Here is a 55551-nt window from a genome sequence, read left to right as displayed (position 1 = left end):
ACCTATCAAACGCTGGAAGACATCCCCGACGAGGACTGGGTGAAAACCTTCAACGTCAACATCACCGCGATGTTCCGCATCTGCAAGGCCGCACTGCCTCACATGGCCGAGGGCAGTTCGATCATCAATACCAGCTCGGTCAACTCCGATATGCCCAACCCCAGCCTGTTGCCCTATGCGGCCACCAAGGGCGCGATTGCCAACTTCACCGCCGGCCTGGCGCAGATGCTCGGCGAGCGGGGGATTCGCGTCAACAGCGTGGCACCCGGGCCTATCTGGACGCCGTTGATTGTCTCGACGATGACGCCGGACATGGTGAAAAACTTTGGCGGCAACACCCCATTGGGACGCCCAGGCCAGCCAGTGGAAGTGGCGCCGATCTATGTGCTGCTGGCGTCGGATGAAGGCAGCTACATCTCCGGCGAACGCTACGGCGTGACGGGTGGCAAGCCGATACTTTGATCAGTGATTGAGGAGGGCGGTATGAGCGAAGCCTCGAAGCACCACGAACCGAATCCTTCTGAGCGCAAGGTGCGCCCGCCGGCGGCTAAGCGAAACGATAAATCGCAGGCACCGGCAGGCGGACAACAGGCAAAGGAGCAAGGCGGTGTTGCTCCCGGAGGGCCTTCGACAGACCCTGAGTCAGGGGCGTGAACGCGAGGGGATATACACTCGGCCTGACATCCTGATGGGTTGTCAGGCCGCTATCGCAGGCAAGCCAGCTCCCACAGGCTGACGTTATTTGCGCTTGGAACGATGAATTCGCATCCACTCCCGATAGGCTACTGTGCGCTGCGCATCCGCACGTTTCTTCGCCTCGGTAAACCGCGCCCACGTCTGCGCATCGCCGCTGTAGGACTCAATGATCTCGTACGCCAACGCGTCCAATCGATCCGCTTCGAAGAACATCTCGGCGTTTCGCGTGACCTCGTCGTCCCGCCTGTTTGTAGTTGTGTAACCAAGAGTCTGACTGTTCATCCTCTGAGGCCCTCCGCCCATTGAATCTGTGCCGCGCCACTCCAGCGCACCTGGGTAATGCCGTATTTCTCCGCCATCGGTTTGGACACACGCTTGAACGTGTGTTGCCCGAATTTGGGGATCACCGCCACACCAGCGTCACAACTGGCCCAATGCCAAGCCTCGGCATTGTCCATGCGCGGCGCGCGCACGATGAAGGACTTGGGCTCGCCATGCAGCTGGTACTCGATAGTGAATAGGTCGTTGTGTTTCATGAGGCCTCCTTGATACTCATGAACTACAGATATTTGACGTCAAAAATAATTCAAATAAGTTGTCCGACAATTCGATGACTGGGCGCAAGGCATGGATGAAGCCTAATCATCTACCGTAAAGGTGACCCATCCAGGCCCATCGGCCGGGCGTTGCAGTTCGGCGATGACACCGCTGACGGAGGATCCGTCGGGCAAATTGACGGTGATAAAGTTGGGATTGCCAGGCCAATCCATTGGCTTGTCAAAGTCCAGGCGCGCGATGGTCGGTTTACCGCTACTGGTCATTTGAATGTTTTTTGATTCGTTAAGGCGTTCATCTGAGGGTGTTCCAAGATGGCGCGAGGCAGTGATGACACTGGCAATACCTTGGTAGTCGTAAGACATGCTGGGTTACCTCATGTAAAGGGAACAACGAAGATCAAATGTGGGAGCGGGCTTGCTCGCGAAGACGTCCGTCCATTAAACATTGACGTGACTGATCCACCGCCTTCGCGAGCAAGCCCGCTCCCACAGAGGAGTCGTGCTTGACTGGCTGGTATTCGGGATTTGCCCCGTTTTCATTTGTGACGAGCCGAATATTTGCGCGCAACGACAACGCCGCCCACTAGCAGCGCTGCGCCTATTGCAACCATCCCATAGGGCGTACGGCGGGTTTGCCGCCAGCCGCCTTCGACACGACGTTCGCCGCTTGCCGGGGTGTAGAGGTTGCCCGTAGAGGTCGCGGCGCGCTGGCTGCGCTCCAGGCCGAGGCGGGTGAGCCAACCGGATAACCGGGCAAAGCCGGGCAGCAAAAAATGCGCGACGCGGGCCACGGTGGCAGCGCTGCCTACCGTGGTGCTGTCCCTCGGTTGCAGCGCACAGGCCACCATCGCTTGCGCGACTTTATGTGGGTCGTAGACCGGTGGCGGTGGCGTCAACTCGTGGCCGGTAAAATTGCCGCCATCGCGAAAGCCCGGTGTGTCCATCACGGAGGGATAGATGTCGCACACATGAATATCGGGGTAATCAGTCAGCTCGCCACGCAGTGCTTCAGTCAGGCCGCGCAGGCCGTATTTACTGGCCGAGTAGGCGACGGCATAGGGCTGGGCTACCCAACTGCCCAGCGACAAGGTGTTGATCAGAATGCCGCGGTGCTGGGCTTTGAAATAGGGCCACACCACATGGGCGCCGCGCAGGTACCCGAGCAGGTCGGTTTGCAGCACCTGTTCGTGGGCTTCCAGCGGCGTGTCCTCGAAACTGCCGACGGCGCCTACTCCGGCGTTGTTGATCCAGATATCGATGCGGCCATTGCCGAAGGCCGCCGCCTGTTCGGCAAGGGCGCGCATCTGGTCGCCCTGGGTTACATCGGTTTTAACGGCGACGGCCTCGGCGCCACGCGCAGCGCATTCCTCGACGACCTCTTCCAAGGCTTTTTCATCTCGGGCCGCCAATACCAAGCGGGTACTTTGCTCGGCAAAGGCGTGAGCAGCCGCGCGACCAATGCCACTGGAGGCGCCGGTGATCACCACGGTCTTGCCGTGCAGTTTCCCCTTGGCCTGCATGACGCGAGGCGAATCCTCGGGCACGTGGACGGGCACCGGGTGCAGTTGCAGGCGGGTACCGTCAGTCAGCACCAGGGTCAGGTTCTCGAGGGTGCCAGCGACGCGGTCGGGAAATACCGGTTCGCCTGTGGCGTCGAGCTCATCATAGATAAACGTCTGGCCCTCAAGCCATCCGACTGCTGTCATCAGTTCAGGGCCCAGGTAGTACTTTCCGTCCAGGAAAAACCCGCTGAAGTTCGGTGTGCGCTCCAGGTTTTCCACGGCGTATCGCTCGCCAGGCCTCATTCCGGTTGCGGTATCAATCATCATGACATCCTCCTTTGGCTGGTCTCGGGGTAGAGAAGGGCCCGCAAATGATCGTTCAATCCAAATGACTGAATGGCGGTGTCAATGTTGATGGGCCTTCAGGGTCGGGTCGGCGATCTGGATAACCGTGCCCTGGCGCCATGCGTCCGCCCCGGGCGCGATAGGCGGCGCGGGGATATCGGCGCGCGTCTTTTTCTTGTCGGCACTGTCGATGCCCAGTCGTTTATCTCGTTCGGCGACCATACGCGGGTCAGCCTGGCCGTCTGCGGTAAACCCCATCATCAACTGAGGCACGCCTAACGGCAGGCGTTTATCCAGATCGGTATGCCAGGTGTGCCAGGTCTTGCCGTAGGTGTGCACCAGCTTCTCCATCAGCGCATGTTCCGCCGCCTCAGGAATGCCCGGCGCGACCAGTTGCCCTGACTTCACTTCATGCACATGGCTATGCCACAACGCCTTTTCAGGCGCGGGCAGCGTGTTGAACTGCGCCTCGCTGATGATGTACTCCACGCCCATCAACTTGGCATCCTTGCGGTTGCCGTCGTAGATCACACACTGGATGACCTCCTCGTTGAGGATTGCGCAGTAGTGATGGGCTTCCATTTGCACATCGGGATGGCCGTTGTAGAAGTGAAAACCGTCCAGGTAGGCGTTCAGGGCATCAATCGGTGGGCGTGATTGCAGCAGGGCGGCGCCGGCTTCCAGCGTTCGGGTCGAAGGCGTTGTCGGCTTCCCAGGTGCCTCGACATTCGAAGGTGAGTTGTTGCCAGCGCAGGCGCTGAGCAGGGACAGCGCAACTGCGGCGGATAGGGATTTTGTCACTCGATGGGTTGGGGTGTCAGTCATGGTCGGCTGCCTCCTGTTGCCGGTATGGTCACGTTCGAGGATCTGCGTCAGGGCTGATCCTGTTCTCGTTGGAAAGACGCGCGTACAGGGCGTTCAAAATGCTTTGAGTTGAACACTCACTCATTCATCAGGTCGTTTTTTATAGAGGCGCTGACAGCGCAATTGCTTACCTGCCAGTGAGGTGTTCATCCCATGCACAAGACTGAAAATCGAGCGTCGATGCTGCTTACCCAATTGCTCCGGGCACGCGGGCCGGGCGGTCAGGAAGACGAGGTGCGCGCCATTTGCCTGGAAAGCCTGACGCCGTTGTGCGATGAGGCCTGGGTCGATCGGGCGGGTAATGTGGTGGGTTTGATCAAGGGCAAGCACAACGATGCCGAGCCTGCCGGTGCGGTTAAAGTCATGGCACATATGGATGAAATCGCCATGGTGGTTAAGCGCGTCGAGGCGGATGGCACGTTGCGGGTGACGGCGCTGGGTGGGGCCAACCCGGTCAACTTTGGCGTGTGCCCGGTGGATATCCTGGGGGACACACGCATCCTTCCTGGCGTGCTGTCCTTTGGCTCGATGCACGCCACCAGTAATACGGCACAAGGGGCTGATGTGCTCTCGGGCGATGTGCACTGGAACGACGTTCATGTGATCACGCGATGCACTGCCCAGGCATTGTGCGAGTACGGCATTCGGCCCGGAAGCCGTGTGGTGCTGAGCCGTCATTGGCGTGAGCCCTTCCAAGTGGGCGATGCCATTGCCGCGCATTTTCTGGATGACCGCGCCCCGATTGCTGCCGTTCTGCATACAGCCCAGCTGCTGGCTTCGCGCCGGGAGGCGTTGGCCAGGGATGTCTATCTGGTATTCACCACGCTCGAAGAGGAGTGCAATGCCGGGGCAATGTATGCCGCGTCGACGCTACCCGGCGACACCACCATCGCGGTGGAGGTTGGGCCGGTCATGCAGGAATACGGCACGCGCCTGGCCGTCGACCCGATCATCAATACGGGGGACCAGAAAGGCTATTACACCCGTGCGGTGGTCAACGACCTGGCGGCTGCCGCAGAGCGCTGCGGCTACAGCCCCCAATATGCGCTGCTGGTGGATTTCGCTTCGGATGCCAGTGCGGTCATGAGTAACGGGACCTGCGCCCGCGCCGGCTGCCTGGCCATTCCAACGGAAAATACCCATGGTTATGAATTGATTCTGGATGGGGCGGTGCAGGCCTGTGCCGCGACATTGGCCGAGTACCTTGCAGCCTGATAGACGGTGCAAGGTACGCTGACCGGTGTGGGGCTCAGATTGGGCCGCTTGGAGAATCTGTCTCCTGCCTGATGTCATCGGCCGCATTGGGTTGCCCCAGCTTGCTGTATTGCTCGCGCAATTTTTGCAACTCACGCGACCCAAGCTTATCCAGGCTTAACGCCGCATTGTGAGCTTCTTTGGTGGCACGAATCAGCTCGTCCAGTTTCAGATGAAGAATATCGTTGTCACGGTTCTGGGTATTCTGGATCAGGAACACCATCAGGAAGGTGATGATGGTAGTGGAGGTGTTGATGATTAACTGCCAGGTGTCGTTGTAATGAAAGTAAGGCCCGGTGAGCGCCCAAACAGCAATCAAGCTGACGGCTGTCAGAAAGGTTTTTGAGCTGCCCGCCTGGTTGGAGAGTATTTGGCAGAATTTCGCGAACTTCATGGTGCTGTCTCCTGGGGGATGTTCCTCTGTAGACCCCAGCAGAATTTCGAAATTCTTTTTTACAAATCGTTTTTTTTGACAAAAATCAATGAGCAAATCCCTCTTGCACAGGAGCACTCAGCATGTCGGTCGCTGCTTCTATCGTTGAATACCTCAAGCACCATCAGTTGGTCATCACGACGGCGGAGTCGTGTACTGCAGGCAAGATCATCACCTTGCTTTCGCAGGTCGACGGCAGTGGCTCGTGGATCGAAAGCGGGTACGTGGTGTATTCGCCAGAAGCGAAACAGCGGCTGTTGAACGTGCGTCGCTATACCATCGATACCTTCAATCTCACCAGCTGTGAGGTCGCCCAGGAAATGGCCCAAGGCGCGCTGCGCGACAGCCCCGCTGATGTGGCGGTCGCCACCACTGGCCTGCTGGGGCCGGATGGAATTGATGGCATTCCCCCAGGCACTGTCTGTTTTGCCTGGGCCTATCGAAACGGCGGGGCACTGAGTGTGTTCAGTCGCAAGGTACGCTTCATGGGCTCTCGTGAGCAGGTGCAGTTGGCCGCGTCTCTTCATGCATTGAAATGGCTGCCGCATTTTCACCAACGGGCGATGGCCGGTGAACGCGCCTAATGCTGCCAAGTGTGCGCGTTTACGGCTGCGGTTCGATGTCCATCAGCAAGTCGCCGTTGGTCAAGGATTCAGCCTCCTGCACCACGCCACGATAGGCCTGACCATTCCATTCAAAGCTAATCCAGTGGGCCTTCGGCAATAGCTTTGGCCATGGCGGTGCAAGCCGCAACTGCACGCCGGGCGCAGTGCGCACAAGTTGCCCCATGCATTCGCTGGCGAGCGTGTTCACACCGAACAGCGTGTCATGCAGGTATTGAATGTTGACCGGTTGCAGCGTTGCGTCAGTAGCGTCTGGCATATCTGTTACCCCACCGATGACAGCCAGAAAGACTGTCTGGCGATGACCATTTCTTCACGTATTTCCCGCACAAGCCGGTTGATCCCCGAAACACCGTGGTAGTGGGCGCGGTTGATGTTGGCGATGGTGAATTGGTCCATACCGTGCGCCGTTACAGTGACTGAAAGGCTGCCGTCCGGGTTGAGCGCGCACTTGACCGCGCACTTGGGAAGGCGAGCGGACAGGGCCGTTTCGATTTCGGCTTTCGTTAACGTATCCATGAGTTCACCGCATAAAGGACTCAGCGCGGTAAGGCTAGCTCATAATGACGGGGCGTAAATACTGGCAAGGTGATGGCTTTGTAAGAAGGGTCGTCCACAACTTTGCGTCGAAAGCCTCTACTTGAAACTTGGGCTGAAGGTTCGCTCGTTGTTAAATCAAGCGGGCAGGATGAGGGGGGATTATAAGGTGTAGCCTGTTCAAACTATTGGGTTTGAAGGGGCAGCCAGGCTGCCCCTCCTACCGTTACTCAAGAACCCGACTTCCGACCGCCGCCATGGCTGTGCTGCCCACCTTTACGGCCGGCTTCCGAGGCTTTTTCACGGTCGTTGGCGAAGTTGCCGCCCGACGCCTGGCCGCCTTTTTTACCGGCTTCGGAGGCTTTTTCGCGATCATTGGCAAAGTTGCCCGGGTTTTTATTACCTGTAGTCATGATAGTTCTCCAATCGCTAAGTTAGCGTTTCGTTAGTTGGCCGTTTCGCAACGGACAGTTATTCCGATATTGGCTTTTTGGGAAATGTTTTACCGATTTTTCTAACCGGCGACGAACGGTGATTTCGCTGAAAAAGTTATACAGGAACTTGGTTGATGCGCCGCTTCGTATAACTTTTATTGCCGGTCAGCGCTTCGGTATTAATAAGATCGAAACTGCCGGCTTAGTTTAGGGTCCTGCCATTCGTCTTTTTCGTCGCACTCCAAAAAAAGGCGTCGTTCCAACGAGGTTCCTAACCTGTGAACGGGAGCATTTCAGCCATGAAGCACAACCCATCCAACCCACAGTACCGGCCGCTCGAGCATCCAGACGCACCCAATGAAGACGGTTGCGTCATCGGCACTGCCGGGCGCGACGAAGACCCCAACGCGACTACCGATTGGGACCATCCCGACAGCGCCGCAACACCCGCTGACGCCACCATCAAACCCGCCAGCGGTACGCCCGGCATCGACGCCGTGCCCGAGTCGGAAAACGACGGCGCCAATTGAGAGAACTGCGCTACAAGTGCCGTTTCGCTTGGCCTGCAGCGCATTACCGCTGGTCGTGATGCGCTGGTTTATTTTGAAATTTTCCACGCGCAGGCCACTTCCCATGCAAGGTAGGCGCGCATTCCAGCAGGGCGCCTTTTTCCGTAAGCCTGAGGAGATTTGTTCATGTTTCTACATAACAAGCGACTTCAATACACCGTCCGCGTCGCCGAGCCCAATCCGGGCCTGGCCAACCTTTTGCTTGAGCAGTTTGGCGGTGCCCAAGGTGAGTTGGCCGCCGCGTCCCGTTACTTCACCCAAGCCTTGGCGGAAGACGACCCGGGGCGCAAAGATTTGCTGATGGACATCGCCACCGAAGAACTCAGCCATCTGGAGATCGTCGGCTCCATCATTGTCATGCTCAACAAGGGCGCCAAGGGGCGAATGGCCGAAGGCGTGGAAGAGGAGGGCGAGTTGTATCGTGCCCTCAATGGCGCCGGCAATGACTCGCATATCACCAGCCTGCTGTACGGGGCGGGTTCGCCTTTGACCAACTCTGCCGGCGTGCCGTGGACCGCCGCCTACATCGACACTATTGGTGAACCCACCGCAGACATGCGCTCGAATATCGCCGCCGAAGCCCGGGCCAAAATTGTCTATGAGCGGTTGATGAACGTCACCGATGACCCGGGTGTAAAAGATGCGCTGGGGTTTTTGATGACGCGGGAAATCGCTCACCAGATATCCTTCGAAAAAGCGCTGCATGCGATCCAGCCGAATTTTCCCCAGGGCAAGTTGCCGGGCAAACCGGAGTTCACCCAGGTGTACTTCAACATGTCCCAAGGCGCGGAGAACCTGCGCGGGCCCTGGAACCAGGGTGACGGTTGGGAGTTTGTGGAAAACCCACAACCGGCGGTCGATGGCGGTGACGGCACCGCCAGCGTGCAGTTGGACGCCGACGATGAAGCGGTGCTGAGCGCGATGAAAATCCGCACGCTCTCGGACCCCACCAGCGACCCCACCACCGGCGCTGACCTGGGGGCGGGCCTCAAGCCCAAGCCCGACCTTTGATTGAGAACAGCCGCACGCTGAAGGGCGTGCGGTGCTTTCGAGTTTCTTGACGAGGACAACGACATGGCAACCCCACAGGAAAACCTGCTCGACTGGCTACGTGATGCCCATGCGATGGAGCAACAGGCCGAGAAAATGCTCAAGGCACAGTCCGAGCGCCTGCAGAATTACCCCCAACTAAAGGCGCGAATCGACGAGCACATTGAGGAAACCCTTGGGCAGCAGCAACTGATTGACGAATGCCTGACGCGTTTGGGAGGCAGTGCCTCGACCCTTAAAGACGTGGGCGGCAAGCTGATGGCTTTCGGTCAGGCGGTCGGTGGCTCGCTGATGAGTGACGAGGTGATCAAGGGCGCGATGGCCGGCTACGTGTTTGAAAATATGGAAGTGGCCAGCTACACGGTGCTCATCGCGGCCGCGAAGGCAGCGGGTGACGCCGAGACACAAGCGGCGTGCGAAAAGATTCTACCCCAGGAAGTCGCCATGGCTCAGTGGTTGCTCGCGCACTTGCCAGAGCTTACGCAAGCGTTTTTGCAACGCTCTGAGGCGCCTGACACACAAGCCAAGCGTTAAAGACACGTGCGGTGCCCTTGGGGGGCGCCGCGTCCGCTCGGCACAAGATGGCACTGCGCAGCGTTTTCACGGTCCATGGAACACGTACCACGTATCTGGAGGTGAACCTTGGCGACAAAGAAGAAGCCTGTGGTCGACGGTATGGAATTGGCAATGCTGTCTGCCAGCCGCAAAGACCTGTTCTTTGCGGCCATGCAAGCCAGCCACAGTGCAATGATCGTGACCGACCCCGCGGGGCCTGATAACCCGATCATCTTTGCCAACCAGGCGTTCCTGACCCTGACAGGCTTTGAACTGGACGAAGTGATCGGACGTAATTGCAGGTTCTTGCAGGGGCCTCAAACCGACAAAAACGCGCTGCACCAGGTGCAGCGCGCGGTTGAGCAGCACCATGAGGCCTGTGTCGAGGTGCTCAATTACCGCAAGGATGGCTCGACCTTCTGGAACGAGCTGTTCATTTCGCCGTTGTTCAACGAACGTGGGCAACTGGTGTATTTTTTCGCATCGCAGCTGGACGTGAGCCGGCGCCACGACGCAAAACAGCGCGTGCGTCGCGCACAAGACCTGGAAGCGCTGGGGCAACTGACCGGTGGCATTGCCCATGACTTCAATAACCTGCTGCAAGTGATGATGGGTTATCTGGACTTGATCCAGCAGAGCGCCAAGCGCCCCGGTAGCGATCCGCAGCGCATCGTCAACAGTGCCAGCCGTGCCAGGGCAGCGGCGGAAAAAGCTCAGACCCTGACCCAGCAGTTGCTGGCGTTTTCGCGCAAGCAACGGCTCGACAGTCGGGTGATCAACTTGAACAGCTTGCTCAGCCGCCCCGAATTCATGGCACGTGCGCTGCAGGGCGTCGAGTTGCATGTAGAACTTGCCGAAGATCTGTGGAACTGCCGCATCGACCCTGTCCAGGCGGAGCTGGCAGTGCAGCACCTGTTATCCAATGCCCAGGATGCTTTGCGCGGGCGTGCTGACCCAGCGGTAACCGTCCAGACCTGCAACGTCCAGGTACCGGGCGATGTCGGTGCCGAGCGGGATGGGTTGACCGAGGGCTGTTACGTGAGTATTTCGGTCTCGGATAACGGCAACGGCATCGACGCAGGTATTCAGGACAAAGTCATGCAGCCGTTCTTCACCACCAAGGAAGAAGGCCAGGGCTCAGGCCTGGGGTTGTCGATGGTGTATGGCTTCGTCAAGCAATCGGGCGGCACGGCGCGGATTCATTCAGACCCGGGCATCGGTACGACGATTCGCTTGTACTTTCCTGCAGATGACAGCCAGCTGTGGGTCGAGCAGACACCCACAGCCATCTCACCGCAAGGTAACGAACGCATCCTGATTGTGGAGGACCGGCCCGAGGTGGCCGAGTTGGCGCAGGTGATCCTGTCTGACTACGGTTACCACACGGACATCGCCCTCAATGCCGCCGAGGCATTGGGCATGCTTAAACAGGCGACGTATGACTTGGTGTTCAGTGACTTGATCATGCCCGGCGCGATGAATGGCGCGGCGTTGGCGCGGGAGGTGTCGCGCTTGTATCCGCACATCAGGATCTTGCTGACTACCGGCTATGCGAAAGACGCGTTGGCCCGCGCGGAGATAGAGGTGCATGAGTTCGAGTTGATTCCCAAGCCGTATCAGCCTGCTGATTTGCCGCGCAAAATCCGGGCGGTGCTCGATGCCTGATCGAGCAGGCCAATGCGCTCAAAATGTGGGAGCTGGCTTGCCCGCGAAGGCGGCGTGTCCGTCACTGCATCTGTTACAGCACGACCGCTTTCGCAGGCAAGCCAGCTCCCACAGTTGATCTTCGTTTGAGCATTGCATCCCTTGAGTGCCAGCCCACAAAGCTACCTCAGCACCGCCAACGCCAGGTTAAGGGCCAGCACCAGCACAATTGAAAACCCGAATATCCTGCGCGCCCAGCCGGTCGGATCAGTCAGCCGTGTACTGCTGGCCGCCAGGGTGAGCCAATACCCCCCAAGCCCGACCATCACCACAAAATACAACGCCGCCATCTGCGCCACCGCGCCCAGCATCAGGGCGCTGGCGAGAAAGGCCAGCATGTACGCCTGGATCTGCCGATGGGCTTGGGCCAGGCTCAACAGCGGCAAGCCTGCGGCGCGGAAATCCTCGCGGCGCATCACGGTGATGGCGTGTGAATGCGGCATCTGCCAACAACAGAACACCGCGATCAGCAGCATGGCCGTGAGGTCAAACTGCCCGGTGACCGCGCAATAGCCGATCACCGGCGGCATCGCCCCGGAGACGCTGCCGATCAAGGTGGCCCAGTGGGAACGCCGCTTGAGCCAGTAGGTGTAGACCCCCGCATAGATCACCAGCCCGACCATTGCCAGCCCACACGCCAGCGCATTGCTGCCGGCCCACAGCAAGCCAAAACCGCAGGCGCCCAGGACGATCCCATAGCCTGCGGCAGTGGACACCCTGATGGTGCGCAATGCCAATGGCCGATGACAGGTACGCACCATGCGCCGGTCGATGTCGCGGTCAATGCAGTTGTTGATGACACAGCCGCAACCGATTACCAGGGCCGTGCCGAGCAGGGTGGCAAGCCCGTGCGTCACCGAGGCCACATGCCCGCTGGCGGCAAGCAGGTAACCGCCCAGCACCGAGGCCAGGTTACCGACAATAATGCCCGGCTTGGTGAGCTCGATGGCGCTATTGAACAGCCCCCGCCAGTGTTTCAGTGCGCCAGCATGTTGTGATGAATACTGTCCATGATCCATAACGAAAGCCCCACCAACAGAAGAATGATGACCGCCGAGAAAATCAGCGCAATCAGGTTCCAGCGTTGTTCTTCGGCCGTGTCCAGGTGCAGGAAGAACTTGAGGTGGACCACGATCTGTATTGCGCCCAACGCCACCACCAGCCAGGCGGTGAAGGTGCGCGGCAGTGACGGGAACATCACCAGGCCGAACGGGATCAGGGTGAGCAGTACTGACACCAGGAACCCGACCAGATAGGAGCGACTGCTGCCATGGCTGGTACCGGCACTGCTGTGAAGCGAGCTTTGCTTGTACATGTCACACCACCCCCAACAGATAGACCACGGTAAAGACGCAGATCCACACCACGTCCAGAAAGTGCCAGAACAGGCTCAGGCAACTGAGCCGGGTGGCGTTGGTGCTGGTCAGGCCGCGTTGCTTGACCTGGACCATCAGCACCGCCATCCAGATCAGCCCGGTGAACACGTGCGCGCCGTGGGTGCCGACGAGGGTGAAGAAGGCCGTCAGGAAGCCGCTGCGGTCCGGCCCGTAGCCTTCTTCGATCAGATGGTGGAATTCGTTGATCTCCATGGCGATAAAGCCCGCGCCCAACACGAACGTGAGCCCCAGCCAGCGCAGCACATCGCGTTGCTTGCCGTGGTTCATGGCGAGCATGGCGTAGCCGTAGGTGATACTGCTCAACAGCAGCAGCATGGTTTCGGCGAGCACATAGGGCAGTTCAAAAATATCCATGCTCGACGGCCCGCCCGCCACGCTGTCGCGCAATACGGCGTAGCCGGCGAACAAGGTCGCGAACAGGATGCAGTCGGTCATCAGGTAGATCCAGAACCCGAACAGGCTCAGGGAACCGGCGTCTTCATGCCCTTGTTCGTGGGTGTGGGCGATGTCTTTTTCCATAACGATATTGGACATGGGTCAAGCCTCTGCCAGGTCTTTGAGACGTGCCGTTTCGATGCGCGCGACTTCCTGCGCGGGCACGAAGTAATCGGTGTCTTCGTCGTAGCTGCGCACCACGAACGCGACCACCGAGGCCACCAGGCCGAACGCCGCCAACCACCAGATGTGCCACACCAACGCAAAGCTGCAGACCAGCGCAAACAGGCTGATCACCAGGCCCGACGCGGTATTGCGCGGCATGTGGATGCTGCGATAGTCGGTGTGGCTGAGGGTGCTGACGCCGCGCTCCTTCATGCCCCAGTACGCGTCCAGGTCATTGACCTTGGGCTGCTCGGCGAAGTTGTACAGCGGCGGCGGGGACGCGGTGGCCCATTCCAGGGTGCGCCCGTCCCACGGGTCGCCGGTGAGGTCGCGGTATTGATGACGGTTGCGGATGCTGACAAACAATTGCAAGGCTTGCGCCGCCACGCCGCAGAGGATGATCGCCACCCCCAGCAGCTCCAGCAGCAGCCAGGGCCGCCACTCGGGGTTGTCGAAATGATTGAGACGGCGCGTCATGCCCATGAAACCCAGCACGTAGGAGGGCATGAACGCGAAATAAAAGCCCACCAGCCAGCACCAGAAGGCGATGCGGCCCAGCTTGTCGTTCAAGCGGAAACCGAACGCCTTGGGGAACCAATACGTCAGGCCGGCCATATAGCCGAACACCGCGCCACCGATGATCACGTTGTGAAAGTGCGCGATCAGGAACAGGCTGTTGTGCAGCAGGAAATCGGCCCCGGGCACCGCCAGCAGCACCCCGGTCATGCCGCCGATGCTGAAGGTCACGATAAAGCCCAGGGTCCACAGCATGGGCGTTTCGAAGCGCACGCGGCCGCGGTACATGGTGAACAACCAGGTGAAGATTTTCACCCCGGTCGGCACCGCGATGATCATCGTCATGATGCCGAAGAACGCGTTGACGTTGCCCCCCGCGCCCATGGTGAAAAAGTGATGCAGCCACACGATGAACGACAACACGGTGATCGCGATGGTCGCCCATACCAGCGACACGTAGCCGAACAGCCGCTTGCTGCTGAACGTGGCGGCAATCTCGGAAAACACCCCGAACGCGGGCAGGATCAGGATGTACACCTCCGGATGCCCCCAGGCCCAGATGAGGTTCACGTACATCATCGGGTTGCCGCCGGCCTCGTTGGTGAAAAAATGCATGCCCAGGTAACGGTCCAGGGTCAGCATCAACAGGGTGGCGGTGAGGATCGGGAATGCCGCCAGGATCAGCACCGAGGTGCACAGCGCATTCCAGGTGAACACCGGCATCTTGAACAGCGTCATGCCTTCGGTGCGCATCTTCAGGATGGTGACGAAGAAATTCACCCCCGTGAGCAGCGTGCCGATGCCGGATATCTGCAATGACCAGATGTAGTAATCCACGCCGACGCCGGGGCTGTAGCCCAGCTCGGATAACGGCGGATACGCGACCCAGCCGGTGCGCGCGAACTCACCGACCCCCAGCGAAATGTTCACCAGCGCCGCACCCACCACGAACAGCCAGAAACTCAGGGCGTTGAGAAACGGATAGGCCACATCCCGAGCGCCGATCTGCAACGGCACGACGATGTTCATCAAGCCGACGACGAAGGGCATGGCCATGAAGAAGATCATGATCACACCGTGGGCGGTGAAGATCTGGTCGTAATGTTCCGGCGGCAGGTAACCCGGCCCGCCGCTGGCGGCCATGGCTTGTTGGGTGCGCATCATGATCGCATCAGAAAACCCACGCAGCAGCATCACCAGGGCGACGATGATGTACATGCAACCGATCTTCTTGTGGTCCACCGAGGTGAACCATTCGCGCCACAAATAGCTCCACTTGCGTTTCCAGGTAATCGAGCCCACCAACGCCACCCCGATCAGGCCCACGATGGCCAGGGTGTACATCACAATGGGTTCAGTGGTTGGGATCGCGTCCCACGACAGTTTTCCGAACATGGTTACCGCTCCTCAGCCAGCAGACTTGGGTGTTGATCGGTGCGTTGTGCAGCGTCGCTCAATGGCGAGCGCCGGGGTTTATTGGCCTTGTTCATGCCCTCGTATTTATCGACGATGTCCAGGAACAAGCGCTCCTGTACCGCCGAGTAATAGGTCACCGGGTGCTTGAGGGTGGGCTTGGCCAATTGCGCGTAAGAGCTGTGATCCAGAGAGGTGGCCGCGCCCTTGACCTTTGTCACCCAGGTTTGAAAGTCGGCAGTGCTCAGGGACAGCGTGGTGAAATGCATGTCGGAAAAACCGGGGCCGTTGTAGTTGGCGGCAATCCCTCTGAACTCACCGGTTTCGTTGGCGATCAGGTGCAACTTGGTCTGCATGCCGGCCATGGCGTAGATCTGCCCGCCGAGTGCGGGAATAAAGAACGAGGTCATGGCCGCGTCGGAGGTGACGGTGAAACTCACCGGCGTGTGCACCGGCAGGGCCAGTTCGTTGACGCTGGCGATGCCCAGGTCAGGGTAGATAAACAGCCATTTCCAGTCGGTGGCCACCACCTGCACATTGATCGGCGGGGTGTCTGACTCCAGCGGGCGATAGGGGTCGAGTGCGTGGGTGGTCTCCCACGTGACCCACCCCAGGACGATGATGATCAGCAGGGGAACGCCCCATACCACCGCTTCGATTTTGTGCGAACTGGCCCAGCGGGGGGAGTAACGCGCTTTTTTATTGGTGGCGCGGTAGCGGTAGGCGAAGACAAACATCATCACAATCACCGGAACGACCACCAGCAGCATCAGCCCCGTAGCGAGAATAATCAGGTCGCGCTCATCGGTTGCTACTTGCCCCTTGGGGTTGAATACCACCAGGTTGCAACTGGTGAGTAAGAAGAGGCTGGTGATAGTGACCAGGCAATAACCCATCGCTCGTTTCATGCCTTGCTCCTGTATTGGAAACTTGCGTTTTGCTGTGCCGAATCAGTGCTCAATCGTTAACTAAGCGAAGCGCTTGTTAACCTCAGGAGCCGTCAGGTGTTAAACACTCGGCAATAAGGTGCCGTCAGTAGACAAAGTGCTTCTACTGCTCGGTTTTATTGGCTTTTGCTGCCGCTCTGCAGGGCGTATTTCGCCGCGCTCCCGAACATTTTGAATAGAGCCCGGTGGGTTGGTTTAACAATTTGTTTCCTCGCCTGACGAACGGTTTAACAGGCGAAACGGTAAAAGGTTTTTATCGGTGCATGATGGAGGTGGCCTTGCAGAAAGTCTGAATTCTGGTTAGGGATTTCAGTCGTTAGTTGATGGCCAACCCCACTAACGGTTTTGGAGAAGCGCTATGTTTATACGTGGCAACACCTATAAAGCCTGGGTCTCAAAAGCACTGGAAGAAAAATGCTTCACCCGGGAAGTCGAAAACGGCTGCCATATCGAAGTCAGGGCCCGAGAGAGGGACGATGCTGATATTGAAGTGCTGCTCTGTGTTTATACCGCGACGGGACAATGTGTGGTTGAACGCATCAAGCAGTTGCCGGGTGCCGAATGGACGGTGAATGACGCGCTCAAACGCGGTATTGATCAGGCGGAACGGATTGCCGGAGGTGAGTCCGGCCGACTGCCCTGTGCTGACGCTCACGTGCACGACGACGATTGAGTGGCTCCGCGATCTTGAATGTGGGAGCTGGCTTGCCTGCGATGACGGCCTGACAGCCGACGAGGATTTTGGTCCGACAGGCAAGCTTGGACCTCGATGCGTCAGTTGGACAAGCGTCGGCTGCCAGGCCGTCACGGGAGCAAGCTCCCTCGCCACAGTGTAGCGTCGCGGCAAAATAAAAAAGCCCGCACGGAGTGCGGGCAAGACAGGAGTTTTTACCAAGAGCCTGGAGTGAACAGACTCAGTATTCAGAAACTTAAGAAGCATGAACCGTTTTATTTTTTTAATGCGAGGCCGACGAACGGTAGTGCAACAGCAAGTGCGTGATCGTCGTCATTAAAACATTAAAATTTCTGAACCTTCGTTCTGAGCAAATAACAAAAAAATCAGAAGGAGAGGTTATGAAAAATTCTTTATATGTCATCGAATACGAATACCACCATGAGCCTAAGTCTTTCATTATAAGAGCGGAGGTGATGAATAACGCAGAGGCGTGGCATTGGGCCTGTTGCGATGCAGGCATTGGCATTATTCCCAGGTCGCGTAATGAAAAGATCAAACGTATCAGCAAACCGCTGGCCGAGCGCTACGGTCTTGAGAATGTAAGATGGCGTCCGTCTGGGAGTATCCCGTTTATTGCAAAGCCCTATGTACCACCGCCCCCCGAATGAATGTGTTTTTATTGGATGATGGCATTAGGGGCGGCAGGAGCGAGGCAAGTGTTTACTGTTTTTTGCGTCGCTCCTGCAACATGCACAACTTTTGCACGCTGCGTTGCAGCGCCTCTTTCATGATGTCGGCTGCATACTGTTGCTTGCACGCCAGGCACAGCATGTCTGACGCTGGCGACATCAGGTAGTCCGGGTCATCCAGCGTTGATTCGTAAGGTTGTTTGCAGTGCAGGCAACGTCGGTTCGCTTGTAGATGCGTCACATCGATTCCTCCCTGAATGAAACGGCCACTCTCAATTAAGAAGCGAGCGTTTTCAACTGCTAAAAGGGAAGAATTCAAACAAGCGATTAGTTGATGTTTCAATGCCAGTATGTTGCGGTGATAGTTGGGTAATGGCGTGCAGCACGGCTGCCGAGGAATCAAAACGTAGCAAGCTTATCGGCGGGCGCGTGCGCACGCTCGGTTCGTGGGTTCAGGTTTTTGCCGTTGTGCTGCGTACTTTGTGTGCGGTTTTTGCTTCCTAAGCCCTAGGAATGAATGAAGCTGCTCACGAACTCCGCCTTGATCACGGGCAGTTCGATCCCATGGATCAAGCCGGCGGTCAGCGCTTGTTGCGGATCAAGAATGCGGGGCGCGGCGATCAGGTACTTTTCGGTCTCCAGTTTTTCGACGGCATCTGCGGTGCGCTCGGCCACGATGCGTGCGTACAACTGCAAGTCGTAATCGAGGCTCATCGCGTATTCGGACATTCGCGAATGGTCAACCGCGCCTTGCACATGCCAGTGGAAGGGGTGGAACAGGAATTTGCTGTGCTTGCAGGCGGTCCTGCGCTCACCGGCCAAAAAGATGATATTGCCCATGGATTCCACAGTGCCAAGGTTATGGGTATGCACTGGAATCGGCAGGGACAATAAAAAGTTGTACATCGTAAAGCCGTAGCTGCATTCACCACCCATGGTGGCGATATTCAGTACCAGGCCCTGGGCATCTTGTTGTACGGCCAACGAGGCTTTTTCAATCAGTTGGCTGCACGTAGAAGCGGTGACCGGTGCGGTGAAGTTGATAATGTGTAAAGGCATGGTGTCCCTCATCAATGAAAGCAGGGGAGCACGGCTCCCCTGCATCAAGCACATCAGCTTTTACGTCCGCCGCCGTGGCTGTGTTCGCCACCTTTACGCCCGGCTTCGGAAGCCTTTTCACGGTCGTTGGCTAAATTGCCGCCACTGTTCTGGCCGCCTTTGCTGCCCGCCTCGGCGGCGCGTTCGGGGTCATTCTTGAAATTGCCCCCGCTGTTCTGGCCGCCTTTTTTACCCGCTTCGCTGACGCTCATCTTGTCTTGCTTGTCTTGAGTAGTCATGTTCAGTTACCTCGTCGTTATGTCGGTAATGTAACGTTCACTTCGATTGTGCTGGAAACGTGCACTTGGTCGCGTGCATCAAGCTGCACGGTTATAAGTGCCTTTCACACAAAGGTGGCGGTTTAGATGCACTTATCGTGACTTCGGCTTGTTCAACAAGTTGCTGATGTTCGTAACACGCAGACGTATTAGAACGCAGGCCAGTCCTTGCTTTAGTTTGCACTTCTACAATCGGCCTGCGAGCTGGCTCGCCGCGCTGATTATCAATGGACGCACGCATGATCAATGCCCTTTGTTAACAAACGGAACAGCGGTACTGCCCGTGTGGTCAGGACTTACGCCCCCCACCATGACTGTTCTGGCCGCCTTTACGCCCGGCTTCCGAGGCTTTCTCGCGGTCGTTGGCGAAATTGCCGCCAGAGGCCTGTCCACCTTTCTTTCCCGCCTCTGATGCTTTTTCGCGATCGTTGGCAAAGTTTCCAGGGTTTTTATTGCTCGTCGTCATAACAATACTCCCAGTTTTGAAATGTCGTTTCGCTAGTTGCCCGTTTATGCAACGGACATCTTTTCTGATAAGGGAAAGTGCGCAGATGTTTTGAAATTTTTTAAAAAGGGCGATGAACGGTAGAGTGGCAGACGAGACTTGTACAAGTAGGCCCGGAGAGTGCCGCTTCGTATAAGTTTGCTGCGTCGATTGATATTGAATTAATGGCGACTTTAACGGTTGGTTTAGCATTCAATACGCTGCTTGATAGTGGTCATGAAAGGCGCTGGCTCTTCTGGCCGGCGCTCACCCGCACACTCTGTTGCTGCAGCCCGCACAGACTGCTTGTATGCTGGCACTCTGGAACCGGTTGCCCCTGTGAGTACCGACGTTCGAATGATGGCTGGAACGGAAACCGGACTTCCTTAAGGTGCTGACGTGAAGCGTGATACCCGTCTTGTGATGCTGTTGCTGTTGGTGATCGGCTGTTCCCTGACTTCGCTGACGATTTGGAAAGTCCTGTCTTCCCGCGACCGTGCGCTGGCGGAAGTGGACGTGCATGGCTTGAACCTGACCCAGGCCCTTAACACCTATACCGAAGGCATCGTGCGGCAAAGCTCGTTGCTGTTGCTGGGGCTGGTTGAGCGCCTGGAAACCGAAGGCAGTGGCCCGGTGCAAATCCAGCGCATCAGTACGCTGATCAACCGACAGCAGCCGCTGATGCCGCAGCTCAGCGGCATCACCATTTATGATCATCAGGGCCGGTGGCTGCTGTCTTCCAATCGTGCGATTCCGGAGGGCGCCAATAGCAGTGATCGGGCCTATTTCATCCACCATCGCGACGATCCGAGCGCTGAACCTTTTATTGGCCCGCCGATTCAAAGCCGCGCCAACCATGAATGGGTGGTGACCATCAGCCGCCGTTTCAACGACGCGGCCGGCAACTTCGCTGGCGTGGTCGCTGTGACCCTGGGGGTGGAAAACTTTCTGCGGGTATTCGGCAAGCTCGATGTAGGCCAGGAGGGCGCCATCGGCCTGTCCTACGCCGACGGCACGTTGCTGGTGCGTTACCCCTTCCGCGAGCAGGACATGGGCCGCAACTTTTCCACCTCGCCTATTTATTCCAAGTACCTCGTCGACCAGCCTGTGGGCACTGCGGCCTATACCTCCAGCCTGGACGGGGTAGAGCGACTCTATGCCTTTCGCAAAAGCGAAACCCTGCCGCTGATCACCACGGTCGCGTTGGGCAAGCACGAAGCCCTCGCGGCGTGGCGCATCGAGGCGGCACTGTCAGCGGTCGTGGTGGCGGGGCTGCTGGGGCTGACGGGGCTGATCGGCTGGTTTCTGATCCTGGATATCCGCAGGCGTACGGCGGCGGAAGAGGCGTTGCGTGTCGCCCAGCAACAGTTGCTCGACTCCAATCGGCAATTGGCGCTATTAGCGAAAAAGGACGCGCTGACCGGCCTGGCCAACCGCCGCTGTTTTGACGAAACGCTGGCCGTGGAAGCGCGTCGGGCGCAGCGCGAAGGTACGTCGCTGGCATTGCTGATGCTCGATATCGACCATTTCAAACGCTTCAACGATGCCTTTGGTCACGTCGCGGGAGATGCGTGCTTGCAGGCAGTCAGCACGTTATTGGAAACGTGCGTGCGGCGCCCGTCGGACCTGGTGGCGCGCTATGGCGGAGAAGAAATGGCGATCATCCTGCCCGCGACTGACAGCTCAGGCGCTACGGTGGTCGCGCAACGCATTCTTTCGCGCCTACAGCAGGAGAACATCACACACCCAGGCAGCCCCTTCGGGCGCGTGAGCGTGAGTATCGGCGTTGCGACGGGCATGGGCTCACGGCTGGAGCCGGTGTTGGGTTTGGTCGAGGCGGCCGATGCAGCGCTTTACGGTGCGAAGGCGGCGGGGCGCAATGGGTTCAACGTGCATCCTGCGCACGTGACGTCGAGCGGCTGAAACGGCTTTTACCTGGGTATGCGCGGCTCACATCCCAAGCGTCGGGATCATGAGTTCGCCGCACTCCATCAGTTGGCCAGCGGTGACTTGCAACTGCGGGGTGGGTTTGGCCGCATAGCCTGCGATGAAGCCGGCACTTAGCAGTGCCAGGCAGAGGACGGCTTTTTTCACAAGCATGCGCAGGGTCTCGATCGCTTCAAAAGGGTGAACCACAGATTGCGCATTCGAGAAAAGGTTCCTGGCCGCGCAGAAGGCACCTTATGGAGGTCAGCGAATGAACCTGACGTACACACGTTCAGGGTCGTTATCGTCCAGATTCTCGATCTGCCCGCTGGGAATAAAGCCGGCTTTCGTCAGCAGGGCCTGGGACGCGCCGTTGGAGGCATTGGTCGACGCGAACAGCTTGGGCGTCTTGCAGGCTGCTTCGGCCGCTGACAGCAGACGAAGGGCGACGCCCTGGCGCTGGTACAGCGGTGAAACCACCACCAGGGCAATAAACCCATGGTTGAAAAAATCGTGGGTGAGCACCAGGTAGCCGGCGCACACGTTAGCGTCGACGGCTACCAGACATTGCTGGCGAACCACGGCGTCATAGATAAACACGCGACGGCTGGCATGCTCGGTTGCGTAGGCATCCAGTGCGACCAAGGCATGCACATCGTCGGGGGTGGCTTGGCGGATCAGCCAGTGTGGGGCAGCGGGGGGCAGAAGGTATTCAGCCATGGTCGTTAAGCATCCTCTGTTTAAACACGTCATTACCCCTCAAGCTTGATTACATCGTCACGACAGCGAACGCGCCGCCTTATCGATAGCATATCGTCGGCGACGGCACGCCGCATCAGCGCATGGCGAAGACGCTTTCCTGGTTCAGGAAAAACTTCAAGCAAGCCTTGGGCCTGGAAGCTCTGGCGGCACATGCACATATGAGCCCAGCGACATTCCGTCAGCACTGGATTTTAGTCCCAGTCCTATTTGTTTCTATTTTGGCGCTGATAAGCTTTTTCCCTGAAGAAATAGTCTCGGGAAATTCCTTGTCATGATCCTAAATGTCGCCGTGCCCAACGAGTTCAGCGCGTTACGTGTAATTACGCTGGCATCCGATGCGGCGTGCGCACATCGGCTTGCATCCGCCTTGAGCGGCATGGGCGTTCTGCCCCTGGCCAACGTCGAATCCCTGGACGCGCTGCAAGCGTGGCTGGAGGATTATCCGGTCGATGTCATCCTGTGTGAAATTCGCCCTGAATGCGGCGATGGCTTGATGTTGCCGAGCTTGCTCAAGGCATGTCACGAGTCAGGGAAACTGGCCCAGTTTCCTGGCATTTTCTGGATGGGCGAAACCACGCTGGGCGCACCGAGTGGGACCGTGGACGGTGCACGGACGTCTGCGCGTGAAAGGCCGGCCAAGCCGCTCTGGATCAAGTACATGGGTGGGGTCGCGGTCAGCGCCCTGGAGTCCCATGCCCGCTTGGCAAAGGCGGCGGGCATTTTCGTCGAGATCGTGCGCGAAGGCGGCACCCTGGACTTGGGTGATGCACTACGCGCCACGGTACTGACTCGCGTGCAACCCGACCCCTCCTTGCGCAAAAACACCTTCGATGCTCTGGCCGAAGATGAAGTGATCCATGCGCTGACGACCGGCGACGGGCTGCGCTTTGTGTTTCAACCGCAGTTCGAATTGCTCAGCCGGCGCATTGTGGGGGCCGAAGCATTGGTGCGCTGGAAGCACCCGCGCTTTGGTGAAGTACCACCTTCGGTACTCATGCCTTTGGTCAACCGCCTGGGCCTGGATTTGCTGTTGTTCAGCCTGGTGGAAATGTGGACGATCAAGGTCATGCTGTCGCTCAAGCGCGCGAACATCCAGATTCCCATTGCCGTAAATGCTTCGGCCAAGACGATTTGTACGCCCAACTTCGCCGATCGCCTGGCAGCCAGAATGCGGCAGGCAGAGCTGCCCAATCGCCTGCTCAAGATCGAGCTGACCGAAGACGTGCCCGAACCCAATGAGTTGTATCTGTCGGCCTCGTTGACCGCTATTCGGGCCAAGGGCTTCCAGGTGTCGATGGATGATTTCGGCACAGGGACGGCGACCTTCGCCTTGCTGGCAAACCTTTCGTTTGACGAGATGAAAATCGATGGCTCGTTTGTCCGGGGGGTCGAACAGCATTCCTCGTCACGTAATGTCATCGCCGGCATCGTCAACTGGGCGCGGCTGCTCAACCTGAGCCTGGTGGCGGAGGGGATCGAGGATGAGTCGACGATCCCGTTGCTGCACCGTTTGGGCTGCCGGGTTGGACAAGGCTATGCCTTGGCGCGGCCGATGGAAATCGATGCCTTCCTGAACTTTGTGACCCAACAGAACAGCAACGGCGCCTCGGCAATTGAGTGAGCCATACGCTTTTAAGAGCAGTCTGATATTCATCGGGGCGCCATTGCATTAAGTTGCGCATCGTCTGATTTTTCAAATGTTCAGTGCTTTTGAATATCCTGCTGCTGAGGCGTAGTCGCTCGGCTGGTGAACTGTGCGCTTGAAACGTCGAGAACTAACTAACAGTCGATAAGTTTCGGTTCTCGTCTTTTTGCTCGTTATAAAGAGTGTTCCTTGATCTATGAAACGTTTACACATTGCTTTGCTGGATGATCATGCAATTGTACGACATGGTTTAGTCAATCGACTGGTACAGGAACCGGACTTTGAAGTGGTCGGCGTGTATAGCCGTAGCCGTGATCTGATGGCTGGGCTGGCGACCGAACCGGCTGAGATATTGCTGCTCGATTTTGTGCTCGGCCCCTGCGAGCTGGATGGTATTTCGTTGATTCGCGCGCTGCGCGTGAAGTTTCCAACCTGCCGGATCCTGATCTTTTCGACGCACCACGATGCGGCGACGGCAATTCTGGCGTTACGGGTGGGCGCACGCGGGTTTCTGGGCAAGGGCGAGGACATGGAGCAGTTGATCTGCGCAGTCCGCCTGGTGGCCTCGGGCGCGGTGTACTTGAGCCCGGACATGGCCTACCGCGTGGCGGAAGCTACCGCCGTGAGCTATGACGGCGAGGCCAAAGGCCGGGATGAAGCCCTGCGCTTTGTCAGCCTTTCTGCGCGCGAGCAGGAGGTGATCCGGTGTTACCTGGCCGGCATGACCATCACGGAAATCGCCGAGAAATTCCACCGCAGTATCAAAACCATCAGCTCGCAAAAAGCCTCCGCATTTCGCAAGTTGGGGGTGATGTCGAACAATGAGTTATTCAGGATCAGGCATATTATCGAAGGGGTTTGAGCGGCACGAATTCATCTGCTGTGCGCGTGTCATTTTGCGGCTATTGCATATACTCATGTGCGTATTAGACGTTGTATCGATGAGTTATCCCTGTATTTCGACGGTGCGGTGCGCGCCGGACCGAGAGGGTACGATCACGATGAAAACCATACGCATTGCGTTATTGGATGACCACGCGGTCGTTCGACATGGCCTTGCCAATACGTTGGCAGCCGAGGCGAACTTTGAAGTGGTTGGCATTTATGAAAAAAGCCGCGACTTAATTGTAGGCCTTGTTACGGCACCGGCAGATTTACTACTTCTGGATTTCTCCCTTAATCCCAATGAGTTGGACGGTGTATCACTGATCCGCGCTTTACGCGTCAAATTTCCCAACTGCCATATCCTGATCCTGTCCAGCCATCATGATCCGGCGACAGTGGGCCTCGCCATGCGGGTCGGGGCCCGTGGTTTTGTGGGTAAGGGCGAAGACATGAGCCAGTTGGTGAAGGCGATTCGAAAAGTCGCAGCGGGTGCGGTGTATTTGAACACCGACATGACGTATCGCCTGGCGGAAACGGTCACAGGTGAGAAAAGTGCAAGCCCCGCTGAAGAGCGGGACGCCTTGGCGCTGGCGGAGCTGACCAGCCGTGAGCAGGAAGTCATTCGCTGTTATCTGGCAGGCATGACCGTGAGTGAAATAGCCGAGAAATTCAATCGCAGCATCAAAACCATCAGCACGCAAAAAACCTCTGCATTCCGCAAGCTCGGGGTGACGTCCAACAATGAGCTGTTCAAGCTCAACAAGATCATCGGTACACCATGAAAACGGGGCGGTGCGTCGTGGCGTTATGGTGCTTGCTGATAATGCTGGTGCCTGGTGTAAGGGCCGGTCCGGTCGAACTGAGTGCAGAGCAAAAGCACTGGATCCAGACGCATCCGGTATTACGGGTCGGGGTGGTTGAGGATCTGATTCCTTTCGAATACATGGACGCGGGGGTATTGCACGGGCGGTCATCGGAGTATTTGCAAGTTGTCACAGCCGCGACGGGCCTTCAGTTCACTTACCTGCCCGGGAAGACGCTGGCAGAACGCGAAGACATGTTGCTGGGGGGACAGGTGGACCTGCTGTCCTCCTATTTGCGCTTCCGGTCTGAACCCACCACCAAGGAGCTTCAAACGCTGACTTACGAATCGACCTCACCGATCATTGTCACGCGTGTTGATAGCCCCGACGTCTTCGATATTGACCAATTGCAGGGCAAGACCGTAGCGATACCGGATGTGACGTACTACGAGCAAATATTCCGCCGAAGGGGGGTGAAGGCAAATCTCAAAAAAAGCGCTTCGGCCCTGGAGATACTGACCCGCGTTGAAAACGGCAGCGCCGACGCGGCAATCGCGTCAGCCATGTTTCTAACGCCTTATCTGTACCAGCGGTTCCAGGGCATTCTGGAAGTATCCGGTGTGCTCGGCAGCCAGGTGCTGGATGTGAGCATCGCGACCCGTACAGACCAGGTCATGCTGTATTCAATCCTTGAAAAGGTGTTCGCCTCCATCAGCGTCGAGCAACGCAACACGCTGTATGGGCGTTGGTACCAGGACCTGAACCTTAATATCCCTTCATTGCCGAGTATCGCCGCCCATTATTCGCATGTGCTGATCCTTGGCACGCTGGTGTTGGTCAGCCTGTGCGCTCTGGTGTATCGCGGCCAGCGCCAGCGGCACCTGGCCGTACTTGGTGAGCAGGAAAAAACCATGTTCCTGGCCGTGATGGGGCATGAAATCCGCTCACCGATGAACGCCGTGCTGGCAGCGATGGAGTTGCTTGGGCACACCCGGCTCAACCAGCAGCAGCGCCATTTGGCCAATTTGGCCAACAGTGGCGTCAACGCCCTGGCGCGCCTGCTCGATGATGTGCTGGACAGGCCCGGCTCGGTCGCCAAACTGCCCGGGCTGGCCTTTGAGGCAATCGACGTGTCGGCATTGGTTCAAGGCGTAGTTGGCCTGCATCGACTGCGTGCGCGAGAAAAAAACCTGAGCTTGAACAGCCATATTCAGGCGCAACTGCCCCTGTTGCTGCTCGACAGCTCCCGGCTCACGCAGATCTTCCATAACCTGATTTCCAATGCCATCAAGTTTACCGACACGGGCAGTATCGACATTGATGTGGCGTTGGCGACTTTACCGGACGGCAGCCCGCAATTGCAGATTGAAGTTCGCGACAGTGGCGTCGGCATTTCAGAGGCAATGCAGGCCGCCCTGTTTCAGCCCTATGCCCAGGCCCGCGAGTCTTCCAGGCGCACAGGGGGTACCGGGTTGGGCCTGATGATTTGTCGACAGTTGGTGGATTTGATGCACGGAACATTGACGCTGACCAGCGAGCAGGGCACGGGCACCACAGTGACTATCCACTTACCGGTGAGCATCGGCGAGCAAGCACCTGTCTTGCTGGCGCAAGCTGCCCCCTCAACCCAGCCAACCACCAGCGGGCTGCAGATTCTGGTGGTGGAAGATACTTATGCCAACCAGGAGGTATTGCGCGCGCAGATCAGCGCGTTTGACTGTCAGCCAGTGATTGCTGCCGACGCTGCGCAAGCCTGGCTCCTGTTCAGGGAAACCGTCTATGACCTGGTGCTGATGGACTGCGATTTGCCCGATGAGGATGGCTATGGGCTGGTGCGCAGATTACGTGCCCTGGAAATACAATTGGGGCGCGCACGCAGCCCGATTATCGCCATCTCTGCCCTGACCGGCGACCGTCATCTGCAACGCTGTATCGAGGCGGGCATGGACGCGACGTTGAGCAAGCCCATACGCCTTGGGCAGTTATCCGAGGTCATTGAGCGCTGGTGTGGGGTCAAGCTGGCTGCGCCGAGCACCAGCTTGATGGCGCCTTTGCTGGATCTAGCCTCAATCAACCGTGAAATGGCCGGCGACCTGGCAAACCTGGTCAAAGCCGTCGCCTTGTGTGATCGCGCATCGGCGCAGCACGTGGCTCATCGATTGCACGGCGCGGCGTTGATCATGGAATGGTCGGCACTGGCGCAGGCCGCTGAATACATGGAGCGTCTGCTGTATGGCGAACATGAGTGGGGGGCGGTGCACGCCCAGGCCTTGCAACCGTTGCTGCAGCATTGGGCCGCTTTGAGCGGCGATACAGTGCTCGACGTCCTGCCGGCGACACGTGTGCAACGGACGGCACGCTGATGCGGCGCCTGCTGCTGGTACTGGCGTTAGTGTGCCTTGCGGCGTCGGTTGGCGTGTACGCCAGTTCGCCACCCATGACGTTGACGCAACAGGAGGTGGTCTGGATCGCTGCCAATCCGGTGCTGCGTGTGGGTGTGTTCGAAGACTTGCTGCCTTTCGAATACATGAGCGGTGGCCAATTGCGCGGCATGTCGGCCAAATACCTGAAGCTGATCGGCCTGCGTACCGGTCTGCATTTCGAGCCGGTGCTGACCACCACGCGCAGCGCACGCAAGGATATGCTGATCAGCGGGGAGGTCGACATCTTGTCCACTCGACGCCGCTCCGACGACCCGGCCCAGGATCGTGGGATGCTTTACACCCTGCCTTACAACACCAGTTCGACGGTTCTTGTCAGTCGTTTCGGCGATCAGCCCCTGGCAGGTCTGCAACAGCTCGCTCACAAACGGTTAGTCATGTTGGGACGCGAAGTCTATGGCGCATTCCTGCGCCACGAGGCCCCGGGAGTCACGATCATCACCGCGCAGAACGCCGTAGACATGATGGCGATGGTCAAGGACGGCAAGGCAGACGCCGCCATCGCTTCGGAGTGGTTGTTGATCCCGTATCTTTCCCGCCAGTACCAGGGCGTACTGCAGATATCCGGCGTGGTGCCCCAATTGCACACGGGTGTCAGCATGGCGGTGCGCGACAGCGATGAAATCCTGCTGTCGATCCTGGAGAAGGCATTGGCCTCGATCACCAGCGATGAGCGCAAGGCCTTCTTCGACGCCTGGTTCGCCGACATGAACCTGGATATCCCGACCATCAGGTCCATCGCCATACATTACGCGGGTGAGTTGTGGCTGTTACTGGCCATTGTGCTGTTACTTGTCATCCTGGTGTGGCAAAGCCGGTTGCAGCGACGGGGTGCGGTGCAGCGCGAGCGCGAGAAAGCGATGTTCCTGGCGGTCATGAGCCATGAAACCCGCTCGCCGATGAACGCAGTGCTGGCGGCGGTTGAGCTGCTTGAGCACACACCGCTGGACGAACAACAGCGGCACTTCACGGGCCTGGCCAATACCGGCGCCAACACCTTGCTGCGCCTGGTAGACGATGTGCTGGATATCTCCAAAATGGAGGCCGGGCAATTGCGGCTCAACCTTGAGCCGGTGGACCTGTGGTCACTGCTGCAACAGCAGGTGGATGATTACCGAGGCCATGCTGAGGAAAAGAGGCTGACGTTGACATTGACCGGTCAGCGTCCCGTTGTTTTAGCACTGCTCGATAACCAGCGGGTGGCCCAGGTGCTGCGTAATCTGATTTCCAACGCCATCAAGTTCACCGAGCACGGCGGGGTTGAGGTGCAACTGCTGCTGCCCGACGCACAGCCGGGGGCAACTTCGCAGGCGTTGATACGCGTGGTCGACACCGGCATTGGTTTTTCCGACCAGGCGCAAGCTGCGCTGTTTCGACCCTATGCCCGCGCCAGGCAGTCATTCAAGTGCAGTGGCGGCAGCGGTTTGGGGCTGGTGATTTGTCGCCGGTTGCTGAAGCTGATGCAGGGCGAGCTGACGTTGAGCAGCGTTCCGGGGAGCGGCACCCAAGTCGAAGTGAGGTTGCCCGTCGAGTGGGCTGGCGCGCTTGAGTCGCCAGTGCGGGCGGCAGATTCTGTCGCAGCGCCTATAGAGGTTTCATTCTGGGTACTGGTGTTGGAGGCGGAGTACGCCGATCAGCAAGCAGTGAAAGCCCTGCTTCAAGGTTTTGGCCTGGGCGTGTTGTCGGCGGACGATGATGAAGAGGCGCTGGCGCTCTTCAATAAGCACAGGGTTGCTCTGGTACTGATCGATGAGCATCACGCGTTCAACCTGAGCCGCGCTTTGCGCGACGTGGAGCGCCAACAACAGTACGGGCATTGCCCAAACATTGCGATGTCGCAGGTGACCGGCAATGCCTATCTCGAACGCTGTTTTGCGGCTGGCCTGGACGGCGTTCTGAGCAAGCCGGTGCGTCAGGACAAATTGCAGCAAATGATTGAGTTGTGGTGCGATCAGGTGCCGGTAGCCGCGACGCAGGTGCACGGTGCCTCCAGGCATGAGCGGGAAGGGCCGCAGGAAGCGTTGCGCCCGGATATGAACCGTCTGTTCAGCGCTGTTGCCCTGCGTGACCGCCCGGTTGCCATGCAGGCTGCGCATCGCCTCCAGGGCGCTGCGCAGACGGCAGGTTGGGCGGCGATTGCGGCCGGCGCCGAAAAGGTCGAGTTGTTGTTGCACGATGAAGTGAGCTGGCCAACGGTGGCGGTCGCGCGTCAATTGAGTCTCATGATGGATGACTGGACTGCAGCGAGTTATTAAATAGTCTGCGTTGCGTCGATAGCCAGCTTTTTAGGACCACTCCTATAGACGAAGTAATGAGCAGCCCAATAAAAAACATAAGTTGAAGGGGTAAGTTTACACCGAGGGAAAGAGGCGTTAATTGTTTGAAATATTGAGTGGCTTAGTTGTTTTTAGGAGCACTCCTATATTGGGTTTTGCGTGGACTCCCTACACTTCACTGCGCAACAACACAGAAGTTCTCCAGCACCGGAAACTTCTTCACTTACCTGGTATATCGCTCTCTCGGAGTTACTCATGAATTACAAAGCTCGCGTCCTCGCTGCACTGGTCGCCGCCACCGCCACCTCCGCTGCCATGGCTTCGGACGGCACCATCAATTTCAACGGCGAACTCAAGGCCGAGACCTGCCAGGTTGCAGTGAATGGGGCGGCCGGCTCGGCAGGCACTACCGTCACGCTGCCGACCATCTCCACTGCCTCGTTGACCTCGTCTGGCCAAGTGGCCGGCCAGACCGGTTTCAGCATTCAGTTGAGCAAATGCTCGGCAGCGCTGAAAACCGCAGCTGCGTTCTTTGAAGCCGGCGGTTCGGTTGATCCGGCAAGCGGCAACTTGAAGAACATCGGCGGCGGTGCTACCAAGGTTCAACTGCAACTGATCGACGCATCCAATGGCAAGTCCATCAAAGCCGGTGACACCGCACAAGTGGCTTCCACCAGCCGTATCGCCATCGACGCCACCGCACTCAGCGCAGACCTGCCGTACGCTGTTCAATACTACGCCCAAGCCGCGACCACGCCGGGCACCGTTATCAGTAACGTGACTTACTCCATCAATTATCAGTAAGTCGCCGGTAATGACTACACGCCCTGTTGGATAGTTAAAGGGCGTGTTTTCGGGGCGGCATTGGGACTACGTCATGCCTTGCATACTTCCATTTAAACAAATGCTTCTGGCAAGTCTTGTCGCGTTTGGGTGTTCCCAGGCGCTGGCAGGTGTGGTGATCACCGGCACCCGCGTGATCTATCCGGCAGACCAGAAAGAAGTCACAGTAAAACTCAATAACAACGGTACTCAACCCGCGTTGATGCAAGCGTGGATTGATACCGGCAGTGTGGAGTCCACGCCCACCAGCTCCAAGGCGCCGTTTCTGCTTTCGCCTCCGGTGGCGCGTATCGACCCGACCAAGGGCCAAAGCCTGCGCGTATTGTTTACCGGGACAGCGCTGCCCCAGGACAAGGAGTCGGTGTTCTGGCTCAACGTGCTGGAAATACCGCCCAAACCCGAGGCCGGGGCAGACCTGAATACTCTGCAAATGGCCTTCCGTTCACGGATCAAATTGTTCTACCGCCCGACGGGCCTTGCAGGCACCGCCAGCGAAGCGATCGAGCAGGTGCAGTGGCAACTGGTGACGGCCCGCGATGGCCAGGGCCTGGCTCTGCAAGCGTCCAATCCATCGGCATTTCACGTATCGCTGGTTGAACTGGACCTGGTGTCTGGCAGTCAGCGCGCGCGCAGTGAGGACGGCATGGTGGGCCCGGGTCAAACCCGGCAATTCCCGCTGCCGACTCTTAAAACCCGACCAGCCCCAGGCGCACAGGTGGAATTCAGCGCAATCAACGATTACGGCGCGCTGATCCCGACTCGGACAGCACTCAAGCCCTGAACCATTCCTGACGTTTTTACCCGCGAGTCATTTATGCAGACCTCTTCCCGCTCCAGGCCGCTCCTGGGGGCGCAGCCTCGCTTCGCCCTGAATCCGCTCACCCGCTTGATACTCAAGGTATTGGCCGTCACGCCAGGCGCCTGGGGCGTCCACGCCGCGTTGGCGCAAGAGGTGCAGTTCAACGATGCATTCCTGCCGGAAGACTCACGCAATCTTGACCTCGGCAAATACCAGGCCGGCAACCCGGTGACCCCGGGGCAGTACCGTGCGGACGTTATGCTCAACGGCCAGTTGAACAGTCGCCAGGACATTCGTATCGAGGCTCAGCCCGACGGCAGCAAGCCGGTGGTGTGCATGGATCATGGCCTGCTTGAGCGCCAGGGCGTGAACATCGCCAAACTGTCACCCGAAGCCAGCCTGGCGCTTGAGGGTCCAGGCTGCACGGCGTTGGGCAGTTTGATTCAGGGTGCCAGTGCGAACTTCTCCCCGGAGAACCAGGCACTTGACCTCAGCATCCCTCAGGCGGCCTTGAAGCGTAACTCGCGTGGCTATGTCAGCCCTGAACTGTGGGACCGTGGCGTCACGGCAGGGATGCTCAGTTATAACTTCAATGCCAATCGCAACCGCACCCGCAGCGGCACCAATGACTCGGCGTTCCTGGGGCTCAATGCCGGCCTCAATCTGGGCGACTGGCGCTTGCGTCACAATGCCTCGATGAGCTGGCAATCGCGCAACGGTAGCCAGTACCAGGCGTTGGACAGCTACGCGCAACGCGATATCACTGCGCTGAAAAGCCAGCTGACTGTGGGTGAATCCAACACCAGCGGTGAGATCTTCGACACCTTGTCTTATCGCGGCGTGCAGTTGGCCAGTGATGACCGCATGTTGCCCGATTCCATGCGCGGGTATGCGCCGGTTATTCGGGGTATCGCGCGCACCAACGCACGCGTCACCGTTCGCCAGGCGGGTAACGTGCTGCTGGAAACCACGGTCGCCCCCGGCGCCTTCGTCATCGACGATCTGTACTCCACCGGCTACGGCGGCGACCTCAACGTGAGCGTGGCCGAGGCGGACGGTACTGAACAAAACTTTATCGTGCCCTACGCCTCGGTCAGCCAGTTGCTGCGCCCTGGCACCTCGCGTTTCAGTGTCACCGCCGGGGAAACCCGCAACAACTTCGTTGACGAGCAGACGCGCCTGCTGCAAGGCACGCTGCAATATGGCCTGAACAACACCTTCACCGGGTTTGGCGGTGTGCAATCAAGCGATGATTACGCGGCCATCCTCACAGGCGTAGCATTCGGCACGCCGATTGGCGCCATGGCGGTGGACGTGACGCACGCCCAGACCGACCTGGCTGCCGGCCGGGCGAAGGGGCAGAGCATGCGCCTGTCCTACAGCAAGAACATCCTCAGTACCGGCAGTAACTTTTCGGTAGCGGCCTATCGTTTTTCTACCCGTGACTACCTGGACTTCAGCAATGCCGTGCAGCTGCTCGATGCCGAAAAAAACGGTTGGGACACCAGCGAGTTCGGCCGCCCGCGCAGCCGCTTGTCAGTCACCGCCGACCAAAGCCTGGGGCCCTGGGGTCAGGTGTCGATCAGCGGCTATGCCCAGAACTACTGGAACCAGCAGGGCAGCGACGTGCAGTACCAGTTCAGCTACAGCAAGCAGTTCAACCGGGTGAGTTTCAGCCTGAACGCCAACCGCAGCCGGATGGGCCTGGGCGATATGGAAAACAGTTTTCTGCTGACCATGAGCATGCCCCTGGAATTCGGCGGCCCGGGTTATGGGCCGCAAGTGACGGCACAGCTGGGCCGGGACACCCGAGGCCATTACAGCGAGCAGGCGGGTATCAGCGGCACCGCCGGCGAGGACCGCCAGTACGGCTACGGCGCTACCTTCGGCCATGACGGTGGCAGCAATACCAAGAGCGCAGCCCTCAACGGCCAGTACACCGGCGCCCGCGCCATGCTCAGTGCCGCCCTGGGCCGGGGCGATGGCTATACCAGCGCGTCGGTGGGCGCCAGCGGCACGGTGGTAGCCCATGCCGACGGGCTGACCATGACGCCTTATCGCGGCGAAACCATGGCCGTGGTCAGCGCCCCAGGCGCCGAGGGCGCGAAGGTCTCCGGCTACCCCGGCCTGAGGCTCGACGGCAGCGGCAACGCCGTGGTGCCCTACCTGCGCCCGTATGAATTGAACGAGGTGGCGATCGACCCGATCGGCAGTTCCCTGGACGTAGAGCTAAGTGAAACCAGCCAACAGACCGCACCGCGTGCCGGTGCCGTCGTGCACCTCAAATACACCACCAACCAGGGCCGCGCGGTGTTGCTCAATGTGCGCCTGGACGACGGCAGCAGCTTGCCCTTCGGCGCGGGCGTGACCGATGGCGAGGGGGCCACCGTGGGCGTGGTCGGGCAGGGCGGTCAACTGTATGCGCGAATCAAACCCGAAACGCGCCGCTTGCTGGTCAACTGGGGCAGCCAGGCGCAGCAGCAGTGTGCGCTGACGATCCCGCCTGGCCCCGGCGATGGGCAACAACTGCAACAAGTGGACGCCGTGTGTGCAGCCGGCAAACAGGTCGCTGACAGCGTGCAGCCCAACACCCAGCAAAAGGTAGCGTTATGAATATCGGCTCTTTGATCAAACTGGGGTTGTTGGGTGTGGCCTTGTGGGCCACGGCCGGCACGGCCATGGCGGTCACTTGTTCCTACATGGAAGGTACCCGGCCTGCCGTGGGCTCCATGCCGTTGCAAATCTCGGCTATCACCGTCGGGCGGGATGTGCCGGTGGGCACTGAGGTTTACCGTCAGAAGTTCAGTATGGCCTTGGGCCAGGCAGTGAAGCTGGAATGTCTTGTCGCGCCGTTTCAGCAGTGGACCGACCTTACCGTTGAATCCAGCCAGGCCCTGGCCAATGTGACCAGTGGCACTTATGCCAATAAGGTCTACAAAACCAGCCTTCCCGGATTGGGCGTTGCTTTCAATAGCAACGGTGGCCCGCTGCCCAGGCAAAGCACCAAGGCATGGACCACGTGTTCGGATGGTTTCAGATGCATCGTGCCGTTTGACGGGCCTTCGAACTTTGAACTGATCTTGATCAAGATCGGCGAGGTGACGCCGGGCGTGCTGGTGGGCAACACATTGCCGATCGTGAATCTGTTCGGCAATTTCGGCGACGCCAGAATGACCGGCTTCAGGATGGGCATTTCCGGCAGCATCCAGATCGTCTCGCGCACCTGCAGCACACCGGATGTCTCGGTGCCCATGGGCACCCACCTGGTCAACAAATTCACTGGCCTCAACAGCTCCACCGGCTGGACGGACTTCTCCATTGCGCTAAATGACTGCCCGGCGTTCAACGGCATATTCTCCGCCGCGGGTCCCGGCTGGATTTCGCAAGGCGGTAGCTCACCCACAGGCACCGGCACCAGCGGAACCCGCGTCAACAACACACTGCAATACCGCATCGACCCGGCTCGGACGGCCATCAATGCAGGCAACGGCATTCTGAGCCTCGACCCGAGCGCGGCCGGCACCGCGCCTGCCGCGACGGGCGTCGGCATTCAGGTCGCTACCAGCAACAGCGTTGCCCTGCCATTGGCGATCAATCAAAACACGGGCCTGACCCTCAGGAGCACCGAAAGCAGTTATGCCATCCCACTGCGAGCGCGCTACCTGCAAACCGGGGCCAAGGTCACGCCGGGGCCGGCGAATGCGTCGGCAACCTTCACGATCATTTATCAGTGAGCGGTGGGAACATGACCAATAAAGCGCTACGCATTCTGATTGCCGATGGGCAGCATTTCTACCGCTTGAAAATCGAACGGGCGTTGAACCAGCTGGGCTATTACCGCATCGCGCCGATACACCGGCTGGATGAAGTATTGAGTGCAGTGGATTTCGGCGATACGCCGCTGGATGTGCTGATCATCAATGCCGCCCTGGCGCACAGCGTCAAATTCGATTTGCTCTGGTTCATCAGGGACAACCCACAGATTCGTCATGTGTTGATCTATGGCCAGAGCGAACGCGCTTCGCCCGCGCTTGCGTGGTGCCATGCGCCCAACGTGCTGACCAGCACGGCGCCGTTGCCTGATCTGCAAGCGCTGGAGGCGTTTATGAGAAAGGTTGATGGCAAGGCTGGTTGGGATAATCAGGGCAATGGGTCAAATAAGCCATCGGGCGCTAAGCACATCACTTTTTGAAGGTGACCTGTGTGTTCGTCCCGATGCTCTCTGAGTACGATAAAGCTGTGCTTTTTGTTGATGCTCTGGTGCGACAAACAGCGCCGCCAGAGTGTCTTCATATACGCAACTGAAACCCAGTGTTGAGAGTGCTCAGAAGGGTGACCGGCAATGTTGTGGGAAAGGGATACGGCGCGTTCAATTGGACGCAACGCTGAACGCGCCATTGGGGACAGCCATGTCTGATCACACCATCACGACAACGAACGCGCCGCCCTATCGATAAACGCAGCGACCTCTACCGGCCTGGACGCCAGGGAGGCGTGGCTGGCATCCAGGGTGATGGTTTCCCGGGTGCCTAGGCGTTTGGCCATGCGCACCTGGTTATCGGGATGGATCATGCGGTCCTGGCTCGAAATCTGGTACCAGGACGGTTTGTTCTTCCACGCCGGGTTGCTGATCACATCGCCAAAGGTGCTCGCTAGCGGAGCCTTTTGGGTGACGCCCATGACTTGACCTTCTTGCTGGGGCAGGTCCTGGCAGAAGCTGTCGTGGAACTGTTCAGGCTTGACCCACAGATAGCCGTCGCTATCAGGCGCCAGGTTGGGGGCGGCTTCTGGCAGATGTTCCTGGGTGATGCCGCCTGGGCTTTCGCCGTCATCCGGGGCGAATGCCGCGATGTACACCAGGCCTGCGACATTCGGTTCATTACCCGCCTGAGTGATGACGGCGCCGCCATAGGAATGCCCCACCAACAACACCGGGCCTTTGATTTGCGCAACCATCTTGCGGGTACGCTCGGCATCGTCGGCCAGCGAGGTCAGCGGCATCTCCACCGCATGCAAATCGGTATAGCCCTTTTTGTGCAGCTCGATAATCACCCGGTTCCAGTGCGCCGCACCGCCCCAAAAACCATGGACCAAGACAATTGCCGGTTTCCCACTCATGTGTAAGTTCCTTGTGCGTTGATGAGGTGATGCTATCGCCCGCCAAAGGGCGGCGTTATGGATAACACAGTTATGGGTGCGATGGCGCGCGCGGGGGGTACGTTCGTCGGCCTGATTGCTGTCGTTGTTTAGAAATGTTTATGTGATTCAATGGTCATCTCGGCTTGCGCAGGAAGCGCATCAGCCGAGGCCATTTTGATCTTTCAAGAAATTCATCCCAAGGAGTAACACCATGCAAGGAAGCACATCGTTCAAGTACCTGGCGTTTTCGTTGATCCCATTGATGGCCGCCTGTACCACACCCTCGCGTCAGTCCGCCGTCCTCCCTGCGCCACCTTTGTCGTTCGATAACTGTGCGGTTGGTTGCCCCACCGGTGGCAGCCCGGTGACGTTGAACCGCCAGGCCTACACGTTGAACAACAACGGCTCGACCAAGTTTGCCAACTGGGTCTCCTACAAGATCACTAAGACCACTGCCGCCAGCGGGCGCGCCCGTGACTGGCGCACCGACCCGGATATTCCAGCCGGGGAAACCCTGGACCCGGTGGATTACAACGGCGCCAACGTCGCGCTCAAAATCGACCGTGGGCATCAGGCCAACCTGGCTTCGATGGCCGGGGTGGCCGATTGGCAAACGCTCAACTACTTGTCGAACATCACCCCGCAAAAGGCCGAGCTCAACCAGGGGCCGTGGGCGCGCCTGGAAGACCAGGAGCGCAACCTCAGCAAGGAACCAGGCATCGATCAGGTGTATGTGGCCACCGGGCCGCTGTATGAGCATTTTGTCGGCTCGTTGCCGGGCACGAACAAAGTGCACACCATCCCCAGTGGCTATTGGAAAATCATCGTGGTCGGCAGTTCGCCGGAAACGGGTCTGTACGCCTCATTCGTGATGAACCAGGAAACCCCCAAGGGCGCAGACTTCTGCGATTACCAAGTCACCGTGGATCACATCGAAGAGCGCTCGGGGCTGACGTTCTGGAGCACCTTGCCGCAAGCGATGCAAACCACGCTGAAGGCCAGGCAGGGCCAGTTGCCGAGTCGGATCGGCTGTAGCCGAACCTAAGTCTGACGCCTAATCGGCACACACCAATGAGGGCCTGCGGCTGTTGTTCTTGCCCAGGCGCTCATGCGTGGCGACGTCTGTGGCCTGTTCACGCAGTGCTTGTTCGAGCGCTTGCAGATGCTTGGAAAGGATTTTCACCGACCCACTCGGGTTGGCGGGGTCGAAGGGGATCCGGCCATTGGCAATCAGCACCATAGCCAGTTCCCAGGCGCGTTGTGAGTCGTTCATGACAGGGGTTCCTTCTTCAGCGTGATCGATATAGAGCTGTGACCCGCTGCCAACGCCCCGGTATCAACTGGGTTACTGCCGAAATTTCGATCATTTCAACGATTCAGTTGCGCTGAAACCATCATCTTTTTAGATGGTGGTCGAGACGTGTCGAAAGAATGAACCACCGCGGCGCGGTGGTCACCTAATCCGTATGAATCGGTCGTTTCCCATTCACTGTTCCGAGGGGCAACCATGGACTCTGTACTGCGGGCTGTGGCGATTTATCTGGTGCTGCTGGTGCTGTTCAAAGTTGCCGGCAGGCGCACGCTGGCCGAGCTCACCACCTTTGACCTGGTGTTGTTGATGGTCATCGGCGAAGCCACCCAACAGGCGTTGCTGGGCGAAGATTTCTCGATGACCAACGCCGTGCTGGTCATCGCCACCCTGATCGCCATCGACATTGGCTTCTCGCTGGCCAAGCAGCGTTCAGCCTGGTTCGCACGGGTGCTCGATGGCGGGCCGACGGTGCTGGTCGAGCAAGGCCGGGTGCTGCATAAACGGCTCAAGCATGCGCGCCTGGACGAGGGCGACATTCTTGAGGCGGCCCGGTCCACCCAAGGGCTTGTCGAACTCAAGCAGATCCGCTTCGCGATTCTTGAGCGCAACGGCAAGATTTCGGTGATCCCGTTTGAATAACACGCGGCGCCCATTCGTCAGCCAAGGGGCTATTTTTTGAACGCTAGCACGCCTGTTCCAGACAGATAGATTATGGGCGGACGAATGTTGCTGTCGTCACGCGGATATCACTCACTCGCCAGCAGGTGAACCCTCATGAAGAAGCTCTATATGTGCCTGGGTCTGTGCAGCGCATTCATGCTGCACGGCTGTTTTGACAACGCCGACAACGCCACTAAAGACAACAACAGTGGCACCCAGTCGTCGGTGCAGATGCAGGAAGGCAAGGCGGACGAGAGCAAATAGAGCGGCCTGCCAGCCGCCGCTTATATCATTGATGCTCATTGCCGAATGTGGGAGCTGGCTTGCCTGCGATAGCGGTGGTTCAGTTAACGATGCAGTGACTGACAGTCCGCCTTCGCGGGCAAGCCCGCTCCCACAGGGGACCTGTGCCAGGCGCTGATTTTGTGGGCAATGCATGGCCAGTGTGGGAGCTGGCTTGCCTGCGAATGCATCGACTCGGTTTACCTGAGGAACCGAGGTGTTTGCATCGCAGGCAAGCCAGCTCCCACAGTTGATCGCGACCGATCAGCGCATATGCAGGATGATAGGGCTACTGCTCGCAGGGTCCGTATGCCCGCGCAACTTGCTAACGGCCTTCGCATCGACCGCGCCGCCGTGGTTGCCCCAGGTACCGCGCACGTAGCTCAGCACGTCGGCGATTTCCGAGTCGGACAATTGCTCACGAAACGCGGGCATGCGGTAGGCATCCGGCAGGCCGGCGGTGACCACGCGTTGTGAGCCGTTGAGTGTGATGTTGATCGCGGACGCATCTTCCTTGGCCAGGGCCGAGGTGGCGCCGGCCAGGGGCGGCATCCAGTCGGGCTGGCCTTTGCCGTCGAGCCCATGGCAGGAGGCGCAGCGGGTCGCGTAAGTATGGGCGCCAGGAGCATCCTGGCGCGCTGTTGCCACTTGATACTGCCAAGGGCTACCGTCACGCTGCGGGTCGCCGGGCAGTGACTTTAGGTAGCGAGCGATCGCGGCCAGGTCATCGTCCTGCATGAACTGCGTGGAGTTGTTGAAGGCCTCGGTCATCGACCCGTAGACCACGGCATGCTGGTTGCGACCGGTCTTGAGGAACTGCACGATCTGTTCCTCACTCCAGCGCCCCAGGCCGGTGTTGTGGTCCTGGCGCAAGCTGGGGGCGTACCAGCCGTCGAGCAGAGCACCGGCCAGGAACGGCGCGCCGGATTCGTCCAGAGCCTTTTCGTTGAACGCCAGCCCCCGAGGCGTGTGGCAACTGCCGCAGTGGCCGGGACCTTGGACGATATAGGCGCCCCGGTTCCATAGTGCGTCCTGGCCGGGCTTGGCGGCATAGGTCGCGGTCGGTGCAAACACACCGTTCCACAGGGCGATGGGCCAACGCAAATTGAGCGGCCACGGAATGTCGCTGGGGATATTAGGCTGGTTGGCCGGTTGCACGCCTTTCATGAAAAATGCGTACAGCGCCTGGATGTCATCGTCGCTGAGCTTCACATAAGACGGGTAGGGCATGGCCGGGTAGAGTCGTCGCCCGCCCGGTGCTACGCCGTGGCGTACGGCGCGGTCGAAGTCGGCAAGGCTATAGGCACCGATGCCATGCTCGCGGTCGGGGGTGATGTTGGTGGCGTGAATCGCCCCCAGTGGTGTGGCCATTTCCAGGCCACCAGCGAATGGCTGCTTGCCGGCCAGGCTGTGGCAGGCCACGCAGTCACTCACGCGCGCGACGTATTCGCCGCGACTGACCAACGCGGGGTCGAAGCTCGTGGCCTGTTGCTGTTCAAAAGGCGAGGCAGGCTCGCGGGTGACATACCAGGCCAGCAGGCCGGCGGCGACCACGCAGGGCAGCACCAGCCACCCTGCGGTTCTTGCGAATCGGCGGTTATTCATGGGCATTCCCTGTCGGTTAGCTGAAGGTGTAACGGCTCAAAGGCAGACTGCGGATGCGTTGGCCGGTCAGCTGCGCCACGGCATTCGCCACGGCCGGGGCCACAGCCGGCAACGGCGGTTCGCCGATACCGCCCATTTTTTCTCCGCTCTCCACGATCTTCACGTGGACCTGCGCCATACGGGAAGGCGGAAGCACCGGATAAAGGTCGTAGTTGCGCGCCCGTGGCTTGCCATCCACGTACACCGCTTCCTCCAACAAGGTTTGCGACAGGCCCAAGGCCACGGCACCGTTGACCTGCGCCTCTACAATCGCCGGGTTGACGATGCTGCCCGGGTCAATCGCTTCCCAGATGTGATGAACCTTGACCTGACCGTTCTCGATCGACACCTCGGCCACCACCGCTGCATGGGAGCCAAACGGCGAGGCCATGGCTACGCCGCGTGCACGGCGGGTGCCGTCTTCGGCGGTGTAGGGCCCACGCTTCCAACCGCCAGACAGCTCGGCGGCCGCTTGCAGCAGGGTGGTCAGGCGCGGGTTGTCGCGCAGCAGGTGCAGGCGCAGTTCATAGGGGTCATGGCCGCCTTTGTCGGCCAGTTCGTCCAGGAAGGCTTCGTAGAAAAAGTCATTGAGCGAGTTACCCACCGAACGCCAGTAACCGAGCATGGCCGGACCTTTGACGTAGATCTGCGCAATGCGTTTGTTGGGGATCGCATAGCTCTTGCCCGACAAGCCTTCCAGGGCGGTAGGGTCGATGGCGTCGCCCTGTTTGCCGGCGATGGCTTCTGTGGGGCCTTCGGTGGCGCTGACCGCTTCGATGGCCACCGGCAGGCCTTTGTCATCCAGTGCGGCGCGGAACTTGACCACGGCGACGGGGCGCAATACATCGCGCACGAATTCTTCTTCACGGCTCCAGATCAGCTTGATCGGCCGGCCCACCGCCTTGGCCAACGCAATGGCTTGCGGGTAAGGGTTTGCCGAGTCATACAGGAAATGCCGGCCGAAAAAGCCGCCCAGCAGCGGTGAGTGCAGGGTGATTTGCTCAGTGCTCAGGCCGGTGCGCTTGGCGATGTCGGCACGGAACATATCCGGCGCCTGGTTAGGCAGCCACACCTCCAGCGTGCCGTCGGGGTTAAAGCGTGCCAGGGCTGAAGGCGGTTCCAGCTGGGCATGGTTGAGGTACTGGTTGTGGTAGGTGGCTTCGACGCGGGTTTTGGCGCTGGCCAGTGCGCCGGCCACATCGCCTTCGTTTTCGTCATCGCGGGCCGGGCCTTGCTGGGCGGCGAGGAAGTCGCGGTACTTGTCGCTGGAAAAATCCGCCGGCATCGCCCGCACGGTGGAGTCGGCGGCGGCTTCAAGCCATTCGACCTGGATGGCTTCGACGGCCCGCTTGGCATGCCACCAACGCTCGGCTACCACGGCCACGGCGCCGGGCAGGGTGTGAACCGAATGCACGCCTTTCATGGCTTGCACCTGCGCCTGGTTGCGCAGGCTGCCCACGGTCATGCCCAGGCGTGGCGCATGCTGGACGGCAGCGTGGAGCATGCCGTCGATTTTCAGGTCGATGGTGTACTGCGCCTTGCCGGTGGATTTGTCATAGGCATCCAGGCGCTTGACCGGCTTGCCGATCCAGCGGAACTGGCTCGGGTCGCGCAGGGTGATGCTGGCCGGGTCGGGCACCGGCATATCGAGGGCGGCACCTGCCAGTTCGCCGTAGCCCAGGGAGCGGCCGGAAGCGGCGTGCACCACGCGACCGGGCTGGGTGGTCAGCTCGCTGAGCGGTACGCGCAGTTGCTCGGCGCCGGCTTGCATCAGCATCGCGCGGGCGAGGGCGCCGAGGCGGCGCATGGTCGGGTAGCTCATGCGCACCGACATGCTGCCGCCGGTGATGCGCAGGCCATTTTCCATCACCACATAGGCTTCGCCGGGCGGGGCCGCTTCGACAATGAACGTGGCCGGGTCGGCATCCAATTCTTCACCGACGATCTGCGCCATGGCGGTGTGAGTGCCTTGGCCGCCTTCCATGAAGGGGCTGAGCAGGCGCACGCTGCCGTCGGGGCGAATTTCCAGGAAGGCGGGTACTTGAGTGCCGCGTTCAGCGGCGGCGCCGGTCGCGGCTTGCACGCGGGAGGTGCCCAGTGGCAAGCCGAAACCGATCACCAACGCGCCCACCGCGGTGCTGGCCAGGAAGCGGCGACGGGACAGGTTGATCGGTTCGCCCAGGGTCACGCCGGGAATGATCTCGTTGGTGTTCATCAGGCGGTCTCCTTCCCGGCGGCCAAGGCATCCATGGCGGCATGGATGGCGTTGTAGGTGCCGCAACGGCAGAGGTTGACCATCGCCGCGTCGATCTGCGCCTTGGTCGGCGCGGGGGTATGTTTGAGCAGCGCGGTGGCCGCCATCACCTGCCCGGACTGGCAGTAACCGCATTGCGCTACTTGATGTTCGACCCAGGCCGCCACCACACGCTTGCCCACGTCATCGGCCTCGACGGCCTCGATGGTGGTGATCTCGCGACCGACCACGCCGGCCACGGGCGTCACGCAGGCGCGCACCACATTGCCGTCCACCAGCACCGAACAGGCGCCGCACTGGGCCAGGCCGCAGCCGTATTTAGTGCCGGTCATGCCCAGGTTATCGCGGATCACCCACAACAACGGGGTGTCGGCTTCGGCATCGACTTGATAGGCCTTTTGGTTGATACGTAATTCCATGCGGGCTCACCTGCTGATCATCGGTTGGTGGTGCTGAGTTCTTATAGGAGCGGTGCGACTGGAAGTCGCCCATCGTCGAACTCTAGACCAACGCGCAAGGGCTATCTATCCGATTGCCCTCAAGTTCAGAGGATCAGGCAAGTATTTGACAGGATTAGGCCTGCGCTCCCACCTATTGGAACCCGCCCGACAGCTGCGCCTTCAAGTAGGCTACCAACGCACTCACCGACTTGGGCACATGGGGTGAGTAGGGCCGAATCAGGTAAATCTCATCGGCAAATGCGCCTTTGAGTGTCCAGTCCTTCAATACCTGCACCACTTTGCCAGCGGCCAGCGCCGCCTGGGCGCTGAAGTCCGGGAGCAGGGCGATGCCCAGGTGGTTGAGTGCGGCGTCGCGCAAGGCTTCGCTGTTATTGGTGGCGAAGCTGCCGGCGATAGGCACGGTGAGGCGCTCGAGGGGCTGGCTGCCGCGTTCAAAGGTCCAGGCGGGCTGGTCGGTGCCGCGTGGGTAAAACAGGCAGTTGTGGGCCGACAGGTCGCCCGGCTCGCGGGGTTCACCGTGGTGTTGCAGGTAGTCATGGGTGGCGACCAGTACCGAGTTGGTGTCGCACAGCTTCCAGGCCACGTGGGTTTCGGGCACCTGGAAGCCGTGGCGCACCGCCAGGTCGTAACCCTCGGCGGCCAATGAGCTCAAGGCATCGGAGACGTCCAATTGGATACGCACCTGAGGGTACAGCTGCAAAAAGCCGGACAGGTGCGGCACCAGTTGTTGCCGGGCGAACGCCACGGGGGCGGTCAGGCGCACCAGCCCGCGTATTTCCCCGACCGAGTCGCGCACCGAGGAAAAACTGCGGGCGATCTGCGCGTAGGCGCTGCGTACTTCGCGGGTCAACGACAGCCCCGCATCGGTCAGCCGCACGCTGCGGGTGGTGCGCGTCACCAGCCGCGTGCCGGTGGCCTTTTCCAGGTCGGAAATGCGCTGGCTCACCGCCGATTTACTCACCCCCAGGCGCGCGGCGGCAGCGGTGTAGGTGCCTTGTTCCTCCAGCACTGACAGCCAGTGAATGTGGGTCCACAACCCTTCGATCTCAGCCTTTTCCATGGGTGTATTGTTCGCATATAAGGACAATAAGTTCTGGATTCTGCTCTGGTTCGGAACAAAGCGAAAGCCTATCGTGTGGACCAACGCCACCCATCTGGATCGACTGCCATGACTGCAACCATCGAGCACTACATCAACGACCAGCGCGTCAGCCGCGATGACCGTTATCAGGACGTCTACAACCCGGCCACCGGTGAAGTCACCGCCCGTGTGGCCCTGGCCAGCCGCCAGACCGTGGCCGAAGCCGTCGCCGCCGCCCAGGCTGCGTTTGCCGGCTGGGCCGACACCCCGCCGATCCGTCGCGCCCGCGTGTTGTTCCAATACCTGCACCTGCTGCGCGAACGCAAGGACGACCTGGCGCGCATCATCGTCGCCGAGCACGGCAAGGTATTCACCGATGCCCAGGGCGAAGTCGACCGTGGCATCGACATTCTCGAATTTGCCTGCGGCATTCCCAACCTGCTCAAGGGCGAACACTCCGACCAGGTCTCCCGTGGCATGGACAACTGGACGATGCGCCAGCCGCTGGGCGTGGTCGCCGGCGTGACGCCGTTCAACTTCCCGGTGATGGTACCGATGTGGATGTACCCCATCGCTATTGCGGCGGGTAACACCTTTATCCTCAAGCCCAGCCCGACTGACCCGAGCGCGTCGCTGTTCATGGCCGAGTTGCTGCATGAAGCCGGCCTGCCCAAGGGCGTGTTCAATGTGGTGCAGGGTGATAAAGAGTCGGTGGACGCGCTGATCGAACACCCGGACGTCAAGGCCGTGAGCTTCGTCGGCTCCACGCCGATTGCCCAATACATCTACGAGAGCGGCGCCCGCAACGGCAAGCGCGTGCAAGGCCTGGGCGGGGCGAAAAACCATATGGTGGTGATGCCCGACGCCGATATCGAACGCACCGTGGATGCGCTGATGGGCGCCGCCTACGGCAGTGCCGGCGAGCGCTGCATGGCGATCTCGGTGGCGGTGCTGGTGGGTGATGTGGGCGACAAAGTGATCGCCGCTTTGATCGAACGCGCCAAGTTGCTGCGCATCACCGATGGCCGCGATCTCAAAGCCGAGATGGGCCCGATCGTGTCGCGGGCCGCGCTGGAACGCATCAGTGGCTACATTGAGCAGGGTGTACACGCCGGCGCGCAGTTGCTGCTCGATGGCCGTGACTACGTGCCCACCGAACCCGGCCTGGAAAACGGCTTCTGGCTTGGCGCGACCTTGTTCGACCACGTGACCCAGGACATGAGCATCTACCGCGAAGAAATCTTCGGCCCGGTGTTGGCCTGTGTGCGCGTCAACGACTTTGCCGAAGCGGTGAAGCTGGTCAACGACCACGAGTTTGGCAACGGCGTCAGTTGCTTCACTCGCGATGGCAACATTGCTCGTGAGTTTGCGCGGCGTATCGAGGTGGGCATGGTCGGTATCAACGTGCCGATCCCGGTGCCCATGGCCTGGCACGGGTTTGGTGGCTGGAAGAAGAGCCTGTTCGGTGACATGCATGCCTACGGCACCGAGGGTGTGCGCTTCTACACCAAGCAGAAGTCGATCATGCAACGCTGGTCGGAGAGCATCGAGCAGGGCGCGGAGTTTGCAATGCCGGTGTCCAAGTAAGGTTTAAGCTGTGCTGCTGGATCTGATGTGGGAAGGCTCAAGCCCTCCCACATTTTTTTTGCCTGTTGACGGTGAAACACATAAAAGTCCAGTATGGAATTATAAGTACAAAATAGCTGCTGCACGTTTTTCTTCACTCTTGCCAAACCAACAACAACTTGCGAGAACCCCTCCATGAAGAAACGCCATCTCCTTCCCGCCCTGGCCCTGAGCCTGTTTGCTTCCAGCCACCTGCTGGCCGCCGAGAAAACCCTGCGTATCGGTATCGAGGCGGCTTACCCACCGTTCGCCTCCAAGACCGGTGACGGCAAGATCGTGGGTTTCGACTACGACATCGGCAACGCCCTGTGCGCGCAAATGAAGGTCAAGTGCGTGTGGATCGAAGGGGAGTTCGACGGGCTGATTCCGTCCCTCAAGGTCAAGAAGATCGACATGGCGTTGTCGTCCATGACCATCAACGAAGACCGCAAGAAGTCGGTGGATTTCACCCACAAGTACTACTTCACCTCGTCGCGCCTGGTGATGAAGGACGGCGCCGTGGTGGATGATCAGTACGCCAGCCTCAAGGGCAAGAACGTCGGTGTACAGCGCGCCACCACCACCGACCGCTATGCCACCGAGGTGTTCGAACCCAAGGGCATCAACGTCAAGCGCTACAGCAATAACGAAGAAATCTACATGGACCTGGCAGCGGGGCGCCTGGATGCGATCTTTGCCGACACCATCCCCCTGAGCGACTTCCTGTCGATGCCGCGCGGGCAGGGTTATGCCTTTGTCGGCCCGGAGCTCAAAGACCCGAAATACGTGGGTGAGGGGGCCGGCATTGCAGTACGCAAGGGCAATGGCGAGTTGGTCAGCGAATTGAATGCGGCGATCGACGGCATTCGCGCCAGTGGCGAATACCAGAAGATTTCACAGCGGTACTTCAAGGCCGATATCTACGGCGACTGATGCAAAGACACGGTCAATGTGGGAGCTGTCGAGCTTTAGCGAGGCTGCGAAAGCGATGGGTCAGGTGATGCAAATGTTGACCTTGCCGGCCCCTTCGCAGCCTCGCCGGGGCTCGACAGCTCCCACAGGGAATCGGCGCCGTGGTCAGAAAGGGCTCAACCCTTGAGTTCCTTCAAGTGCTTGTAGACCGTCGCTCGCCCCATGCCCAGCACATTGGCCACATAGTTGGAGGCGCTCTTGCCCTTGAATGCGCCTTCGGCATGCAGCGCCAGCACCAGTTCGCGTTTGTGGTCGCGGGTCAACAGGTTCAGGCTCAACTGACGCTCGCGCAGCCAGGCATGCAGGAAGGTGTTGATGCGTTCCTGCCAGTCATCGCGGAACAGCGCGTCCGGCTGTGCGATCAGCTTGCTTGGCGACAGGAATAAATCCAGCGCCGCCTTGGCTGTTTCGAACATTGAAATATTCAGGTTGATGCACAACACAGCCAGCCTGAGCCCTTTGTGGTCGTGCAGCACCGTGCTCAGGCTGCGGATTTTCTGGCCGTCCCAGTTGAGCTTTTCATAAGGGCCGATATTCACCTCGCTGACGTCACCGTCGAGCATGTCCTCCAGGGACGAGTCGTCACCCAGGCTGCGTTTGGACAGGTTATTGGCGATGTAATCCACGGTTTGCGTGCGCAGGTCATGCAGCACCACTTCTGCATGGGGAAAGAACAACGTGGCGATTGCATCGGCAATCGCGCGGAAGTTCTGCATGACCTTGTCTTGTTCGGCGGTGTTCATCAATGGGGCTCCAGGCGGACCGGGGAGAGCATACCAGCGTCCAGGCCGAACCGGGTCAGTGCCTCCGGCAGCGGTTCGCCGCGCACCAGGGCGGCGCTTGCCTGGCCCATGGCGGGTGAGGTCTGGATACCATAGCCGCCTTGCGCTGCCACCCAGAACAGTCCCGGTACTTGCGGGTCAAAGCCCGACAGTAAATCACCGTCCTGCACAAAACTGCGCAGCCCGGCCCAGGTGCGCGTGGGGCGGCGGATGGTCAGGGTGGTGGCTTCCTCGATCTGGTAAATGCCCATGGCAATATCCAGCTCTTCGGGTTGCACATCCTGGGGTTCTACCGGGTCGGCGTTGGCCGGCGAGCCGAGGAACATGCCGGCATCCGGTTTCATGTAGAACGCTTCGTCGAGGGCCACCAGCATCGGCCAGTCGTGGCTGTCCATGCCCTCGGGGCCAGCAAAGACAAAGGCCGAGCGGCGCTTGGGCTGCAAGCCGATGGACGCTGCGCCCGCCAGCCCGCCGATATGGTCGGCCCAGGCACCGGCGGCGTTGATGATGACCGGCGCGGTGAAGGTTGCATCCTGGGTGCGCACCTGCCACAAGCCATCGGCGTCGCGGCTCAAGCCCAGCACATGGCTGTCGGTGCGCACTTCGCCCTGGTTGCGGCGGATACCGCGCAGGTAGCCTTGATGCAGGGCGTCGGTGTCGATGTCACAAGCGGTGGGGTCGTAGATTGCCCCGTGGACTTTTTCACGGCGCAGGATCGGCAAGCGTGCACAGGCTTCATCGACCGTCAGGCGCTGCACCTGCGCCACGGTGGCCTTGGCGCTCAGGTACTGGCTGTCGAGTTCGGCCGGGTCACCGTTGAAATCTACGGTCATTTCGCCCCGGGGCGTCAGCAGTGGGTGTTCGCAAAAGCCTGCGGGTGGCTGGTCGAAGAAGGCCCGGCTGGCCAAGGTCAGCGCCCGCACTTGCGGGGTGCCATACGCGGCGGTGTAGAGCGCCGCCGAACGCCCGGTGGAGTGATAGGCCGGGTGATTTTCACGCTCCAGCACCAGAACCTTGCCGTGCCGCGACAACCAGAACCCTGTGGACGCGCCGGCAATGCCGCCGCCGATGATGATGAAGTCTGCCTGGTGCATAACACTCTCCTGATTAGCGTTGGCGTTGGTACAGGGCATTGGCCAGCGCGATGTCTTCCAGGCCCAGGCCGATGGAGCGGAAAAAGACGTGACGATCGTAGTCGGGGCGTTGGGCCATGTCGCTGAACAATTCGGGCAGGTCGCCGACAATCGTGCGTTTGTCCCAGCCGTGCCGCTCGCTGGCGATCAGCATCTCACCGGCCGAATCCGGGGTGGTCTGGCGGTAGTCGCAGAACACGTGCATCTGGTTAAGGCAGCGGGGCGGCACTTCATGGGCGCGTGGCGCGTTGGTGCTGATGGAGGTAATCAGCGCGGGTTTGCTCAGGCGCGAGGGGTCGATGACCGGCCCGGCGGAGGAGGTGCACAGCAGGATCACATCCGCGTCTTCCAGGGCGGCCTCACAACTTGCGACGAGGCTCAGGCGCGGGTCCAGGCTGGCCAACTGCGCACGCGTTTCGGCGCTGGCGCTGCCCAGGCTTGGCGAGTACAGGCGGATTTGCTGCCAGTCGCGCAGGTTCTGCACATAATGCAGGTGCGCCTGGGCGACCTTGCCGCTGCCGATGATCGCCAGGCGTTGCGCCGCCGCCGGGGCCAGCGCATCTACCGCCAAGGCCGTGGTGGCGGCGGTGCGTGCGGTGGTCAATTCAGCAGCATCGCACAACAGCAACGGCTGGCCGCTGTGCATCGACATCAACAGGGTCCAGGCCGTCACCAGGGGGCCTTGTTCACGCACGATGTAGGGCGAAGTCTTGACCCCGTACACCCCGTCTTTGGCCAATACGCCCAGGTAGTTGATGAAGTCCCCGGCGCCATTGGGAAACGCCACCAGCTGTTGCGCCGGCTGCACCGCTTGCCCGGCAGCGAGGTCGCGGAACAGTTTGCGCAGGATCAAAGGCACGTCGACTTGAGCCAGCAAGGTGCGGGCCTGGGCCTGGTCGATAACGAGGGGCGTCGTGGACATGGGGCTCTCCGGATAAACTAATTTGTCCATTATGGACTTTTAGTTTTTATCCGCAATAACCGGAGGGAAAAATGAGATCAATGTGGAGGGAGCCATGAAGATCAAATGTGGGAGCTGGCTTGCCTGCGATAGCGGTGTGTCAGTCGGTCCATCAGGTGGCTGACCCGCCGCTATCGCAGGCAAGCCAGCTCCCACAGGTGATCGGTGATGCTCTGGTGGATGAGTTACCGCCTGCCCGAGCGCGTACTCACATCCACCCACACCGCCAGCACCAGAATGCTGCCCTTGACGATCATCTGCCAGTAGCTGTCCACATCGAGCATCGACATGCCGTTGTCCAAACTTGTAATCACCAACGCGCCAAGCAACGCGCCATAGACGGTGCCCGAGCCGCCGCGCATCGACGTGCCGCCGATAAAACAGGCAGCGATGGCGTCGAGTTCGCCCATGTTGCCCGCCGACGGTGAGCCCGCTGCCAGCCGCGCGGTGTTGACCAGGCCGGCCAGCGCGCACATCACCCCCATGATGCCGAAGATCCACAGTTTCACCGCTTGCACGTTGATGCCGGATAGCCGTGTGGCTTCCATATTGCTGCCTACCGCATACACGCGGCGGCCGAATACGGTCTGGCTGGTGACGTAGCTGAATACGCCGAGCAGCACCAGCAACAGCAGAACCGGCACGGGGATACCGTCGTAGCTGTTGAGGGTGGTGACGAACCCGGCGAGCACCGCGCCGATCAATACCACACGTAACACGTCGCGCACCAAAGCGTGCGCGGCCAAGCCATGCAGTGCGCGGTTGCGCCGCTGCTTCCAGGTCAGGAACAGCGTCAGTGCGAACAGCAGTACGCCAAGCCCAGCGCCCACACTGTGGGGCAAATACCCCTGGCCCACATACACCAGCGACGGCGACACCGGTGCAATGGTGGTGCCGCCGGTAATCCCCAGCAGAATCCCGCGAAACGCCAACATTCCGCCCAGGCCGACGATGAACGAGGGGATGCGCAGGTAAGCGGTCATGTAGCCGTTGGCCAGGCCGATCATCAAGCCGCACAGCGCCACCAGGCTCAGGTTGGCCAATAGCGGCACGTGATAGACCACATCCAGAATCGCCGCCAGCCCGCCCAACAGTCCGAGCAACGAGCCCACCGACAAGTCGATCTCGCCGCTGATAATCACCAGCACCATGCCGCACGCCAATATCCCGGTGATCGACATCTGCCGCAGCAGGTTGGAGAGGTTGCGCGGGGTGAGAAAACCACCCTCGGTCTGCCAACTGAAAAACAGCCAGATGAACGCCACGGCGATCACCAGCGCGAGCATCTTGTAGCGGGTAAAAAGATGTTTGACCTGATTCATCTACGCGGTCTTCCGATCATTAGGGTTATGGCTGAGCGCGGCGGCGAGCACCTGTTCCTGGGTGAGCCCTTCATTGATGAAATCTCCCCGCAACTGGCCGTCGCCAATCACCAGCACGCGGTTGGACACGCCGAGCACTTCGGCCAATTCCGAGGAGACCATGATGATCGACACGCCTTCGGCGGCCAGCGCACCCATCAGTTTGTAGATCTCGTACTTGGCGCCCACGTCCACCCCACGTGTGGGTTCGTCGAGGATCAGCACCTTGGGCTGGGTCATCAGCATTTTCGCCAGCACGGCCTTTTGCTGGTTGCCGCCTGAGAGGCTGGTGATCGGCAGCGACGGGCTGGCGGTCTTGAGGTGCATGCGGCTGATTTGCTGGTCGATGCTGCCCAGTTCGGCTTCGGCGTTGATGCGGGTCAGGTGCGCGTAGGTGTCGAGCACCGCCAGGGTGATGTTCTGGCCCACGCCCAGGTCGGGGATGATGCCTTGGCGCTTGCGATCTTCGGGCACCATGCACAGCCCGGCGCGGATCGACTTGAGCGGCGTGCGCGTGTCGATCACCTGACCCTCCAGCCACACCTCGGCGCTGTAGCGCCCGGGGTAGGCACCGAACAGCGCCGACACCAACTCCGTGCGCCCGGCCCCCACCAAGCCGGCGATGCCAAGGATTTCACCGCGCCTGAGCACGAAGGAGATGTCGTCGACGCGCTTTCGCTTGGGGTTGTCGACGTCGTAGCAGGTGACGTTACGCGCCTCGAAAATCACCTCGCCCACCTCATGGGGCTCGGTGGGGTAGAGATTGCTCATTTCGCGGCCGACCATCTGCGTGATGATCCGGGGGATGTCCATGTCGGCCATGGCGGTGGTCGCGATGTGCTTGCCGTCGCGAATCACCGCAATGGTGTCGCACACTGCTGCCACTTCATCGAGCTTGTGGGAGATGTACACGCAGGCCACGCCCTTGGCCTTGAGGCCCTTGATAATGTCCAGCAGCACCTCGATTTCGCCACGGGTCAAGGCCGAGGAGGGCTCGTCAAGAATCAACAGGCGTGCCTGTTTGTTCAGGGCTTTGGCGATCTCCACCAGTTGCTGGTAGCCGCCGCCATACTGCGACACCGGCAGCGCCACATTCATATCCGGCACCTTGAGTTCACGCATCAACGCTTCGGCGCGGTGCAACATCGCCGGGTAGTTCATGCGCCCACCGGGCAGGGTCAGTTCGTGGCCCATGAAAATGTTCTCGGCCACCGACAGGTCGGGCACCAGGGTCAGTTCCTGATGAATGATGACAATCCCGGCGGCCTCGGTTTCGCGGATGGACTGGGCCTTGAGCGGCTGCCCATCCCAGAGGATTTCCCCCTCCCAGGTGCCGTGCGGGTACACCGCCGACAGCACCTTCATCAAGGTGGATTTACCCGCACCGTTTTCACCGCACAGGCCCACACACTCCCCAGGTTTGACCTTGATGTCGATGCCGTTGAGGGCGTTGACACCGCCAAAGCTTTTGACGATGCCGTTCATTTGCAGCAGGTAATCGGCGGCCACGGTCATTGCCCGGCGATCTGCTCTTTGGTGTAGAAACCGTCCTTTTCCAACAGGTCGATGTTGGCTTTGGTCAACGGCGTCGGCGTAAGCAGGATGGTGTCGACCTTCTTGCTGCCATTGTCGTATTGCGAGCTGTAGGTCGGCTGTTCGCTGCGTGCCAACTGCACCGAAAGTTTGGCCGCTTCGGTGGCGATCAGCTTGAGCGGTTTGTACACGGTCATGGTCTGGGTGCCATCGATCACGCGCTTGATCGCCGCGAGGTCAGCGTCCTGGCCGGAGATGGGTACCTTGCCCGCCAGTTTCTGCGCGGCCAGGGCCTGGATCGCACCGCCGGCGGTGGCGTCGTTGGAGGCGACGATGGCGTCGATCTTGTTGTCATTACGGGTCAGGGCGTTTTCGACAATGCTCAAGGCTTCGGTGGGGTTCCATTCCTTGACCCATTGCTGGCCGACGATCTTGATATCGCCTTTGTCGATGGCCGGTTGCAGCACCTTCATCTGACCTTCGCGCAGCACCTTGGCGTTGTTGTCCGTCGGCGCGCCGCCCAGCAGGAAGTAATTGCCCTTGGGCGCCGCTTGCAACACGCCGCTGGCCTGCATCTCGCCGACTTTTTCGTTATCGAAGGAAATATAGGCGTCAATGTCGGCGTTGAGGATCAGGCGATCATAGGACACCACCTTGATCCCGGCCTTCTTGGCTTCGGCCACCGCGTTGGTCAGCACCGTGGCGTTGAACGGCACAATCACGATCACATCGACGCCCCGGGAGATCAGGTTTTCGATCTGGGCAATCTGCTTCTGCTCGTTGGCATCGGCAGACTGCACGAACACCTTGGCATCGAGCTTTTCCGCAGCGGCGACAAAGTAATCACGGTCGCGGGACCAGCGCTCCAGGCGCAGGTCGTCGATGGAAAAACCGATTTTGGGGTGCGCAGGGTCGGCCATCACCGGCAGGGCGAGCAGTGCCAGGGCTGCGGCGAGCAGGGCAGGTTTGAATGACTTCATGGTGGTGCGTCCTTTTATTGTTGTTGGAAAGACACTAGGTGAAGATCCTCTTTGTGGCGAGGGAGCTTGCTCCCGCTGGAGTGCGTAGCCCTCCCATTTTTTGGGGCCGCTTCGCGCCCCAGCGGGAGCAATCTCTGGCCACAGTCAGGTGTAGATAAACCGATTCACAACGCCTTCAAGCATCTCCTGGCGCCCACTCACCGCCTGTGGGTCCAGCGCGTTGGCAAAGGCATGTTCAGCCAATGACTCCAGGCTGAACTCACCGGCCAACACCGCCTGGCCCAATGGTTGGCTCCAGCCGGCATAGCGCTGGTCCTTGAACTGCTGCAAGCGGTCGTCCTGCACCATCGCCGCCGCACGCTCCAACGCCAGGGCCAGCACATCCATGGCGGCGACATGCCCATGGAACAGGTCCACCTCGTCGAGGCTCTGGCGGCGCACCTTGGAATCGAAGTTATAGCCGCCGTTCTTGAACCCGCCGGCCTTGAGGATTTCATAGGTGGCCAGGGTCATCTCCTCGACGCTATTGGGGAACTGGTCGGTGTCCCAACCGTTCTGCGGGTCGCCGCGGTTGGCGTCGATGCTGCCGAAGATCCCCAACGACACGGCGGTGGCGATCTCATGGTGAAAGCTGTGCCCGGCCAGCGTCGCGTGGTTGGCCTCGATGTTCACTTTGATCTCGTGTTCCAGGCCGTACTCATGCAGGAAGCCGAACACAGTGGCGCTGTCGTAATCGTATTGGTGTTTGGTCGGCTCCTGGGGCTTGGGCTCGATCAACAGGTCACCCGTGAAGCCGATCTTGTGCTTGTGCTCCACCACCATGCGCATAAAACGCCCCAGCTGTTCGCGCTCGCGCTTGAGGTCGGTGTTGAGCAAGGTTTCATACCCTTCACGGCCACCCCACAGCACATAGTTGGCGCCCTTGAGGCGCAGCGTGGCATTCATTGCACTGAACACCTGGGCGGCGGCGAAGGCGAACACCTCTGGGTCTGGGTTGCTCGCGGCCCCGGCGGCAAAGCGCGGGTTGCTGAAGCAATTGGCGGTACCCCACAGCAGCTTGATGCCAGTCTGTTCCTGATGGCGCTCCAGGTGGTCGACCATCTGCGCAAAGTGATTGCGGTACTCCTTGAGCGTGCTGCCTTCGGGCGCCACATCGGTGTCGTGAAAGCTGTAGTAGTCGATGCCCAGCTTGGAAAAAAACTCAAACGCCGCCTCGGCCTTGCCGATGGCCACCTCCATCGGATCGCCACTGCGCTGCCACGGGCGCTTGAACGTCCCCATCCCAAACATATCCGCCCCCGGCCACACAAAGGTATGCCAATAACAGGCGGCCATGCGCAGGTGCTCCCGCATGGGTTTGCCGAGGATCAGTTTGTTGGCGTCGTAGCGACGAAACGCGAGGGCAGAGGTGCTGGCAGGGCCTTCGAAGCGCACCTTCTCGACACCGGGGAAGTACGGCATGGGGTTTTCCTTATTGTTCTGAGCGGTGTCTGGATACTAGCAATGGCACCTGGGCGGCTGATTATGAAAATCACCAAGGTGTAGTGCGATTTTGAGTGGTGAGGGTTAGTCTGTCCCTACCGGCCTAAGGACAAAAACAATGAAAACCCTACCGCCCGTTCACCGTATCGCCTTGCTCTTCAACGGCAGCAAAATCTACGACCGCGGCATCATCGCCGGTATCGGCAACTACCTGAGCAGCACCCGCGCATCCTGGGACCTGTTCCTGGAAGAGGACTTCCTCTGTCGCCTGCGCGGTATCGAGCGTTGGCAGGGGGATGGGATCATTG

58 protein-coding genes and 1 pseudogene (2 of these 59 only partly in view) are annotated in these 55551 nt (G+C 59.7%); 26 read left to right on the top strand and 33 right to left on the bottom strand.

Translation table 11 applies throughout. The features are described 5' to 3' along the window. Nucleotides 1-462 carry the 3' portion of an SDR family oxidoreductase gene (locus AC07S6_RS05505; RefSeq protein ID WP_495111880.1) on the top strand. The gene continues 396 nt to the left of window position 1, outside the view, so the window shows 462 of its 858 coding nt (coding positions 397-858); its start codon lies off the left edge, out of view; its stop codon occupies nt 460-462. A gap of 276 nt (nt 463-738) precedes the next feature. Here the strand turns inward: AC07S6_RS05505 and AC07S6_RS05500 are convergent, their stop codons facing one another. From AC07S6_RS05500 to AC07S6_RS05480, 5 genes are all read right to left on the bottom strand, one after another. Further along, on the bottom strand, nt 739-978 hold the full coding sequence (locus AC07S6_RS05500; protein WP_019821471.1) for a hypothetical protein: 240 nt from the start codon (nt 976-978) through the stop codon (nt 739-741). Continuing rightward, nucleotides 975-1232, bottom strand: a complete 258-nt coding sequence (locus AC07S6_RS05495; protein WP_003190423.1) for a DUF6555 family protein — start codon at nt 1230-1232, stop codon at nt 975-977. Before AC07S6_RS05495 ends, AC07S6_RS05500 begins: the two co-directional genes overlap by 4 nt. Before the next feature lie 102 nt (nt 1233-1334). Beyond that, nucleotides 1335-1616, bottom strand: coding sequence for a hypothetical protein (locus AC07S6_RS05490; protein WP_089042638.1), 282 nt, complete (start codon nt 1614-1616; stop codon nt 1335-1337). A gap of 173 nt (nt 1617-1789) precedes the next feature. Then, nucleotides 1790-3079, bottom strand: a complete 1290-nt coding sequence (locus AC07S6_RS05485) for an SDR family oxidoreductase (RefSeq protein ID WP_495111906.1) — start codon at nt 3077-3079, stop codon at nt 1790-1792. A gap of 81 nt (nt 3080-3160) precedes the next feature. Further along, nucleotides 3161-3925 carry an OBAP family protein gene (locus AC07S6_RS05480; RefSeq protein ID WP_014718018.1) on the bottom strand — a complete coding sequence of 255 codons (765 nt, stop codon included), beginning with the start codon at nt 3923-3925 and terminating at the stop codon, nt 3161-3163. Between the two features lie 192 nt (nt 3926-4117). On the opposite strand from AC07S6_RS05480, the gene AC07S6_RS05475 reads away from it, so the two are divergent. Next, nucleotides 4118-5179, top strand: coding sequence for a M28 family peptidase (locus tag AC07S6_RS05475; RefSeq protein ID WP_038449746.1), 1062 nt, complete (start codon nt 4118-4120; stop codon nt 5177-5179). Nucleotides 5180-5213: 34 nt separating this feature from the next. On the opposite strand, the gene AC07S6_RS05470 is transcribed toward AC07S6_RS05475, so the two are convergent. Beyond that, complete coding sequence (locus AC07S6_RS05470; protein ID WP_495111879.1) at nt 5214-5612, bottom strand: low affinity iron permease family protein; 399 nt, start codon at nt 5610-5612, stop codon at nt 5214-5216. Nucleotides 5613-5734: 122 nt separating this feature from the next. On the opposite strand from AC07S6_RS05470, the gene AC07S6_RS05465 reads away from it, so the two are divergent. Further along, on the top strand, nt 5735-6235 hold the full coding sequence (locus tag AC07S6_RS05465; protein WP_495111878.1) for a CinA family protein: 501 nt from the start codon (nt 5735-5737) through the stop codon (nt 6233-6235). A 19-nt stretch (nt 6236-6254) separates the two neighbouring features. Here AC07S6_RS05465 and AC07S6_RS05460 read toward each other — a convergent pair whose 3' ends face one another. From AC07S6_RS05460 to AC07S6_RS05450, 3 genes are all read right to left on the bottom strand, one after another. Beyond that, nucleotides 6255-6533, bottom strand: coding sequence for a hypothetical protein (locus AC07S6_RS05460; protein WP_020303212.1), 279 nt, complete (start codon nt 6531-6533; stop codon nt 6255-6257). Between the two features lie 5 nt (nt 6534-6538). Then, nucleotides 6539-6793, bottom strand: a complete 255-nt coding sequence (locus tag AC07S6_RS05455) for a DUF1652 domain-containing protein (RefSeq protein WP_003190434.1) — start codon at nt 6791-6793, stop codon at nt 6539-6541. A gap of 248 nt (nt 6794-7041) precedes the next feature. Beyond that, nucleotides 7042-7224 carry a con-10 family general stress protein gene (locus AC07S6_RS05450; RefSeq protein ID WP_003190457.1) on the bottom strand — a complete coding sequence of 61 codons (183 nt, stop codon included), beginning with the start codon at nt 7222-7224 and terminating at the stop codon, nt 7042-7044. 320 nt (nt 7225-7544) lie between these two features. Here AC07S6_RS05450 and AC07S6_RS05445 point away from each other — a divergent pair, with 320 nt between their 5' ends. From AC07S6_RS05445 to AC07S6_RS05430, 4 genes are all read left to right on the top strand, one after another. Further along, on the top strand, nt 7545-7775 hold the full coding sequence (locus tag AC07S6_RS05445) for a hypothetical protein (protein ID WP_371359831.1): 231 nt from the start codon (nt 7545-7547) through the stop codon (nt 7773-7775). Nucleotides 7776-7940: 165 nt separating this feature from the next. Continuing rightward, on the top strand, nt 7941-8825 hold the full coding sequence (locus tag AC07S6_RS05440) for a manganese catalase family protein (protein WP_014718025.1): 885 nt from the start codon (nt 7941-7943) through the stop codon (nt 8823-8825). A 63-nt stretch (nt 8826-8888) separates the two neighbouring features. Beyond that, nucleotides 8889-9398, top strand: coding sequence for a ferritin-like domain-containing protein (locus AC07S6_RS05435; RefSeq protein ID WP_073842825.1), 510 nt, complete (start codon nt 8889-8891; stop codon nt 9396-9398). Nucleotides 9399-9506: 108 nt separating this feature from the next. Next, on the top strand, nt 9507-11084 hold the full coding sequence (locus tag AC07S6_RS05430; protein ID WP_495111877.1) for a histidine kinase famiy protein: 1578 nt from the start codon (nt 9507-9509) through the stop codon (nt 11082-11084). Nucleotides 11085-11245: 161 nt separating this feature from the next. Here the strand turns inward: AC07S6_RS05430 and cyoE are convergent, their stop codons facing one another. Genes cyoE through cyoA form a run of 5 tightly spaced genes read right to left on the bottom strand, consistent with a single transcriptional unit; the run spans nt 11246 to nt 15957 of the window. Then, a complete protein-coding gene (gene cyoE / locus AC07S6_RS05425; RefSeq protein ID WP_495111876.1) occupies nt 11246-12142 on the bottom strand; it encodes a heme o synthase in 897 nt (298 codons plus the stop codon). After that, nucleotides 12100-12438, bottom strand: coding sequence for a cytochrome o ubiquinol oxidase subunit IV (cyoD, locus tag AC07S6_RS05420; protein WP_019821483.1), 339 nt, complete (start codon nt 12436-12438; stop codon nt 12100-12102). The genes cyoE and cyoD overlap by 43 nt, the downstream gene beginning before the upstream one ends. Before the next feature lies 1 nt (nt 12439). Further along, on the bottom strand, nt 12440-13054 hold the full coding sequence (locus AC07S6_RS05415) for a cytochrome o ubiquinol oxidase subunit III (RefSeq protein WP_054895700.1): 615 nt from the start codon (nt 13052-13054) through the stop codon (nt 12440-12442). A gap of 3 nt (nt 13055-13057) precedes the next feature. Continuing rightward, nucleotides 13058-15031 carry a cytochrome o ubiquinol oxidase subunit I gene (cyoB, locus tag AC07S6_RS05410; RefSeq protein WP_495111875.1) on the bottom strand — a complete coding sequence of 658 codons (1974 nt, stop codon included), beginning with the start codon at nt 15029-15031 and terminating at the stop codon, nt 13058-13060. Between the two features lie 2 nt (nt 15032-15033). Continuing rightward, nucleotides 15034-15957: a ubiquinol oxidase subunit II gene (cyoA, locus tag AC07S6_RS05405; RefSeq protein WP_054921139.1), complete on the bottom strand. Its 924-nt coding sequence runs from the start codon at nt 15955-15957 to the stop codon at nt 15034-15036. 397 nt (nt 15958-16354) lie between these two features. On the opposite strand from cyoA, the gene AC07S6_RS05400 reads away from it, so the two are divergent. Both AC07S6_RS05400 and AC07S6_RS05395 read left to right on the top strand, forming a co-directional pair. Beyond that, a complete protein-coding gene (locus tag AC07S6_RS05400; protein WP_034127106.1) occupies nt 16355-16669 on the top strand; it encodes a hypothetical protein in 315 nt (104 codons plus the stop codon). Nucleotides 16670-17070: 401 nt separating this feature from the next. Next, nucleotides 17071-17340 carry a DUF6555 family protein gene (locus AC07S6_RS05395; protein WP_003190473.1) on the top strand — a complete coding sequence of 90 codons (270 nt, stop codon included), beginning with the start codon at nt 17071-17073 and terminating at the stop codon, nt 17338-17340. Between the two features lie 52 nt (nt 17341-17392). Here AC07S6_RS05395 and AC07S6_RS05390 read toward each other — a convergent pair whose 3' ends face one another. From AC07S6_RS05390 to AC07S6_RS05375, 4 genes and pseudogenes are all read right to left on the bottom strand, one after another. Beyond that, nucleotides 17393-17602 carry a hypothetical protein gene (locus tag AC07S6_RS05390; RefSeq protein ID WP_495111874.1) on the bottom strand — a complete coding sequence of 70 codons (210 nt, stop codon included), beginning with the start codon at nt 17600-17602 and terminating at the stop codon, nt 17393-17395. Nucleotides 17603-17868: 266 nt separating this feature from the next. Next, nucleotides 17869-18420, bottom strand: coding sequence for an ATP-dependent Clp protease proteolytic subunit (locus AC07S6_RS05385; protein WP_019821492.1), 552 nt, complete (start codon nt 18418-18420; stop codon nt 17869-17871). A 53-nt stretch (nt 18421-18473) separates the two neighbouring features. Further along, nucleotides 18474-18662: pseudogene (locus tag AC07S6_RS05380) on the bottom strand (con-10 family general stress protein); the annotation flags it as partial. A 364-nt stretch (nt 18663-19026) separates the two neighbouring features. After that, entirely contained in the window at nt 19027-19203 is a 177-nt protein-coding gene (locus AC07S6_RS05375; protein ID WP_019821495.1) for a con-10 family general stress protein, read from the bottom strand. 417 nt (nt 19204-19620) lie between these two features. Between AC07S6_RS05375 and AC07S6_RS05370 the strand changes: the two genes are divergently transcribed. Next, nucleotides 19621-21144: a sensor domain-containing diguanylate cyclase gene (locus AC07S6_RS05370; protein WP_495111873.1), complete on the top strand. Its 1524-nt coding sequence runs from the start codon at nt 19621-19623 to the stop codon at nt 21142-21144. Between the two features lie 27 nt (nt 21145-21171). Here the strand turns inward: AC07S6_RS05370 and AC07S6_RS05365 are convergent, their stop codons facing one another. Together AC07S6_RS05365 and AC07S6_RS05360 are read right to left on the bottom strand one after the other, a co-directional pair. Beyond that, nucleotides 21172-21357, bottom strand: coding sequence for a hypothetical protein (locus tag AC07S6_RS05365; protein ID WP_495111872.1), 186 nt, complete (start codon nt 21355-21357; stop codon nt 21172-21174). A gap of 54 nt (nt 21358-21411) precedes the next feature. Continuing rightward, entirely contained in the window at nt 21412-21867 is a 456-nt protein-coding gene (locus AC07S6_RS05360; RefSeq protein ID WP_495111871.1) for a GNAT family N-acetyltransferase, read from the bottom strand. 313 nt (nt 21868-22180) lie between these two features. On the opposite strand from AC07S6_RS05360, the gene AC07S6_RS05355 reads away from it, so the two are divergent. The 10 genes from AC07S6_RS05355 (at nt 22181) to AC07S6_RS05310 (ending at nt 35793) form a co-directional block, all read left to right on the top strand. Beyond that, on the top strand, nt 22181-23530 hold the full coding sequence (locus tag AC07S6_RS05355; RefSeq protein ID WP_495111870.1) for an EAL domain-containing protein: 1350 nt from the start codon (nt 22181-22183) through the stop codon (nt 23528-23530). Nucleotides 23531-23750: 220 nt separating this feature from the next. Beyond that, nucleotides 23751-24416 (top strand): response regulator transcription factor, encoded by a 666-nt coding sequence (locus AC07S6_RS05350; RefSeq protein ID WP_038449765.1) that lies wholly within the window; start codon nt 23751-23753, stop codon nt 24414-24416. A gap of 139 nt (nt 24417-24555) precedes the next feature. Next, nucleotides 24556-25221, top strand: a complete 666-nt coding sequence (locus AC07S6_RS05345) for a response regulator transcription factor (RefSeq protein ID WP_161906649.1) — start codon at nt 24556-24558, stop codon at nt 25219-25221. A gap of 41 nt (nt 25222-25262) precedes the next feature. Then, nucleotides 25263-27605: an ATP-binding protein gene (locus AC07S6_RS05340; protein WP_495111869.1), complete on the top strand. Its 2343-nt coding sequence runs from the start codon at nt 25263-25265 to the stop codon at nt 27603-27605. Then, entirely contained in the window at nt 27605-29938 is a 2334-nt protein-coding gene (locus AC07S6_RS05335; RefSeq protein ID WP_495111868.1) for an ATP-binding protein, read from the top strand. Before AC07S6_RS05340 ends, AC07S6_RS05335 begins: the two co-directional genes overlap by 1 nt. Before the next feature lie 276 nt (nt 29939-30214). Continuing rightward, complete coding sequence (locus AC07S6_RS05330) at nt 30215-30763, top strand: fimbrial protein (protein ID WP_038449771.1); 549 nt, start codon at nt 30215-30217, stop codon at nt 30761-30763. A gap of 100 nt (nt 30764-30863) precedes the next feature. Next, nucleotides 30864-31583 carry a fimbrial biogenesis chaperone gene (locus tag AC07S6_RS05325; protein WP_232910293.1) on the top strand — a complete coding sequence of 240 codons (720 nt, stop codon included), beginning with the start codon at nt 30864-30866 and terminating at the stop codon, nt 31581-31583. Between the two features lie 33 nt (nt 31584-31616). Further along, nucleotides 31617-34214 carry a fimbria/pilus outer membrane usher protein gene (locus tag AC07S6_RS05320; RefSeq protein WP_495111867.1) on the top strand — a complete coding sequence of 866 codons (2598 nt, stop codon included), beginning with the start codon at nt 31617-31619 and terminating at the stop codon, nt 34212-34214. Continuing rightward, complete coding sequence (locus AC07S6_RS05315) at nt 34211-35335, top strand: fimbrial protein (RefSeq protein ID WP_057704105.1); 1125 nt, start codon at nt 34211-34213, stop codon at nt 35333-35335. The genes AC07S6_RS05320 and AC07S6_RS05315 overlap by 4 nt, the downstream gene beginning before the upstream one ends. An 11-nt stretch (nt 35336-35346) precedes the next feature. Next, complete coding sequence (locus AC07S6_RS05310) at nt 35347-35793, top strand: ANTAR domain-containing protein (protein WP_038449776.1); 447 nt, start codon at nt 35347-35349, stop codon at nt 35791-35793. A 233-nt stretch (nt 35794-36026) separates the two neighbouring features. On the opposite strand, the gene AC07S6_RS05305 is transcribed toward AC07S6_RS05310, so the two are convergent. Beyond that, a complete protein-coding gene (locus AC07S6_RS05305; RefSeq protein ID WP_038449779.1) occupies nt 36027-36719 on the bottom strand; it encodes an alpha/beta hydrolase in 693 nt (230 codons plus the stop codon). 232 nt (nt 36720-36951) lie between these two features. Here AC07S6_RS05305 and AC07S6_RS05300 point away from each other — a divergent pair, with 232 nt between their 5' ends. After that, a complete protein-coding gene (locus tag AC07S6_RS05300; protein WP_495111866.1) occupies nt 36952-37785 on the top strand; it encodes a DNA/RNA non-specific endonuclease in 834 nt (277 codons plus the stop codon). Nucleotides 37786-37794: 9 nt separating this feature from the next. Here AC07S6_RS05300 and AC07S6_RS05295 read toward each other — a convergent pair whose 3' ends face one another. Next, on the bottom strand, nt 37795-38013 hold the full coding sequence (locus tag AC07S6_RS05295; protein WP_130175289.1) for a hypothetical protein: 219 nt from the start codon (nt 38011-38013) through the stop codon (nt 37795-37797). Nucleotides 38014-38247: 234 nt separating this feature from the next. On the opposite strand from AC07S6_RS05295, the gene AC07S6_RS05290 reads away from it, so the two are divergent. Both AC07S6_RS05290 and AC07S6_RS05285 read left to right on the top strand, forming a co-directional pair. Beyond that, entirely contained in the window at nt 38248-38691 is a 444-nt protein-coding gene (locus tag AC07S6_RS05290; protein ID WP_072435619.1) for a DUF421 domain-containing protein, read from the top strand. 135 nt (nt 38692-38826) lie between these two features. After that, on the top strand, nt 38827-38976 hold the full coding sequence (locus AC07S6_RS05285; protein WP_003190489.1) for a hypothetical protein: 150 nt from the start codon (nt 38827-38829) through the stop codon (nt 38974-38976). 282 nt (nt 38977-39258) lie between these two features. Here AC07S6_RS05285 and AC07S6_RS05280 read toward each other — a convergent pair whose 3' ends face one another. The 4 genes from AC07S6_RS05280 to AC07S6_RS05265 form a co-directional block, all read right to left on the bottom strand. Next, the gene (locus AC07S6_RS05280) at nt 39259-40599 is read right to left on the bottom strand and encodes a c-type cytochrome (RefSeq protein WP_495111865.1); all 1341 of its coding nucleotides are present in this window, start codon (nt 40597-40599) and stop codon (nt 39259-39261) included. 16 nt (nt 40600-40615) lie between these two features. Then, nucleotides 40616-42853: a xanthine dehydrogenase family protein molybdopterin-binding subunit gene (locus tag AC07S6_RS05275; protein WP_032903499.1), complete on the bottom strand. Its 2238-nt coding sequence runs from the start codon at nt 42851-42853 to the stop codon at nt 40616-40618. Beyond that, nucleotides 42853-43311 (bottom strand): (2Fe-2S)-binding protein, encoded by a 459-nt coding sequence (locus tag AC07S6_RS05270; RefSeq protein WP_014718046.1) that lies wholly within the window; start codon nt 43309-43311, stop codon nt 42853-42855. The genes AC07S6_RS05275 and AC07S6_RS05270 overlap by 1 nt, the downstream gene beginning before the upstream one ends. Before the next feature lie 172 nt (nt 43312-43483). Next, nucleotides 43484-44413 (bottom strand): LysR family transcriptional regulator, encoded by a 930-nt coding sequence (locus AC07S6_RS05265; RefSeq protein ID WP_038449788.1) that lies wholly within the window; start codon nt 44411-44413, stop codon nt 43484-43486. Between the two features lie 108 nt (nt 44414-44521). On the opposite strand from AC07S6_RS05265, the gene AC07S6_RS05260 reads away from it, so the two are divergent. Together AC07S6_RS05260 and AC07S6_RS05255 are read left to right on the top strand one after the other, a co-directional pair. Further along, nucleotides 44522-46021 carry a CoA-acylating methylmalonate-semialdehyde dehydrogenase gene (locus AC07S6_RS05260; RefSeq protein ID WP_495111864.1) on the top strand — a complete coding sequence of 500 codons (1500 nt, stop codon included), beginning with the start codon at nt 44522-44524 and terminating at the stop codon, nt 46019-46021. A 174-nt stretch (nt 46022-46195) separates the two neighbouring features. Further along, the gene (locus AC07S6_RS05255; RefSeq protein ID WP_495111863.1) at nt 46196-46972 is read left to right on the top strand and encodes an ABC transporter substrate-binding protein; all 777 of its coding nucleotides are present in this window, start codon (nt 46196-46198) and stop codon (nt 46970-46972) included. Nucleotides 46973-47127: 155 nt separating this feature from the next. Here AC07S6_RS05255 and AC07S6_RS05250 read toward each other — a convergent pair whose 3' ends face one another. From AC07S6_RS05250 to xylA, 7 genes are all read right to left on the bottom strand, one after another. After that, nucleotides 47128-47754, bottom strand: a complete 627-nt coding sequence (locus AC07S6_RS05250; RefSeq protein WP_495111862.1) for a helix-turn-helix transcriptional regulator — start codon at nt 47752-47754, stop codon at nt 47128-47130. Beyond that, a complete protein-coding gene (locus AC07S6_RS05245) occupies nt 47754-48887 on the bottom strand; it encodes an NAD(P)/FAD-dependent oxidoreductase (RefSeq protein WP_495111861.1) in 1134 nt (377 codons plus the stop codon). Before AC07S6_RS05245 ends, AC07S6_RS05250 begins: the two co-directional genes overlap by 1 nt. Before the next feature lie 13 nt (nt 48888-48900). Continuing rightward, nucleotides 48901-49848 (bottom strand): ornithine cyclodeaminase family protein, encoded by a 948-nt coding sequence (locus AC07S6_RS05240; protein ID WP_495111860.1) that lies wholly within the window; start codon nt 49846-49848, stop codon nt 48901-48903. 224 nt (nt 49849-50072) lie between these two features. Then, entirely contained in the window at nt 50073-51209 is a 1137-nt protein-coding gene (locus AC07S6_RS05235; RefSeq protein ID WP_106118377.1) for a sugar ABC transporter permease, read from the bottom strand. Next, nucleotides 51210-52763 carry a D-xylose ABC transporter ATP-binding protein gene (gene xylG, locus AC07S6_RS05230; protein ID WP_495111859.1) on the bottom strand — a complete coding sequence of 518 codons (1554 nt, stop codon included), beginning with the start codon at nt 52761-52763 and terminating at the stop codon, nt 51210-51212. Beyond that, complete coding sequence (gene xylF / locus AC07S6_RS05225; protein ID WP_103452539.1) at nt 52760-53761, bottom strand: D-xylose ABC transporter substrate-binding protein; 1002 nt, start codon at nt 53759-53761, stop codon at nt 52760-52762. The genes xylG and xylF overlap by 4 nt, the downstream gene beginning before the upstream one ends. Nucleotides 53762-53905: 144 nt before the next feature. Beyond that, nucleotides 53906-55222, bottom strand: coding sequence for a xylose isomerase (xylA, locus tag AC07S6_RS05220; protein ID WP_495111858.1), 1317 nt, complete (start codon nt 55220-55222; stop codon nt 53906-53908). Between the two features lie 139 nt (nt 55223-55361). Between xylA and AC07S6_RS05215 the strand changes: the two genes are divergently transcribed. Further along, on the top strand, nt 55362-55551 hold the start of the coding sequence (locus tag AC07S6_RS05215; RefSeq protein ID WP_198861901.1) for a XylR family transcriptional regulator. The gene runs 986 nt beyond the window's last position; the window shows 190 of its 1176 coding nt (coding positions 1-190); its start codon is at nt 55362-55364; its stop codon lies off the right edge, out of view.

It is taken from the genome of Pseudomonas sp. GW821-FHT07B01, assembly GCF_059419065.1.
The sequence above is the reverse complement of the archived record's forward strand: the minus strand, read 5'-3'. Positions and strand labels throughout refer to the sequence as shown.

What these genes read in the sequence shown, in the direction of transcription:
- AC07S6_RS05500 (WP_019821471.1), bottom strand. Translation starts at nt 978, where the DNA reads ATGAACAGTCAGACTCTTGGTTACACAACTACAAACAGGCGGGACGAC.
- AC07S6_RS05495 (WP_003190423.1), bottom strand. Translation starts at nt 1,232, where the DNA reads ATGAAACACAACGACCTATTCACTATCGAGTACCAGCTGCATGGCGAG.
- AC07S6_RS05490 (WP_089042638.1), bottom strand. Translation starts at nt 1,616, where the DNA reads ATGTCTTACGACTACCAAGGTATTGCCAGTGTCATCACTGCCTCGCGC.
- AC07S6_RS05485 (WP_495111906.1), bottom strand. Translation starts at nt 3,079, where the DNA reads ATGATTGATACCGCAACCGGAATGAGGCCTGGCGAGCGATACGCCGTG.
- AC07S6_RS05480 (WP_014718018.1), bottom strand. Translation starts at nt 3,925, where the DNA reads ATGACTGACACCCCAACCCATCGAGTGACAAAATCCCTATCCGCCGCA.
- AC07S6_RS05475 (WP_038449746.1), top strand. Translation starts at nt 4,118, where the DNA reads ATGCACAAGACTGAAAATCGAGCGTCGATGCTGCTTACCCAATTGCTC.
- AC07S6_RS05470 (WP_495111879.1), bottom strand. Translation starts at nt 5,612, where the DNA reads ATGAAGTTCGCGAAATTCTGCCAAATACTCTCCAACCAGGCGGGCAGC.
- AC07S6_RS05465 (WP_495111878.1), top strand. Translation starts at nt 5,735, where the DNA reads ATGTCGGTCGCTGCTTCTATCGTTGAATACCTCAAGCACCATCAGTTG.
- AC07S6_RS05460 (WP_020303212.1), bottom strand. Translation starts at nt 6,533, where the DNA reads ATGCCAGACGCTACTGACGCAACGCTGCAACCGGTCAACATTCAATAC.
- AC07S6_RS05455 (WP_003190434.1), bottom strand. Translation starts at nt 6,793, where the DNA reads ATGGATACGTTAACGAAAGCCGAAATCGAAACGGCCCTGTCCGCTCGC.
- AC07S6_RS05450 (WP_003190457.1), bottom strand. Translation starts at nt 7,224, where the DNA reads ATGACTACAGGTAATAAAAACCCGGGCAACTTTGCCAATGATCGCGAA.
- AC07S6_RS05445 (WP_371359831.1), top strand. Translation starts at nt 7,545, where the DNA reads ATGAAGCACAACCCATCCAACCCACAGTACCGGCCGCTCGAGCATCCA.
- AC07S6_RS05440 (WP_014718025.1), top strand. Translation starts at nt 7,941, where the DNA reads ATGTTTCTACATAACAAGCGACTTCAATACACCGTCCGCGTCGCCGAG.
- AC07S6_RS05435 (WP_073842825.1), top strand. Translation starts at nt 8,889, where the DNA reads ATGGCAACCCCACAGGAAAACCTGCTCGACTGGCTACGTGATGCCCAT.
- cyoE (WP_495111876.1), bottom strand. Translation starts at nt 12,142, where the DNA reads ATGGATCATGGACAGTATTCATCACAACATGCTGGCGCACTGAAACAC.
- cyoD (WP_019821483.1), bottom strand. Translation starts at nt 12,438, where the DNA reads ATGTACAAGCAAAGCTCGCTTCACAGCAGTGCCGGTACCAGCCATGGC.
- AC07S6_RS05415 (WP_054895700.1), bottom strand. Translation starts at nt 13,054, where the DNA reads ATGTCCAATATCGTTATGGAAAAAGACATCGCCCACACCCACGAACAA.
- cyoB (WP_495111875.1), bottom strand. Translation starts at nt 15,031, where the DNA reads ATGTTCGGAAAACTGTCGTGGGACGCGATCCCAACCACTGAACCCATT.
- cyoA (WP_054921139.1), bottom strand. Translation starts at nt 15,957, where the DNA reads ATGAAACGAGCGATGGGTTATTGCCTGGTCACTATCACCAGCCTCTTC.
- AC07S6_RS05400 (WP_034127106.1), top strand. Translation starts at nt 16,355, where the DNA reads ATGTTTATACGTGGCAACACCTATAAAGCCTGGGTCTCAAAAGCACTG.
- AC07S6_RS05395 (WP_003190473.1), top strand. Translation starts at nt 17,071, where the DNA reads ATGAAAAATTCTTTATATGTCATCGAATACGAATACCACCATGAGCCT.
- AC07S6_RS05385 (WP_019821492.1), bottom strand. Translation starts at nt 18,420, where the DNA reads ATGCCTTTACACATTATCAACTTCACCGCACCGGTCACCGCTTCTACG.
- AC07S6_RS05375 (WP_019821495.1), bottom strand. Translation starts at nt 19,203, where the DNA reads ATGACGACGAGCAATAAAAACCCTGGAAACTTTGCCAACGATCGCGAA.
- AC07S6_RS05360 (WP_495111871.1), bottom strand. Translation starts at nt 21,867, where the DNA reads ATGGCTGAATACCTTCTGCCCCCCGCTGCCCCACACTGGCTGATCCGC.
- AC07S6_RS05355 (WP_495111870.1), top strand. Translation starts at nt 22,181, where the DNA reads ATGATCCTAAATGTCGCCGTGCCCAACGAGTTCAGCGCGTTACGTGTA.
- AC07S6_RS05350 (WP_038449765.1), top strand. Translation starts at nt 23,751, where the DNA reads ATGAAACGTTTACACATTGCTTTGCTGGATGATCATGCAATTGTACGA.
- AC07S6_RS05345 (WP_161906649.1), top strand. Translation starts at nt 24,556, where the DNA reads ATGAAAACCATACGCATTGCGTTATTGGATGACCACGCGGTCGTTCGA.
- AC07S6_RS05340 (WP_495111869.1), top strand. Translation starts at nt 25,263, where the DNA reads ATGCTGGTGCCTGGTGTAAGGGCCGGTCCGGTCGAACTGAGTGCAGAG.
- AC07S6_RS05335 (WP_495111868.1), top strand. Translation starts at nt 27,605, where the DNA reads ATGCGGCGCCTGCTGCTGGTACTGGCGTTAGTGTGCCTTGCGGCGTCG.
- AC07S6_RS05330 (WP_038449771.1), top strand. Translation starts at nt 30,215, where the DNA reads ATGAATTACAAAGCTCGCGTCCTCGCTGCACTGGTCGCCGCCACCGCC.
- AC07S6_RS05325 (WP_232910293.1), top strand. Translation starts at nt 30,864, where the DNA reads ATGCTTCTGGCAAGTCTTGTCGCGTTTGGGTGTTCCCAGGCGCTGGCA.
- AC07S6_RS05320 (WP_495111867.1), top strand. Translation starts at nt 31,617, where the DNA reads ATGCAGACCTCTTCCCGCTCCAGGCCGCTCCTGGGGGCGCAGCCTCGC.
- AC07S6_RS05315 (WP_057704105.1), top strand. Translation starts at nt 34,211, where the DNA reads ATGAATATCGGCTCTTTGATCAAACTGGGGTTGTTGGGTGTGGCCTTG.
- AC07S6_RS05310 (WP_038449776.1), top strand. Translation starts at nt 35,347, where the DNA reads ATGACCAATAAAGCGCTACGCATTCTGATTGCCGATGGGCAGCATTTC.
- AC07S6_RS05305 (WP_038449779.1), bottom strand. Translation starts at nt 36,719, where the DNA reads ATGAGTGGGAAACCGGCAATTGTCTTGGTCCATGGTTTTTGGGGCGGT.
- AC07S6_RS05300 (WP_495111866.1), top strand. Translation starts at nt 36,952, where the DNA reads ATGCAAGGAAGCACATCGTTCAAGTACCTGGCGTTTTCGTTGATCCCA.
- AC07S6_RS05295 (WP_130175289.1), bottom strand. Translation starts at nt 38,013, where the DNA reads ATGAACGACTCACAACGCGCCTGGGAACTGGCTATGGTGCTGATTGCC.
- AC07S6_RS05290 (WP_072435619.1), top strand. Translation starts at nt 38,248, where the DNA reads ATGGACTCTGTACTGCGGGCTGTGGCGATTTATCTGGTGCTGCTGGTG.
- AC07S6_RS05285 (WP_003190489.1), top strand. Translation starts at nt 38,827, where the DNA reads ATGAAGAAGCTCTATATGTGCCTGGGTCTGTGCAGCGCATTCATGCTG.
- AC07S6_RS05280 (WP_495111865.1), bottom strand. Translation starts at nt 40,599, where the DNA reads ATGAATAACCGCCGATTCGCAAGAACCGCAGGGTGGCTGGTGCTGCCC.
- AC07S6_RS05275 (WP_032903499.1), bottom strand. Translation starts at nt 42,853, where the DNA reads ATGAACACCAACGAGATCATTCCCGGCGTGACCCTGGGCGAACCGATC.
- AC07S6_RS05270 (WP_014718046.1), bottom strand. Translation starts at nt 43,311, where the DNA reads ATGGAATTACGTATCAACCAAAAGGCCTATCAAGTCGATGCCGAAGCC.
- AC07S6_RS05265 (WP_038449788.1), bottom strand. Translation starts at nt 44,413, where the DNA reads ATGGAAAAGGCTGAGATCGAAGGGTTGTGGACCCACATTCACTGGCTG.
- AC07S6_RS05260 (WP_495111864.1), top strand. Translation starts at nt 44,522, where the DNA reads ATGACTGCAACCATCGAGCACTACATCAACGACCAGCGCGTCAGCCGC.
- AC07S6_RS05255 (WP_495111863.1), top strand. Translation starts at nt 46,196, where the DNA reads ATGAAGAAACGCCATCTCCTTCCCGCCCTGGCCCTGAGCCTGTTTGCT.
- AC07S6_RS05250 (WP_495111862.1), bottom strand. Translation starts at nt 47,754, where the DNA reads ATGAACACCGCCGAACAAGACAAGGTCATGCAGAACTTCCGCGCGATT.
- AC07S6_RS05245 (WP_495111861.1), bottom strand. Translation starts at nt 48,887, where the DNA reads ATGCACCAGGCAGACTTCATCATCATCGGCGGCGGCATTGCCGGCGCG.
- AC07S6_RS05240 (WP_495111860.1), bottom strand. Translation starts at nt 49,848, where the DNA reads ATGTCCACGACGCCCCTCGTTATCGACCAGGCCCAGGCCCGCACCTTG.
- AC07S6_RS05235 (WP_106118377.1), bottom strand. Translation starts at nt 51,209, where the DNA reads ATGAATCAGGTCAAACATCTTTTTACCCGCTACAAGATGCTCGCGCTG.
- xylG (WP_495111859.1), bottom strand. Translation starts at nt 52,763, where the DNA reads ATGACCGTGGCCGCCGATTACCTGCTGCAAATGAACGGCATCGTCAAA.
- xylF (WP_103452539.1), bottom strand. Translation starts at nt 53,761, where the DNA reads ATGAAGTCATTCAAACCTGCCCTGCTCGCCGCAGCCCTGGCACTGCTC.
- xylA (WP_495111858.1), bottom strand. Translation starts at nt 55,222, where the DNA reads ATGCCGTACTTCCCCGGTGTCGAGAAGGTGCGCTTCGAAGGCCCTGCC.